This window comes from Chryseobacterium sp. HR92, assembly GCF_045689405.1.
In the GTDB taxonomy this organism is placed as follows: Bacteria; Bacteroidota; Bacteroidia; order Flavobacteriales; family Weeksellaceae; genus Chryseobacterium; species Chryseobacterium viscerum_A.
The window spans coordinates 834,557-892,227 of record NZ_CP139139.1 but is presented as its reverse complement, the minus strand read 5'-3'; the positions used below and the strand labels follow the sequence as shown (position 1 = coordinate 892,227).

The 57,671-nt window shown below is 35.2% G+C and carries 52 protein-coding genes and 1 tRNA gene (2 of these 53 running past the window's edge); 31 read left to right on the top strand and 22 right to left on the bottom strand.

Annotation, left to right across the window (positions count from 1 at the left end):
- The 4 genes from SFA27_RS03965 to SFA27_RS03950 all read left to right on the top strand — a co-directional run.
- Positions 1-702, top strand: partial view of a YicC family protein gene (locus tag SFA27_RS03965; RefSeq protein WP_047379005.1) — the 3' portion only. It extends 156 nt beyond the left edge of the window; 702 of the gene's 858 nt are visible here — the last part of the coding sequence; the start codon falls outside the window, past its left edge; its stop codon occupies positions 700-702.
- Between the two features lie 86 nt (positions 703-788).
- Positions 789-1,355, top strand: coding sequence for a guanylate kinase (gene gmk, locus SFA27_RS03960; protein WP_407296479.1), 567 nt, complete (start codon positions 789-791; stop codon positions 1,353-1,355).
- Positions 1,356-1,464: 109 nt separating this feature from the next.
- Complete coding sequence (gene nadA / locus SFA27_RS03955) at positions 1,465-2,484, top strand: quinolinate synthase NadA (protein ID WP_047379009.1); 1,020 nt, start codon at positions 1,465-1,467, stop codon at positions 2,482-2,484.
- A 52-nt stretch (positions 2,485-2,536) separates the two neighbouring features.
- The gene (locus tag SFA27_RS03950; protein WP_156118487.1) at positions 2,537-2,698 is read left to right on the top strand and encodes a bacteriocin-like protein; all 162 of its coding nucleotides are present in this window, start codon (positions 2,537-2,539) and stop codon (positions 2,696-2,698) included.
- 262 nt (positions 2,699-2,960) lie between these two features.
- Here SFA27_RS03950 and SFA27_RS03945 read toward each other — a convergent pair whose 3' ends face one another.
- The 4 genes from SFA27_RS03945 to SFA27_RS03930 all read right to left on the bottom strand — a co-directional run bounded on the left by SFA27_RS03945 (position 2,961) and on the right by SFA27_RS03930 (position 3,920).
- The gene (locus SFA27_RS03945) at positions 2,961-3,170 is read right to left on the bottom strand and encodes a bacteriocin-like protein (RefSeq protein ID WP_047379010.1); all 210 of its coding nucleotides are present in this window, start codon (positions 3,168-3,170) and stop codon (positions 2,961-2,963) included.
- A 66-nt stretch (positions 3,171-3,236) separates the two neighbouring features.
- Entirely contained in the window at positions 3,237-3,434 is a 198-nt protein-coding gene (locus SFA27_RS03940) for a hypothetical protein (protein WP_407296476.1), read from the bottom strand.
- A gap of 62 nt (positions 3,435-3,496) precedes the next feature.
- On the bottom strand, positions 3,497-3,667 hold the full coding sequence (locus SFA27_RS03935) for a bacteriocin-like protein (RefSeq protein ID WP_156118488.1): 171 nt from the start codon (positions 3,665-3,667) through the stop codon (positions 3,497-3,499).
- Positions 3,668-3,725: 58 nt separating this feature from the next.
- Positions 3,726-3,920 (bottom strand): bacteriocin-like protein, encoded by a 195-nt coding sequence (locus SFA27_RS03930; RefSeq protein WP_047379013.1) that lies wholly within the window; start codon positions 3,918-3,920, stop codon positions 3,726-3,728.
- A gap of 334 nt (positions 3,921-4,254) precedes the next feature.
- On the opposite strand from SFA27_RS03930, the gene thrA reads away from it, so the two are divergent.
- The 10 genes from thrA (at position 4,255) to SFA27_RS03880 (ending at position 14,163) form a co-directional block, all read left to right on the top strand.
- A complete protein-coding gene (thrA, locus tag SFA27_RS03925) occupies positions 4,255-6,702 on the top strand; it encodes a bifunctional aspartate kinase/homoserine dehydrogenase I (protein ID WP_407296472.1) in 2,448 nt (815 codons plus the stop codon).
- 9 nt (positions 6,703-6,711) lie between these two features.
- Positions 6,712-7,638, top strand: a complete 927-nt coding sequence (locus SFA27_RS03920) for a homoserine kinase (RefSeq protein WP_047379016.1) — start codon at positions 6,712-6,714, stop codon at positions 7,636-7,638.
- 14 nt (positions 7,639-7,652) lie between these two features.
- Entirely contained in the window at positions 7,653-8,957 is a 1,305-nt protein-coding gene (thrC, locus tag SFA27_RS03915; protein ID WP_407296470.1) for a threonine synthase, read from the top strand.
- 4 nt (positions 8,958-8,961) lie between these two features.
- On the top strand, positions 8,962-9,330 hold the full coding sequence (folB, locus tag SFA27_RS03910) for a dihydroneopterin aldolase (protein ID WP_047379018.1): 369 nt from the start codon (positions 8,962-8,964) through the stop codon (positions 9,328-9,330).
- Between the two features lie 33 nt (positions 9,331-9,363).
- Positions 9,364-10,728: a DUF4403 family protein gene (locus SFA27_RS03905; protein WP_264517003.1), complete on the top strand. Its 1,365-nt coding sequence runs from the start codon at positions 9,364-9,366 to the stop codon at positions 10,726-10,728.
- A gap of 42 nt (positions 10,729-10,770) precedes the next feature.
- Positions 10,771-11,280, top strand: a complete 510-nt coding sequence (locus SFA27_RS03900) for an RDD family protein (RefSeq protein ID WP_052184857.1) — start codon at positions 10,771-10,773, stop codon at positions 11,278-11,280.
- Between the two features lie 58 nt (positions 11,281-11,338).
- Positions 11,339-11,409 (top strand) — tRNA-Cys (locus SFA27_RS03895).
- A gap of 363 nt (positions 11,410-11,772) precedes the next feature.
- On the top strand, positions 11,773-12,042 hold the full coding sequence (locus SFA27_RS03890) for a hypothetical protein (protein ID WP_047379022.1): 270 nt from the start codon (positions 11,773-11,775) through the stop codon (positions 12,040-12,042).
- A 631-nt stretch (positions 12,043-12,673) separates the two neighbouring features.
- Positions 12,674-12,901, top strand: a complete 228-nt coding sequence (locus SFA27_RS03885; protein WP_047379023.1) for a hypothetical protein — start codon at positions 12,674-12,676, stop codon at positions 12,899-12,901.
- A 428-nt stretch (positions 12,902-13,329) separates the two neighbouring features.
- Positions 13,330-14,163 (top strand): glycosyltransferase family 2 protein, encoded by an 834-nt coding sequence (locus SFA27_RS03880; protein ID WP_407296465.1) that lies wholly within the window; start codon positions 13,330-13,332, stop codon positions 14,161-14,163.
- A gap of 445 nt (positions 14,164-14,608) precedes the next feature.
- Here the strand turns inward: SFA27_RS03880 and SFA27_RS03875 are convergent, their stop codons facing one another.
- The gene (locus tag SFA27_RS03875; protein ID WP_047379024.1) at positions 14,609-15,049 is read right to left on the bottom strand and encodes a hypothetical protein; all 441 of its coding nucleotides are present in this window, start codon (positions 15,047-15,049) and stop codon (positions 14,609-14,611) included.
- 344 nt (positions 15,050-15,393) lie between these two features.
- On the opposite strand from SFA27_RS03875, the gene SFA27_RS03870 reads away from it, so the two are divergent.
- The 8 genes from SFA27_RS03870 (at position 15,394) to SFA27_RS03835 (ending at position 24,690) form a co-directional block, all read left to right on the top strand.
- Positions 15,394-15,948, top strand: a complete 555-nt coding sequence (locus SFA27_RS03870; protein ID WP_407296462.1) for a YMGG-like glycine zipper-containing protein — start codon at positions 15,394-15,396, stop codon at positions 15,946-15,948.
- A gap of 54 nt (positions 15,949-16,002) precedes the next feature.
- The gene (locus SFA27_RS03865) at positions 16,003-17,637 is read left to right on the top strand and encodes an LIC_10190 family membrane protein (RefSeq protein WP_407296459.1); all 1,635 of its coding nucleotides are present in this window, start codon (positions 16,003-16,005) and stop codon (positions 17,635-17,637) included.
- A 50-nt stretch (positions 17,638-17,687) separates the two neighbouring features.
- On the top strand, positions 17,688-18,758 hold the full coding sequence (gene aroC / locus SFA27_RS03860) for a chorismate synthase (protein WP_047379028.1): 1,071 nt from the start codon (positions 17,688-17,690) through the stop codon (positions 18,756-18,758).
- 17 nt (positions 18,759-18,775) lie between these two features.
- Entirely contained in the window at positions 18,776-19,339 is a 564-nt protein-coding gene (locus SFA27_RS03855; protein WP_047379030.1) for a thioredoxin family protein, read from the top strand.
- A 9-nt stretch (positions 19,340-19,348) separates the two neighbouring features.
- The gene (locus SFA27_RS03850) at positions 19,349-19,888 is read left to right on the top strand and encodes a TlpA disulfide reductase family protein (protein ID WP_047379032.1); all 540 of its coding nucleotides are present in this window, start codon (positions 19,349-19,351) and stop codon (positions 19,886-19,888) included.
- Positions 19,889-19,971: 83 nt separating this feature from the next.
- Positions 19,972-20,313 carry a YkvA family protein gene (locus SFA27_RS03845; protein ID WP_047379034.1) on the top strand — a complete coding sequence of 114 codons (342 nt, stop codon included), beginning with the start codon at positions 19,972-19,974 and terminating at the stop codon, positions 20,311-20,313.
- A 121-nt stretch (positions 20,314-20,434) separates the two neighbouring features.
- A complete protein-coding gene (gene pyrF / locus SFA27_RS03840) occupies positions 20,435-21,814 on the top strand; it encodes an orotidine-5'-phosphate decarboxylase (RefSeq protein WP_407296455.1) in 1,380 nt (459 codons plus the stop codon).
- A 53-nt stretch (positions 21,815-21,867) separates the two neighbouring features.
- Positions 21,868-24,690: an aminopeptidase N gene (locus SFA27_RS03835; protein ID WP_047379038.1), complete on the top strand. Its 2,823-nt coding sequence runs from the start codon at positions 21,868-21,870 to the stop codon at positions 24,688-24,690.
- Between the two features lie 186 nt (positions 24,691-24,876).
- Here SFA27_RS03835 and SFA27_RS03830 read toward each other — a convergent pair whose 3' ends face one another.
- The gene (locus tag SFA27_RS03830) at positions 24,877-25,686 is read right to left on the bottom strand and encodes a T9SS type A sorting domain-containing protein (RefSeq protein ID WP_407296453.1); all 810 of its coding nucleotides are present in this window, start codon (positions 25,684-25,686) and stop codon (positions 24,877-24,879) included.
- Between the two features lie 156 nt (positions 25,687-25,842).
- Positions 25,843-26,712, bottom strand: a complete 870-nt coding sequence (locus SFA27_RS03825; protein WP_407296450.1) for a T9SS type A sorting domain-containing protein — start codon at positions 26,710-26,712, stop codon at positions 25,843-25,845.
- A 155-nt stretch (positions 26,713-26,867) separates the two neighbouring features.
- On the opposite strand from SFA27_RS03825, the gene SFA27_RS03820 reads away from it, so the two are divergent.
- A complete protein-coding gene (locus SFA27_RS03820; RefSeq protein ID WP_407296448.1) occupies positions 26,868-30,095 on the top strand; it encodes a hypothetical protein in 3,228 nt (1,075 codons plus the stop codon).
- 76 nt (positions 30,096-30,171) lie between these two features.
- Here the strand turns inward: SFA27_RS03820 and SFA27_RS03815 are convergent, their stop codons facing one another.
- Positions 30,172-32,142 carry a T9SS type A sorting domain-containing protein gene (locus SFA27_RS03815; protein ID WP_407296445.1) on the bottom strand — a complete coding sequence of 657 codons (1,971 nt, stop codon included), beginning with the start codon at positions 32,140-32,142 and terminating at the stop codon, positions 30,172-30,174.
- Positions 32,143-32,340: 198 nt separating this feature from the next.
- Between SFA27_RS03815 and dusB the strand changes: the two genes are divergently transcribed.
- Positions 32,341-33,336, top strand: a complete 996-nt coding sequence (dusB, locus tag SFA27_RS03810) for a tRNA dihydrouridine synthase DusB (protein WP_264516992.1) — start codon at positions 32,341-32,343, stop codon at positions 33,334-33,336.
- Positions 33,337-33,387: 51 nt separating this feature from the next.
- On the opposite strand, the gene deoC is transcribed toward dusB, so the two are convergent.
- From deoC to SFA27_RS03785, 5 genes are all read right to left on the bottom strand, one after another.
- Entirely contained in the window at positions 33,388-34,131 is a 744-nt protein-coding gene (gene deoC, locus SFA27_RS03805; protein ID WP_407296443.1) for a deoxyribose-phosphate aldolase, read from the bottom strand.
- A 4-nt stretch (positions 34,132-34,135) separates the two neighbouring features.
- Complete coding sequence (locus SFA27_RS03800; protein ID WP_047379047.1) at positions 34,136-34,606, bottom strand: Lrp/AsnC ligand binding domain-containing protein; 471 nt, start codon at positions 34,604-34,606, stop codon at positions 34,136-34,138.
- A gap of 27 nt (positions 34,607-34,633) precedes the next feature.
- The gene (locus tag SFA27_RS03795; protein WP_047379049.1) at positions 34,634-35,569 is read right to left on the bottom strand and encodes an endonuclease/exonuclease/phosphatase family protein; all 936 of its coding nucleotides are present in this window, start codon (positions 35,567-35,569) and stop codon (positions 34,634-34,636) included.
- Between the two features lie 380 nt (positions 35,570-35,949).
- Positions 35,950-36,621 carry a tRNA (guanosine(37)-N1)-methyltransferase TrmD gene (gene trmD, locus SFA27_RS03790; protein WP_047379050.1) on the bottom strand — a complete coding sequence of 224 codons (672 nt, stop codon included), beginning with the start codon at positions 36,619-36,621 and terminating at the stop codon, positions 35,950-35,952.
- On the bottom strand, positions 36,618-37,880 hold the full coding sequence (locus SFA27_RS03785) for an NAD(P)/FAD-dependent oxidoreductase (RefSeq protein WP_407296440.1): 1,263 nt from the start codon (positions 37,878-37,880) through the stop codon (positions 36,618-36,620). Before SFA27_RS03785 ends, trmD begins: the two co-directional genes overlap by 4 nt.
- A gap of 66 nt (positions 37,881-37,946) precedes the next feature.
- On the opposite strand from SFA27_RS03785, the gene SFA27_RS03780 reads away from it, so the two are divergent.
- A complete protein-coding gene (locus SFA27_RS03780) occupies positions 37,947-38,810 on the top strand; it encodes a glycoside hydrolase family 25 protein (RefSeq protein ID WP_407296438.1) in 864 nt (287 codons plus the stop codon).
- 146 nt (positions 38,811-38,956) lie between these two features.
- Here the strand turns inward: SFA27_RS03780 and SFA27_RS03775 are convergent, their stop codons facing one another.
- Complete coding sequence (locus SFA27_RS03775) at positions 38,957-40,612, bottom strand: alpha/beta fold hydrolase (protein WP_407296436.1); 1,656 nt, start codon at positions 40,610-40,612, stop codon at positions 38,957-38,959.
- A 145-nt stretch (positions 40,613-40,757) separates the two neighbouring features.
- Entirely contained in the window at positions 40,758-41,270 is a 513-nt protein-coding gene (locus tag SFA27_RS03770; RefSeq protein WP_407296433.1) for a 5' nucleotidase, NT5C type, read from the bottom strand.
- A gap of 215 nt (positions 41,271-41,485) precedes the next feature.
- Between SFA27_RS03770 and SFA27_RS03765 the strand changes: the two genes are divergently transcribed.
- Positions 41,486-43,381 (top strand): ABC-F family ATP-binding cassette domain-containing protein, encoded by a 1,896-nt coding sequence (locus SFA27_RS03765; protein WP_047379054.1) that lies wholly within the window; start codon positions 41,486-41,488, stop codon positions 43,379-43,381.
- Positions 43,382-43,550: 169 nt separating this feature from the next.
- Here SFA27_RS03765 and SFA27_RS03760 read toward each other — a convergent pair whose 3' ends face one another.
- Positions 43,551-44,606 (bottom strand): Gfo/Idh/MocA family oxidoreductase, encoded by a 1,056-nt coding sequence (locus SFA27_RS03760; protein ID WP_407296430.1) that lies wholly within the window; start codon positions 44,604-44,606, stop codon positions 43,551-43,553.
- Between the two features lie 977 nt (positions 44,607-45,583).
- On the opposite strand from SFA27_RS03760, the gene SFA27_RS03755 reads away from it, so the two are divergent.
- The 3 genes from SFA27_RS03755 (at position 45,584) to SFA27_RS03745 (ending at position 49,323) form a co-directional block, all read left to right on the top strand.
- Positions 45,584-47,869: a TonB-dependent receptor gene (locus tag SFA27_RS03755; protein WP_047379057.1), complete on the top strand. Its 2,286-nt coding sequence runs from the start codon at positions 45,584-45,586 to the stop codon at positions 47,867-47,869.
- 94 nt (positions 47,870-47,963) lie between these two features.
- On the top strand, positions 47,964-48,479 hold the full coding sequence (locus tag SFA27_RS03750) for a membrane protein (RefSeq protein WP_047379059.1): 516 nt from the start codon (positions 47,964-47,966) through the stop codon (positions 48,477-48,479).
- Between the two features lie 253 nt (positions 48,480-48,732).
- Positions 48,733-49,323, top strand: coding sequence for an outer membrane beta-barrel protein (locus tag SFA27_RS03745; protein WP_047379061.1), 591 nt, complete (start codon positions 48,733-48,735; stop codon positions 49,321-49,323).
- A 95-nt stretch (positions 49,324-49,418) separates the two neighbouring features.
- Here SFA27_RS03745 and SFA27_RS03740 read toward each other — a convergent pair whose 3' ends face one another.
- Positions 49,419-50,054, bottom strand: a complete 636-nt coding sequence (locus SFA27_RS03740; protein WP_407296427.1) for a peroxiredoxin — start codon at positions 50,052-50,054, stop codon at positions 49,419-49,421.
- Between the two features lie 94 nt (positions 50,055-50,148).
- Here SFA27_RS03740 and SFA27_RS03735 point away from each other — a divergent pair, with 94 nt between their 5' ends.
- Positions 50,149-51,036, top strand: a complete 888-nt coding sequence (locus SFA27_RS03735; protein WP_264516985.1) for a mechanosensitive ion channel family protein — start codon at positions 50,149-50,151, stop codon at positions 51,034-51,036.
- Between the two features lie 256 nt (positions 51,037-51,292).
- Here SFA27_RS03735 and sucC read toward each other — a convergent pair whose 3' ends face one another.
- From sucC to SFA27_RS03710, 5 genes are all read right to left on the bottom strand, one after another.
- Positions 51,293-52,483, bottom strand: coding sequence for an ADP-forming succinate--CoA ligase subunit beta (sucC, locus tag SFA27_RS03730; RefSeq protein ID WP_034694875.1), 1,191 nt, complete (start codon positions 52,481-52,483; stop codon positions 51,293-51,295).
- Between the two features lie 131 nt (positions 52,484-52,614).
- Positions 52,615-53,892, bottom strand: coding sequence for a chloride channel protein (locus SFA27_RS03725; RefSeq protein ID WP_047379067.1), 1,278 nt, complete (start codon positions 53,890-53,892; stop codon positions 52,615-52,617).
- Positions 53,893-53,894: 2 nt separating this feature from the next.
- Entirely contained in the window at positions 53,895-54,281 is a 387-nt protein-coding gene (locus SFA27_RS03720; RefSeq protein WP_407296423.1) for a DUF423 domain-containing protein, read from the bottom strand.
- 1 nt (position 54,282) lies between these two features.
- Positions 54,283-55,353: a hypothetical protein gene (locus SFA27_RS03715; protein ID WP_407296421.1), complete on the bottom strand. Its 1,071-nt coding sequence runs from the start codon at positions 55,351-55,353 to the stop codon at positions 54,283-54,285.
- A gap of 166 nt (positions 55,354-55,519) precedes the next feature.
- The gene (locus SFA27_RS03710; protein WP_264516983.1) at positions 55,520-56,848 is read right to left on the bottom strand and encodes a hydroxymethylglutaryl-CoA reductase, degradative; all 1,329 of its coding nucleotides are present in this window, start codon (positions 56,846-56,848) and stop codon (positions 55,520-55,522) included.
- Positions 56,849-57,004: 156 nt separating this feature from the next.
- Between SFA27_RS03710 and SFA27_RS03705 the strand changes: the two genes are divergently transcribed.
- Positions 57,005-57,671 carry the 5' portion of a putative DNA modification/repair radical SAM protein gene (locus SFA27_RS03705; RefSeq protein ID WP_264516982.1) on the top strand. It continues 593 nt past the right edge of the window, so the window shows 667 of its 1,260 coding nt (coding positions 1-667); the start codon lies at positions 57,005-57,007; the stop codon falls past the right edge of the window.

Here is a 57,671-nt window from a genome sequence, read left to right as displayed (position 1 = left end):
CTTAACGATAGAATTATCCGTGGAAAAGTAGACTGTTACGTTAATATTGAGAATCTTGAGGAGTCCAATGATGTAAAAATTAATAAAAACTTAATTGACTCTTATATCAACGAACTTAGAAACATAGCTTCTGACGGACCCAATTTCGAATACCTTAAAATGGCGGTAAGACTTCCTGATGCCATTACGTCAAGGCCTGACGAGCTTACGGAAGGTGAATGGGAAGCATTGGCAAAAATTGTCAATAATGCCGTGGACAGATTTGAAGAATTCAGAAGAACTGAAGGCAGCATTCTACATGAAGAACTAAACAGGAATATTCAGAATATCGACAAATATCTTGGAGAAGTGATTCCTTTTGAGGAAGAAAGAATTGTAAGCGTGAAAGAGCGTTATCAGAAATCTTTGAAAGAATTTGAAAACGTAGATGAAACACGTTTTTACCAGGAAATGGCCTATTTTACTGAAAAACTTGATATCTCTGAAGAAAAGGTAAGACTTGCCCAGCACCTGAAATATTATAAAGAGGTAATGGACAATGAATCTTTCAACGGAAAAAAACTGGGCTTTATTTCTCAGGAAATCGGAAGAGAGATCAATACATTAGGTTCTAAAGCTAATCACGCAGAAATCCAGAAACTGGTAGTGATGATGAAAGATGACCTGGAAAAAATTAAAGAACAAACGCTAAACGTATTGTAATGATAGGTACGAGTTACGAGATGCGTGGTTGTCATTTCTAAGAAAAGAACCCGAAACTCGGACCTCGTAACCCGAAATTGTAAAAAATGGATAAAGTAATTATATTTTCAGCACCATCAGGGAGCGGAAAAACTACATTGGTAAAGCATTCACTGGAAATATTTCCGGAACTGAATTTTTCAATCTCATGTACCACAAGACAGCCAAGAGGAAGTGAAGTTCATGCAGTAGATTATCATTTTCTGACACCTGATGAATTCAGACAGAAAATTTCTGAAGGTGCTTTTGTAGAATATGAAGAGGTATATACTGACAAATATTACGGTACTTTAAAATCTGAAGTAGAAAAAATCTGGAATCAGGGAAAAGTAGTTATTTTTGATGTAGATGTAAAAGGAGGTATTTCGTTAAAAAAATATTTCGGTGAAAAAGCCCTGTCTATTTTTATAGAACCACCTTCCATTGAAGAATTGGAACGAAGATTGATTTCAAGAAATACAGATGATGCAGAAACCATAAAAACCCGTGTAGCAAAGGCAGAAGAAGAAATGTCCTACGCCAGCGAGTTTGACAAGATCGTTATTAATGAAGATCTTGATGCAGCTAAAATAGAAATAGAAAGTTTAATAAAAAGTTTTATAGAAAGAAACTAGAAGCTAGAAATTAGAAGTTAGTTTTTTAATTTCAGGAAAATTATCCTCATTTTATACTAACTTCTAATGTCTAATCTCTAACTTCTATAAAGAAAAAATTGAGGTTGATATGAGTACCGAAACATTAGAAAAAGCTAAATCTGCAATTCCTGTCAGAGGATTTCTGGATATTAAAGATATTGCTATTCCTCAGGGTGAAGAGCTTGTAAAAGCAATTCTTAAACTTAAAGAGGAAAAAAATGCTGTTATTCTTGCCCATTATTACCAGCCCGGAGAAATTCAGGATATCGCTGATTTCCTTGGAGATTCTTTACAACTGGCAAGACAGGCAAAAGATACAAATGCTGACATGATTGTATTCTGTGGAGTACATTTCATGGCAGAAGCAGCTAAAATTCTGAATCCAACTAAAAAAGTAGTTCTCCCTGACACTATGGCCGGATGCTCTCTGGCAGATGGTTGTTCCGGAGAAGGACTTAGAAAAATGCGTGAACAGCACCCGAATGCTTTAATTGCAACTTACATTAACTGTAACGCAGAGACTAAAGCAGAAAGTGATATTATCGTAACCAGCTCAAATGCTGAAACTGTAATAGAAGCACTTCCGAAAGACAGACCTATCATTTTTGCACCGGACAAAAACCTTGGAAGATATTTATCTAAGAAAACAGGCCGTGACATGATCCTTTGGGATGGAAGCTGTGTAGTACACGAAGCATTTTCAATGGAAAGAATTGCTCAGCAGCTCGCTGATAATCCTGATGCTAAGCTGATTGCACACCCCGAAAGTGAAGAAGCTGTTCTGAAACTGGCTCACTTTATCGGCTCTACTTCTGCCCTGTTGAATTATGTAGAAAAAGATGACTGTCAGAAATTCATCATTGCGACAGAAGAAGGAATTCTTCATGAGATGAGAAAACGTGCTCCTCACAAGGAATTGATTCCTGCATTGGTTTTTGATGAAAGCTGTAACTGCTCGGAATGTTTCTATATGAAACGTAATACAATGGAAAAGTTGTATTTATGTATGAAGTATGAACTTCCTGAAATTCTTATCGACGAAGAATTAAGATTAAGAGCACTGAAACCTATTGAGGCAATGCTAGATCTTTCTAAAAGTATAAAATAATTTTTTTGTTATTCAATATTTATTATATTTAGCATTTAAACTAATAATAAATATGAAAAATCTAAAAAAATTAGACAGAAGAAGTCTTAAAAATGTAAACGGTGGCGGCAGTAGTTGCAGCTTAAACTGTGAAATACATGAAACCTGCGGCCAAGGTTGTAATGGAGAATTAATCTGTGTACCAAGAGGAATGTACATTCCGGATAATTGTTAAAAAAATAAAGCACTGTTTTCACAGTGCTTTTTATTTTAGTCTGCAGTAATTGCAACAAAACAATCTGTGCTTACAACAACGCACATCCTGCAATTTTCGGACAATGTCCAATATGCCTCGCACGAAGGATCACTGGAAGAGCCTGGTCCAAAAACGAGATGCGTAGGACAGCCATCACATTTGGATACACCTGCTCCCTTCATCTGTTCCAAATCTCTTCTGTTCAATTTTTTTAAATTTTTCATAAAAGTCCGATTATCTTTTAAGAAACTCCTCCGTCCACACACTCCATACTTACTAACACACACATCTTACAGTAGTCAGGCAGTCCCTGATAAGCAGAACATGGATACTGATATTCAGGACCATCTCCAAATGTAGCGTGTTGTGGACATCCTGCACATCTTGACGGACCTGCTGCTCCGTTTAATTGTTCAAGTTCTTTTCTGTTTAATTTCTTTAAATTTTTCATAGTAGTTTTAATTAAATTTTGATTTTATGTTTTACAACAAATTGATGGTTTTTAAATAATATTTTTTTAGTCTTCCAGAACCATACAACTACCTGGTATTGATGGATCATAAGGGAAAAGGAAAAGACAAACTTTACGGCCTTTAAAATCTGTACATACCGCACATCCTTTTGGCCCGCAATCAAGGTCGACAGCACAGGTATCTCCTCCACCTCCAATAATAGCTCTTAGATTTTCTCTGTTTAATTTTTTAGAGTTTCTCATGGTAGTTTTAATTTTTAAATTAAGTTTTGATTTTTTTTATCCGATCGTGTAAGCAACAATACTTACAACATTGGTGCGTAACAGGTTCCTCCCGGTTTCAGCCAGCATCCCCATTTTCCACCTCCGCGGAAACATACAAATTGTTCACCACCACAGGCTTCAATCTGGATATCGGTAAATCCTCCGGTGATGCTTTTCTTTTCTTCACGTGATAATTTTTTAATTGTTTTCATAGCGCTTAATTTTAATATTAGAAATAAAGAATATTCTTTGTCTTTGCGTTACTAAAAATCAAGGACGATCAAAGCAGTCAATGCTTACCAATACTCTTCCTTTACAGCATTCTGGCAAAGCATGATAATCAGCACATGATCTTGGTTGACCCGGTCCGTATGGCCCGGCAGGACAATTTTCAAAACAGTTGTTTACATTCCCTCCACTGATCGATTTCAGATTTTGGCGGTTCAATTTCTTTAGATTTTTCATGATTATTTTGCTATTAGTTAATGTTATAAATGTAACATTTTTAATCAATTACAACAAATATATCTCTAAAAAAGGAAATAAATTTTATTATGTTAAAAGCTTGGCTGTTTCAAAATAAGTTGTACATTTGTTCTGTTACAATGAATTTATTAAGAAACATATCTGATATTTCTGCCCTGAAATTACCTATTTCAGGCATATCTTCTGTTTCTACATTCACAACTACAACAACTACCCCATAACGGGGTAAATTTTCACATATTATTTCCGGTACCCGTACTCTTTTTTTTAAAGAGTAGCCACTTCGTTATATCCAACTTCAAATAAATAATTGATGAAAGTTTTAAAATTCGGCGGAACATCAGTCGCCCATTCTCAGAATATTCTCCTGGTAGAAAAAATCATAAAAGATGAATCTTTAAAAAGCAAAATAGTGGTTATTGTATCAGCACTTCATGGCGTTACCGACCAACTGATCAAAGCTGCAGAATATGCTTCCGTTAAAGATGAAAATTATATTCAGATTATTCAGAATCTTGAAGAAAAACATATCAGCCTGGTCAAAGATCTTTTTCCTATCACAGAACAAAGTTCATTGCTAAGTTTTGTTAAAAAACATTTTAACGATATCGAAGACCTTTACAACGGAATCGCTGTACTTGGTGAACTTACCAACAGAATCAAAGATAAAATTGCCTCCTACGGAGAGTTTCTGTCTTCAAAAATCATTGCAGCAAGACTTCAGCATGGAGGACTAGACTGTACATGGATGAATTCGGCAGACCTTATCAGAACAGACAGCAATTTCACCAACGCAAAAGTAGATTTCAATTCCACAGAAAAGAATATTATCCATTTTCTGAATGAAAATCAGAACCGTATCCTTGTAGGGCCCGGTTTTGTAGCCCATGATGAAAAAAATAATGCAACAACATTAGGAAGAGGTGGTTCTGATTACACAGCTTCTATCATTGCATCTTCTATTCATGCAGAAGAGCTCCAGATCTGGACAGATGTAAACGGAATGATGACTGCTGATCCACGTTTGGCTTCCAATGCGAAACCTATTTCAGAAATTTCTTATCATGAAGCGATGGAACTTTCTCATTTTGGGGCGAAAGTGCTTTATCCGCCTTCCATTCAGCCTGTCATGGTAAAAAATATAAATCTTATCATCAAGAATACTTTTGATCCCGAAGCACAGGGAACTTTAATTTCCCACCAACTGAAATCTTCAGATAATGAAAAACAGATTGCAGTAGGAGTTTCAAATATGAATAATATTGCTCTGCTTACACTGGAAGGCAGCGGTATGGTAGGGATTCCGGGTATTTCAGCAAAATTATTCCAGTGTTTAAGTCATGAAAAAATAAATATCATCCTTATTACACAGGGATCTTCGGAACATTCTATAACGATTGCCATTGAAGAAAAAGAAGCTTTACGTGCTGAACATGCTATCAATTTATCTTTTGCAGATGATATCAATCTGAAAAGAGTGTGCGCAGTAAACATTGAAACAGAACTTTCCATTGTGGCTTTGGTTGGAGAAAGTATGAAAAGTAGAAGTGGTGTGAGCGCCAAAATGTTCGGATGCCTGGGAAATAACGGGATTAATATAAGAGCAATTGCGCAGGGATCTTCAGAAAGAAATATCAGTATTGTTATTTCAGAAAAAGACAGTAAAAAAGCAGTGAATGTACTTCACGAAGAATTTTTCGAGTCTGAAATTAAACAAATCCACCTCTATATCTGCGGAACAGGAAATGTAGGTTCAAAACTCATTCAGCAGATCTATGATCAGAATGCTTATTTAAGAGAAAACTTTTTAATCAATCTGAGAATTGCAGGAATTTCCAACAGCCGTCATATGATATTTTCAGATAAAGGAATATCACAGGAAGACTATCTTATCTGGAATCAACAGGGAGAAAAAGCGTCAGCGCGGGAATTTGCTGAAGAGATTATCCACCGAAACCTGAGAAACTCTGTTTTTGTAGATGTAACTGCAAGTGCTGATGTACCTGAAATTTATGAAAGTTTATTAAAAAGAAGCGTGAATATCGTGGCATGTAATAAAATTGCAGCCTCTTCAGATTTAAAAAAATATAAAACTTTAAAAAATACAGCGAGAAACCACAACTGTAATTTTTATTTTGAAACGAATGTAGGAGCAGGGCTTCCGGTGATAGGAACCATCAACGATCTCATCAAAAGCGGAGATCAAATTCAATCCATTCAGGCTGTTTTGAGTGGAACATTGAATTTTGTCTTTAATCATTATGACGGCAGCAGAACATTTTCTGAAGTCGTAGCCCAGGCCCAGCAGGAAGGTTATACGGAACCCGATCCAAGACTTGATTTATCGGGAACTGATGTAGCAAGAAAGATTTTAATCCTGGCAAGAGAATCCGGATATCCGCTTCAATTCGAAGAAATTGAAAATGTAGGTTTTCTTCCTGAAGAATGTATGCAGGGAAGCGTAGGTGATTTTTATGAAAAGCTTACAGCATATGAAGATCATTTTAAAAATTTATTGAATAATGCTAAAAATGAAGGCAAAATATTAAAATACGTTGCAGAGTTTGAAGATGGTAAAGCAAAAGTAGGTTTACAGCATATCGCTCCTGATAGTGATTTGTTTCATCTTTATGGCAAAGACAATATTGTCATTTTTAAAACCCTCAGGTATTCCGAGCAGCCATTGGTAGTAAAAGGAGCCGGGGCCGGAGCTGATGTAACGGCAAGCGGAGTTTTTGCAGATATTATTCGTTCTATTTAAAATACAATTATGAAAAAAGTAAAATTAAAAGTCCCGGCTACCGTTGCCAACTTGGTCTGCGGATTTGACATTCTGGGAATGGCTGTCTATGATCCATATGATGAGATGGAATTCAGGTTACTGGAAACTCCTGAAATTATTATAAAGCATATTGATTCTTTCGGACTTCCTGAAGAAGCTTCCAAAAATGTTGCGGGTGTTGTTCTATTAAAAATTCAGGAATATTTTAATCTGAAGAATGGTTTTGAAGTGATTATCCGTAAACATATAAAACCTGGAAGCGGGCTCGGCTCCAGTGCGGCAAGTGCCGCCGGAGCCGTCTTTGGAGCCAATATATTATTAGGAAACAAATTATCAAAAGAAGAAATGGTGTATTTTGCCATGTTTGGAGAAGAACTGGCTTCAGGAGTTCGTCATGCAGATAATATTGCTCCGTGTATCTATGGGGGAATTACCCTGGTAAAATCCACCAACTCTATTGATATCATTCCTCTGAACAGTCCTGATTTATTTGTAACGGCAGTACATCCGCAGGTGGAAGTCAAAACTTCAGATGCAAGACAGATTTTAAAGAAAAATATCAGTTTAAAAAGCGCTGTAGAACAATGGGGAAACATAGCTGGTCTTGTAGCAGGAATTCAGAAAAATGATTATTTATTGATTGGCAGAAGTCTTAACGATGTCATTATAGAACCAATCCGCAGTATTCTGATTCCAAAATTTGACAAGATAAAAGCAAAAAGCTTACAATTGGGTGCTTTAGGAGGGGGAATATCTGGTTCAGGACCTTCTATTTTTATGTTGTCCGAACAAAAAGAAACAGCAGAAAAAACTGCTCAGATGATGAAATCAGTGTATGATGAAATTGAGATAGAAAATCTGATATACGTTTCAAAAATAAATCCGAACGGAATTCAAATCGTTGAAGAAGCTTAACTATAAAAACAGAAATGAAATATTATAACTTAAAAGATTCTCTGGAAAACTTTGATTTCAGAGAGGCAACAATAAAAGGTCAGGGAAAAGAGAAAGGATTATTTTTCCCTGAAAACATTCCACAGTTTAATGAAGAATTTATTCAGAATATTCATGATTATTCTCATGAAGAAATTGCGTACCAATGCATGAAAGATTTTGTGGGAGATGAAATTCCTGCAGAGATACTAAAGGAAATTGTAGCTGAAACCATCAGTTTTGAAATTCCTCTGGTAAAGATCAACGAACAGATCTCCATATTGGAACTGTTTCATGGTCCTACCCTTGCCTTCAAAGATATTGGTGCAAGGTTTATGAGCCGTTGTCTGTCTTATTTTCTGAAAGATCAACAGAAGAAAGTCACTGTTCTTGTAGCCACTTCCGGAGATACCGGAGGTGCTGTCGCCCATGGGTTTTATAAAATTCCGCAGATTAATGTAGTTATTTTATATCCCAAGAACAGGGTAAGTCCGGTTCAGGAGAAACAGTTGACCGCATTGGGAGAAAATATTTCTGCATTGGAGGTAAAAGGTAGTTTTGACGACTGCCAGAGCCTTGTAAAACAGGCTTTTTCAGATGAAGAAATCAATAGTCAGTTATTTCTGACCTCAGCCAATTCCATCAATGTAGCGAGATGGCTTCCCCAACAGATTTATTATTTAATAGCATTGAAACAATGGATTCAGCACCATAAGAAACAACCGGTAATCTGTGTTCCGAGTGGAAATTTCGGAAATATCTGTGCCGGAATTCTGGCTCATTTCAGAGGTCTCCCCGTCAGCCATTTTATTGCTGCCTGTAACGCCAATCAGGTAATTCCTGATTATTTTAAAACCCAAAATTATCAACCGCAAAAAGCAGTTGCTACCTTATCTAATGCTATGGATGTGGGAGATCCAAGCAATTTTGTAAGGATTTTAGAACTTTTCGGACATCAGTTTGAAGCTTTAAAGAACAAAATATCTGCATATTCCATTGACGATGATGAAACAATGAATATCATCACAGAAGTCTATAAGAAATACGGATATATTCTGGAGCCTCACAGTGCCGTAGCCTTTGCTGCAATGAAACAGTACTTGCAGGAAAATCCTGAACAAAAAGGATTTATTCTGGGGACTGCACATCCGGTAAAGTTTCCTGATGCAGTGGAAAAAGCCATTCATACTCAGATTGAAATTCCTGAATCGTTGAACAATCTTATGAAAAAGGAGAAAAAAACTGTAGAAATAAATTCAGATTTTGAAGAATTAAGACGATTTTTGCTTCATAAAATATGAGGCAATGAGCAAAATATATCTTGAAGATGTACGAATATATGCGTACCATGGTGTACTTCCTGAAGAAAATATTATCGGGACGTATTATATTCTGAATGTAGAACTTCATACTGATCTGTGGAAAGCAGCAGAATCCGACGATTTGCATGACACCATAAGCTATGCAGACATCAACGATATTCTTCACAAGGAAATGAAAATAAAATCCAAATTACTGGAACATGTTGCAGGAAGAATCATCTCAACAATCCACAACAGCTTTCCACAGATTGATTATATTAAATTAAAAATCACCAAAACTGCCCCGCCTATGCAGGGAGAAATGACAGGTGCCAGCATTGAGCTGGAAAAAAGCTTTAAACCGGAAAATTAAAATTCTTATTTTCGTTCATTAAAAACATACAAATTGAAATTCGTTAAAATATTATTTTTAGTAATAGGTATCAGCGCTTTTGGTCAAACCAGTGTTGATAATCAGCTGGCGGCCTATAATTTCCCAAAGATAAAATCCAGTATTACAATGCCTGTAACGATTCCTCTTTCGGAACTGAGCAATATGATCAATGCTTCTGTGAAAGACCTCGTTTATCAGGATGACTCTTATACTGACAATAATAATGATCAGTTTAAAGTAAAAGTATGGAAAACCAGACCTATTCGTCTTGTTGGCGGAATCAGTCAAAATTTACTGATTGAAGTTCCTTTAAAAATATGGGCAGAAAAAGGGATCGGAACTTTGGGAGTATACACTTATCAGAATACTACTTTCGAAACCGTAATGTCATTCAATACAACAGTTACTTTTAAGAATAACTGGACCATTACCACCAATACACAACCCAATGGCTTCAGATGGGTAACAAAACCCGTTCTCGATTACGGAAGAATACAGATTCCCATTACCTCTATTGTTGAAAAAAGTTTAAAAGAGCAGCAGGAAAAATTCTGTAAGACGATAGATCAGCAAATGGCTACACAGCTGAATTTCCAGCAATATGCTTTAATGGCCTGGAATACATTTCTGCAGCCTTTCAATATATCAGAAGAATATAATACATGGCTGAAAGTAAGCCCGGTGGGAGTGAATATTACTCCTTTGAAATTTTATGGAAATCAGATCAATGCTACGCTTGGTGTTGATATTTATTCCGAAACTTTTACAGGAAATAAACCTGTAGCTTCTTCACCTGTAACCAGCGTTGCCAATTTCAATTCCACTCCTACTGTTGCGGATAAATTTATTTTACAGACTACAGCCAATATCCCTTTTACAGAGGCAAGCAATATGGCAAGAAAAACATTTCTGAATAAAGAATTTGATATCCGCGATTCTAAAGTGAAAGTAACAGACATCAGAGTATATGGCGTTGATAACAGAGTGGTGATTGAGGCTCAGACCGATGGTTATATAAAAGGTACCGCTATTATTTCCGGGATTCCGGTGTATGATGATGCAAAAAGAAAAATTGTTTTATCTGAGACCAAATTTAAACTGAAAACGACCAACATTCTTCAAAAAACAGCTTCTCTCCTATTCCAGGGAAAAATTGTAAAAATGATTGAAGAAGAATATGGTATTCCAACCCAGGAACTGGAAGAAACATCAAGAAAAAGTATTGAAGAAGCTTTTAATAAAGAATATTACAAAGGGTTAAAGATGAACGGGAAAGTCTTCAATCTGAAACCTAGCAAAATTCTACTTAGCAATACCGGAATTACAGCCGTGATTGATACAAATGCTTCATTAAAATTACTGGTCAACGGATTTTAACCTTCAAATAAAAACTAAATTAAAAAACTAATAACCTTAAACATGAGAAAATATCTAGTCGTTGTAGACAGAAACAGAGCCCAAAAGGGGGTAAGACTTGCTAATTTTATTATTGACAGACTTGTCATTACTCTTACCTTTCTTACTTTTGGATTTATTGCTGCCTTAATATTCAATCTTACCAATAATGATTTTTTCATTAATCTTGCTTATAAAATGTCAGAAGTAAATAGATTTCTGGATATACTGATAACCTCTTTAATCTATTTTATGTACACTTTTCTTATAGAATATTTTACAAAAGGCAGATCCGTTGGTAAGTATATTACCGGAAGTAAAGTCATTTGTATCGATGGTACTGAGCCTACTTTCAATGATTATCTGATCAGAAACATTTCCAGAATTGTTCCTTTTGATGCCCTTTCTTTTTTGGGAGAAAATGGCTGGCATGATAAATGGAGTGAAACAAGAGTTATTAACATTAAAAATTATCAAGCTGAAATTCAAGCAAAAAGCGAAATCGAGGCTCTTGGGAATAAAGAAATTGCTTAAAAACTTTTGTTCATAAAGAAATTTTGCTATATTTGCACACCTCAAAAATGGTAAAAATGGTACTTTGGCCGAGCGGCTAGGCAGTGGTCTGCAACACCATCTACAGCGGTTCGAATCCGCTAGGTACCTCAGAAAAACCTCTAAGTTATTTAGAGGTTTTTTTATTTCTAAAAAAAATCAAAAAATACAATCATTTGCTTCTTTCTTTTTACATATATAGAGTAATTACATGTAGATTTTTATATTTGTGAAAAATATCCTACTATATAAAGAACTTCGCCATGTTTTTATCAATATCAGCAACACACATTATAATTTCAGCAATTGTATTATTATTCATCTTCTTCTGTACTATTTATGTTTTTTACAGACTAGTAAAAAACACTGTTAAAAAATGGGCTAAAGAAGCGGAAGAAAAACAATAGCTCTCAACTTAATTTTAAATAAGACTTTAAAATAATTGTATATTAGTAAGACTAAAATCAAATACTGATGATACAATTTACTCCTGAAGAAAAAAATCTGATACAGGCTGCTATACAATACGAAAAAGAAATACAGGACAGATCGGATGATGAAGAAATAGAATACGTAGAAGAAATAGAAGAAGAAATTCAAAAAGACAATGTTTTTATTTCAAGAAGGCATATTGATTCAATTATAATTTATTTAGGATATTTACTCGACAGAAAAGACCAATATGACAGTGGACAAATACTTGCTCTAGAAAGCAAATTAGATAATTTATCCAACTTACCATAATAAATATCCCTGCTCTTTGGCAGGGATATTTATTTTAAACCCATAAACAGTTATCATCACTTTTCATTCATTGATCACTTTTTAAACAATCATCCTATTTTAATTTATAAAACAAGCTCTTCATTTTACAGGAGTTTGATAAATAATGCAAAAAGGCGAATAGTAAGCTATCTTACTCAGGCATAAAGGATTAATCAATTTGCATTTATCAGCAGCTTCATATTAAAAACAAAAAATCCTCGGAAATTCCGAGGATAAAAACTAATAACCATGAAAACTCAAATTAAACATGAGTTACATTTCTATATCGAAAAATCGTGCCAAGAATGCCAATTTTGAGAAAAAAAAACAATTTACGCTGGCTGTATCAATTTTACAATTTTAGCATTTTAACCCGATTTTATTGATGCTTTAAAAACCACTTCATAATTATTTATAATTAATTAAAATAAATATAACATGCCGGTAAAAATATTAAAAATAAAATAATTTACAATTTGGTAAAATAAAATTCACATTCGGAAAATAAAAATTTTCAAATATTCAGTCAGCTATCAAAAAAAACTAAATCAAACATCAAATTGGCATAATTTATTCTTCATATAAATCAATCCAATAAATTTAAATCATCATGGCACAAAGAATTTTTAGTAAGAAAGATTTCACAAAAAGCAATGAAAAAGAATATCAGTTGGAGTACAAAGTAAATGAAATAGGTAAAGGTTCTGATCTCATTGTAGAAAGGTTAACTGAAAAAGGAGACTATGAAATAATTCAAGCTCCCTTGCGAAAATCAAACGACAAAGTATTTATCATTTGGGATGTCCCATTTGACGGCAGAATACTCTTTGATCTTTAAAGTATTTTGAGGTTTACTATATGAAAAAGCCCCCAAAAATGGAGGCCTCAAAAAACACAAATGATGAAAAAAAATTTTATATCAGAGATAAAAATTATTTTATCTATTAATTCTTAACCAAAGATATAGCAGTCTTTTTTTTTATTTTATGAGTACAATCATAAAATTATTATTTCTTTTAAATATTAAGCTATCCAGCTACCAGACAATATTTCTCAAAAAAAGACAATAAACAAATAATGTTTCAATCCCTATTTTTCCAGCCCTAATCAAATATTTCAAAGCCAGTTCACTGACAAACAGCATTTAAAATATAATTCACCTTATACATTTCTAAAATATAGTAAAAAATTTCAAATACATTATGATTGAGGTTATGTTTTTCACATATATTATGTTGTAATTTCGCTTCATTAATTCAAAAAATCGTGATAAATTTTTCTATACTTATAGCAAACTATAATAATGGAAAGTATTTTAAGGAATGCTATGAGTCATTAATCAGCCAAACCTACGAAAATTGGGAAGTGATTATTGTTGACGACGCCTCTACAGATGATTCGGTAGAGATTATACAGTCTCTTATCCAGAATGATCCCCGCTTCAAACTCTATCATAATGCAACGAATAAAGGTTGTGGCTTTACAAAAGCCGCCTGTATGAAATATGCTCAGGGAGATTTGTGCGCGTATTTAGATCCTGATGATGCACTTTATCCGGAAGCATTGGAAAAAACAGCCCAGGAATTCGTTGACAGAGATGATCTTGCTGCCGTTTATTCCCAAATGATGCTATGTGATGAAAACCTTGCTCATAAAAGAGTATATGCCGGCACCAAGCAGATTTACAATAACCGTCATTTTTTCAACTGTCCAATTCAGTTTGCACATTTCTTTGCATTTAAAAAAGAAATCTATTCAAGAACAACAGGGATTAATCCGAGTTTAAAAAATGCAGTAGATCAGGATCTGTATTTAAAAATATTAGAACAGGGAGAAGCTAAATTCATCAGAGAACCTTTATATTTATACAGGCTGCACTCCAATGGAATTTCCCAGGATAAAGCTAAGCTAAGCGCAAAAGAATCGTTTGCCAGAGTGATACATGAGACGATGAAGAGACGGGGAATCAAATCTATCAATAACCAGATTGTTCCTGAGGCTTTCACCAATTCACAGGAAATTTATGACCTCCTTAGTTATCAGACTAAAAAGGTGCACCGGTTAATCAGTAAAATAAAAGTCACCCTAGATAATATATAAAAACAAAAGACTCCTCGAAACGAAGAGTCTTTTTGGTAAAATATGGAATGAAAATGTTCTTATACCCAAAGATACAATCTCCCTTTCAATTATTATATGAGCAGAATCATAAAACTGAACAAATAGAAACGGCCTCCTGATGGAGGCCTAAAAAACACAAATGATGAAAAAAATCTATTTAGAAAAATCCAAACAGAATATCGTAGAATCATTCAGCATAATTGCTATTATTACATTTCTTTAGCAGAAGAATATAATAAAACAGAGAATGAATACTTTCTATAAAAATCAAAGATGGAATAAATTTATGCAATTATAGTAATTAATTATTTTATTTAATATAAAATCTATAAAAACGAAATAAAAAAATACAAATAATCATTTAATCATTAAAAAAAACCTCACTTTAAAGAAAGTAAATTTAGGTATTTTTTTGCTTACAAGTCTACTCCTCCCAAATGATCGGAATATACACCGTAATATATCCATCAGAATCTACCTGTGCGTCAGAAACCGTAGCAATTACCGTTCCATAACCTACCCAGCCACCTTGTCCCTGCATAGCAGAAAAAGTATAAGTTCCTGCCGGAAGACCATTATAATATTGTGGTACCGACTGAAACCCACCACTGTAATAGGTATCATACACTTCTCCGGTAACCATGTTTTCTGCAAGAAAACTTCCTACATCATAATTTCCGGAAAGAATTTTCGCCCCGCTTTTTGAAAGAAGACCATAACGGATCTTATAAGTCTGAGTCTTTGGTGTGGTATCAGCTATTTCTGAACAGTTTTTATTGTTCTCTACTATTTCATTAGAGGAAAATGATGTTACAACAGCCAGCAGTCCGATACATGCTGACACTGTAAAAATTGATTTTTTCATATTAAAAAGTAATTTGGTACTCAAAAGTAATCAACTTATATGAATTGAGTAAAAACTATCAATGAACTAAAATTTACAAATACAAATTCCGGAACTACTTGAAATACTAATGATATATTTACTTAAGGAATCAATTTTCCTTTCTAAAGAATATTTTAACATAAAATCAAATTTCAATATCAAACGCATAAAATCCCCATCAATAATACAAAAGTGAGCAGCATTTAAAATTAATTCACTTTTCTCTGATCAATTTTAACACTCATTAACTAAATTTTGGCTTCATAATTGAAAATATATTTAAATCAAAGTCGTTTTGGCTTTACCTTATTAAAATTTGAATTATGAGAAAGATAGTATTAGCAGGTTTTTTATCCGTCTTTTTGATGACGGCCTGCAAGAAAGACGACAGCGTTGCCGAGAAATCACTGGAAGCACAGAAACTTGAATTTCAGGCCAGACAACTGGAAATAGAAAAACAGAAGCTGGCTATTGAAAAAGAAAAGATGGTCTATGAAGCTCAGAAAAAAGCAGACAGCATATCTGAAACCAAAAAAGCAAGAGTTGCTGCTGAAAATAATTCAAGACCACAAGTTATCAGAGAAACAAGAACAATATATAGAGACAGAAACTCAAATTCCGGTTCATCAGGAAGCAGCAATGGAAGTTATGCCAATAACGGAAGTGGAACTTCACAGGGAACTACTCAGAAAAAAGGATGGAGTAAAGCTGCTAAAGGAACTGTAATTGGTACTGTAGGTGGAGCCGCTGCCGGAGCCCTGATCGCTAAGAAAAACAGAGGACTGGGAGCTGTAATTGGTGGTGTTGTAGGTGGTGCTACAGGATATACCATTGGTAGATCACAGGATAGAAAAGACGGAAGGGTACAACCCCGTTAATAAATATTTTCACAATAAATATAAAGATTGCTTATTTTTAAGCAATCTTTTTTTATGCTATTGATTCTGTTTTCTTCAATTTTCATCATTCCTGTATTAATGGGTTGGGGAAAAATCATTGAAAATGTATCAGAGATTTTATTTCAGGGAATCTCAGGAAAAATTCTATCCGGAATTCTGGGAATAAGCCTGGTATGGACAGTTCTTTCTTTTTTTTATCCTCTAAATATTTATGTAGAAACAGCTTCAATACTATTGGGATTATTATTTTTCTTTAAAAACAGGCTCTACCAGGAGTTCTATCAGTTTTCAAGGAAAGATTTTGCATTATTGAGCGCGGGCTCTCTTATTATTATTTTTGCAGGTTCATTTTATCCTTATATATTAGATCATTTCGGGTATTATATTCCCACGCTGAAATGGCTTACAGAATATGGATTGGTAAAAGGAATTTCAAATGTAGATCTCACACTGGGGCAAATGTCTGTCTGGCATATTTTTCAGGCTGGGTTTTCCAATTTTTCTGATCCGTTTTTAAGAATCAATGCTGTATTACTGATTATTTACACCATTTATATCATCGAAAGAAAAAACTGGATACACCTTTGTTTTCTACCGGTTTTATTATTGTTTTCACAATCTCCAAGCCCGGATCTTCCTGTTATTATTTTTTCATTGATCATCTTAAATGAAATGATAGCCGGCAACAGAAATACAACCCTCCTTTTTGCTTTTTCAGTTTTTGTTTTTGCTATAAAACCTACGATGATATGGCTGCCCATATTAGTATTTTCAAGTTCTGTTTTTATTTTCAAAAACAATTTCAAACCACTGCTGTTAGGAATTCTGATTCTCTTCCTTTTCTTTATTAAAAATATATGGACATTTGGTTTTCCCATTTTCCCCATAGCAATAGGTGATCTGGATGTATCCTGGAAACCCAATCCGGAAGTTTTGAAAACCTCCTCCCAATTTGCTGTCATGAAGACGTATGATATGCAGTACACCTATGAAAACATTCAAAAATTTTCAACGGCAGATCATATTAAAAACTGGTTCTCTCTTGAAGGAATCAAATCAAAAATCAACATCCTCTTTATACTGAGTCTAATTATTTTCTCTGTATTTGCCTGGATAAAAAAGAAAAAACTCATCACCCTGATCTGTATTTCTTTGCTGATAAAAAGTATATTGATCCTTGCCTTTTCCGCTCAATACAGATTTTTCATAGATGTTTTTTTTGTGATATTCTTTGTTCTGTTTCAAGAATATTTTAATCGCAAGAAATCCATTATTGTCTTTTCGGTTTTAAGCTTATTTTTTATTTCAATGTTATCTTTTCCGGCATTGATTCAAAAATATATTCCGAGCTTCAGAGTGGGAAGTTTTATGACAGGTTTTGAAAAAGAACAGCTTTATAAGCCTTCAACCTACGAATACCATCAGTTTAATACATTTAAAATCGGGAATTTTAAATTTAATGTTTCTCACAATTATCCTTACAGTTTTGATACTCCTCTTCCTGCCGTTACCCCATTCTATATTTTTGATGATGTAAAAGCGGGTATTTTCCCTCAACTTTTAGACAAAAATGATCTCAAGAAAGGATTCATCTGGAAAAAAATGACTTCAGAAGAAAAAAAGGAAGCCCAAAAGGTTATCAATAATATCAAAAACAGTGATAAATAGAACAAATCCAGAAACTTTATTATCTGAAGAAAAAAAGGTAATTTTGTATTATGTTCAACACATTAGGTAATCTTCTTAGTCTTACAACATTTGGAGAAAGTCACGGAGTGGCTTATGGCGGTATCATCAATAATTTTCCGGCAGGTTTAACGGTAGATCTCGATAAGGTTCAATACGAACTGAACCGAAGAAAACCTGGCCAGTCAGCAATTGTTACTCAAAGAAAAGAAAGTGACACAGTAAAGTTTCTTTCGGGAATCTTTGATGGAAAAACAACAGGTACCCCAATTGGTTTTATCATTGAAAACGAAAATCAGAAATCGAAAGATTATGATCATATTGCAGGGGCCTATCGTCCAAGTCATGCGGATTTTACCTATGATCAGAAATTTGGTTTCAGGGATCATCGCGGTGGCGGAAAATCTTCAGCAAGAGAAACTATGAACTGGGTAGTTGCTGGTGCACTTGCCAAGCAGCTTTTACCAAACATTGAGATCAATGCTTACGTTTCTTCCGTGGGTGATATTTTCTGTGAAAAACCGTACCAGGCATTAGATTTTTCCCAAACAGAAAGCAATGATGTCCGTTGTCCTGATGCTGAAACTGCTGAAAAGATGATTTCAAGAATCAAGGAGATCAAAAAAGAAGGTAACACTATTGGAGGAACCATCACCTGTGTGATTAAAAATGTTCCCGTAGGAATTGGTGAACCTATATTTTCAAAACTTCAGGCTGAACTGGCAAAAGCAATGCTGAACATCAATGCCTGCAAAGGATTTGAATATGGAAGCGGCTTCTGCGGAGCCAAAATGACGGGAAAAGAGCACAATGATGCTTTCAATACAGACTTCACTACAAAATCGAACCTTTCTGGAGGTATCCAGGGTGGAATTTCCAACGGAATGGATATCTATTTCCGTGTAGCATTCAAACCTGTAGCCACTATTCTAAGACCTCAGGACAGCATAGATAAAGACGGAAATCCTGTAATCGTAGAAGGAAAAGGACGTCACGATCCTTGTGTAGTTCCAAGAGCAGTTCCTGTAGTGGAAAGCCTTGCTGCATTTGTATTGGCGGACCTGTTTCTGATCAACAAAACAAGAAATATCAATAATTTTTAACATAAATATTTTTGGTAATGAAAAATTACTGGGATAAAGGAATTTCTTTTGAGGAATACCTTCAGATTGCAAAAGAAAGATTAGAGAATCCTGCCAACCAACAGGAAGCTGAATATAAACAATATTATGAGCTGGGTCTTCAGAGAATGGACCGAACGGTAAAAAAATACGTCCCGGATGAAGATCAGCTGAAAGAACTAGCCACAAAAAACTTTGACGGAAAGATTTTAATCATTTCTGAAGCATGGTGCGGAGATGCAAGCGCAACAGTTCCGGCTGTCTTCAGATTTTTTGAAGGACACAATGAAGTAAAAGTTTTTCTTAGAGACAGTGATAAGAGCTTAATCAACCAGTTTCTGACTAATGGTACAGAATCTATTCCTAAGGTACTTATTCTTGACAAAGACCTGAATGTAAAAAATTCATGGGGCCCACGTCCAAAATATGGATATGAGCTGTTGATGAAATATAAAGCTGATCCTGAAACGTATCCAAAAGATATGTTCTACAATGATCTGCAGATATATTATGCTAAGAACAGAGGAAAAGATGCTGTTCAGGAAATTTTAGATCTTCTATAAAAAAGAGATATGAAAAAAAGCATCATTTATCTTGTAATCATTGCCATCATTGGTGTTATTGCGTTTGTACCGGGAATAAGAAACTTCCTGAAGGATACGTTCTTTCCCGTTGCAACCATTGAAAATGCCGTACATATCAGTGAAGAGGATTACGATATAGAACTTAAAGGAATCAATGCGCCAAGCACCAATCTTAAAAATTTTAAGGACAAAGGTATTTTTCTGAACTTCTGGGGAACCTGGTGCCCGCCTTGCAGAAAAGAATGGCCTTCTATTCAGAAACTATATGATACCAGAAAAGATCATGTAGATTTTGTATTGATTGCTATGAATGACAAAGAAGAAGATGTAAGAAAGTTTTTGAAAGAAAACAACTACACTGTTCCTGTTTATATTGCTCAAAGCCCTATTTCTGAGAAAATTCTTCCCAAGGTATTCCCCACCACTTTCCTACTGGATAAGCACGGAAGAATCCTTATTAAAGAGGACGCTACAAAAGACTGGAACACAGAGACTGTGCATCAGTTCATTGACAATATTATCAAATAATATTTTAACTAAATTTTATAATTTGTTGGTACAGGATTTGTGAAATTTATAGCGTTGAAAAATTTATTAAATCCAAACACAAAATGAAATATTCAAAATTAAATCTTGCAAAAGAAGCCATCAGTCACAAGGGCTTTATAAAAAAGATCCCTGATATTTTCAGAATGGTCAAAATGTGGAGAAAAGGAGTCTATCCGATGAGATCCATAGACATTATTCTTCCTTTACTGGGAATTTTATATGTACTCTCTCCTATTGACCTGCTTCCTGAATTTGTGATACCAGTACTTGGAGTCATGGATGACCTGGCAGTATTGTCACTTACCATTCCTAAGCTCATCAAAGAGGTTGACAAGTTTTTATTATGGGAAGCTGAACAAAAATACAGCGGCGCTCAAGTGATTGATGCTGAAATCGTAAAATAATAGTTTATTATATTTTTCACACCATCCTGGTCAATCCGGGGTGGTTTTTTATTTACAAATGAACGATAAATTTTTAAGCCTTATTTCAATTGCTTAAATTTGCAGTATCTAATAAAAAATAATGGAAAGTAAAAAAGAATTCTTCTTAGAGTGCTACAAACTAGGCATCATCAAATTTGGTAGGTTTACCTTAAAAAGTGGTATTGAAAGTCCTTTTTATGTAGACTTAAGACCTTTGGCTTCAGATCCTAAAATTTTGAAAAATCTTGCTAATTATTTACTGGAAATGCTTCCATTGGATAATTTTGATTTAATCTGTGGAGTTCCTTATGCTGCTCTTCCTATGGCGACTGCAATGTCTCTGGAAAGCTACATTCCATTAATTATTAAAAGAAAAGAGGCTAAAAGCTATGGTACAAAAAAACTGATTGAAGGAATTTATCAGAAAGGACAAAACTGTCTTTTGGTAGAAGATGTAATCACATCAGGAAAATCTTTGTTAGAAACTATTCCCGAAATAGAACAGGAAGATCTTAAAGTTTCTGATATTGTAGTGGTATTGGACAGAGAGCAAGGTGGAAAACAACTATTGGAAAGCAAAGGATATAGAGTACACACTCTTTTCAATATTTCAGAAGTATGTAATATTCTTCAGGAAACTGGTGAATTGTCTGATGAAGAAGTAAAAAGAATTCAGGACTTCCTTCAGGGGAATCATATTCAGTTTGAAGAGGAAACCAGATCTTCTTATGAGCAGAAGCTTCAGACTACACAACATTCCGTTTCAAAAAAATTACTGGAAACAGCTTTAGCAAAAAAATCTAACCTTATTGCTTCTGCAGATGTTACCACTACACAGGAGTTATTGGAGCTTGCTGAAAAAGTAGGCCCACATATTATTGCTTTAAAAACGCATATTGATATTATTTCTGATTTCGATTACGAAAAAACAATCACTCCTTTAAAAGCCATCGCTGCAAAACATCAGTTTTTATTGATGGAAGACAGAAAATTTGCTGACATTGGGAACACGCAGGAGCTTCAGTTCACGAGTGGAGTTTTCAAAATTACCAATTGGGCAGATTTCGTAACATCTCAGGTTATCGGAGGTTTTGAATCATTAGACTGCTTTCATAATGTAGGAGTGGTAGCTATTGTAGGAATGTCTTCTAAAGGAGCTCTGACTTCTGCAAGCTATCGTGAAGAAGCTTTAAAAGTAGCTTTATCTCATCCCAATGTAATAGGTGGTGTATCTCAGAACAAAATTCCGGAAGATCTTTTATTATTTACTCCAGGGGTAAATCTTGCAGATTCAGGAGATGGTAAAGGGCAGCAGTACAATACACCGGAACATGTTTTCAAAACGCTGCATACAGATTTTATCATTGTAGGAAGAGGAATCTACAAATCTGATAATCCTGAAGCATCTGCGATTACTTATAAGACAGAGGGTTGGAACGCGTATATTAATTCTTTGGAAAAAAAAGCAATTCAGGGTTAAAATCCTATAAAGTATATACAAAATAAGTTATATTTGACCTTTATCACGAATATTTGAAAAAGATCAGCATTTGCCTTATTTTGTTCTGGGGAGTCGCACAGGTTTCTGCACAGAAAGACAGTATCTATATTGAAGCTAAACTGTCTCCTGACAAAAAGAACCTTGAAATCAGTCAGGAAATTGTTTACTACAATCATTCTGAAAAAGACCTGCAGACTATAAAACTCCTGAATTGGGTTTCCGCTTACAACAGACGCGGAACTTCTTTAGTCTACAGAAAACTGGAAGACAGAAATACTGATTTGCACTTTGCAAAAAGTGATCAATTGGGAAGACTTCTTGAACTGAATGTTAAGAATTCTGAAAATGAAGTCATTCCTGTTACTACAATCTCAGATGAAAATCTTTTTATTCCTCTGAAAAATGTATTAAAACCTGGCGAAAGCGTCACTCTACAGTTGCAATACCGGATGCAGCTTCCCGATAAAACTTTTACGGGATACGGAACATCCGCTCAGAATACAGTATTAAAATATTTCTTTATTGTTCCGGATCATTTTGATCCGGACAATATTTCCAAAAGAAACTACCACGATATTGAAGAACCAGTAAGTTTCAATACTTTCTGGACCGTAAACTTTGATATCCCTGTAAATAATTTTGTGGAAGGTAATCTCCCACAGGTTCAGATGAACTCATTCAAAGGATATCTGGATTCGGATCCTGAGTTTTTGATTTCACCGACTGGCTATCCTTCAATAAAAACCAATGTTGACGGAGCTGAAACCGAAATTAAGTTTGGTTATAATCTAAAACCGGAAGAAAAACAAAATCTGGAGTTTTATCTTCCTTTACAATTAAAATTCCTGAAAGAAAGAATCGGTATTCTTCCGGAAAGCATTTTTATTTCAGATAAATTCAGAGCTAAGGAAGACTTTTTCGGAAATAATGACATTACTTTCTGGAAGTTCAGATTTCAGTTATTTACCAATGCTGAAAAGACAGATCTGGATTATTTTGGAATCATTGCCAAGAAAATTCTTGATGAAAAAGTTATTGCTGATAAAGAAAAAGACCATTGGTTTAAAAACGGTTTAAAATCCTACCTGGAAATCCAGTATCTGAAAAAATTCTATGCTGACACCAAACTTTTAGGCACGCTTCCTGAGACCAGAGTATTCGGAATCAAACCTTTAAAATTTTTCCATGCATCCAAAGTAAAACTTCTGGATCGTTACGGACTTTCCTATCAGTATATCATGCTGCAAAATCTTGATCAGAAAATTGATGAGCACTTCCCTGTTTTAAGCAACTTCAATGACATGGCTGTCAGTAGTTTTGAAACCGGAAGTCTTTTTAATTATTCAGCGGATAAAATGGGGTATGACAGCTTCAATAATATTATAAAAAGTTATATCTCTCAGAATTCCGGAAAAAAAATTAATCCTGAAGATTTCCTGACTTCCCTTTCCGATAAAAATAAATCAACTGCCTATCTTTCAAACTTTTTAAAACAGAAAAACAGAGTTGATTTCAAATTAAAAAATATTAAAAAAGCCGACGATTCTCTTGAGATAAAGATTACAAAAAATACAGATATTTCCATTCCTGTAAAGCTGGAAACAGAGACCAAAGAAGGAGAAAAAAAGACATACTGGATAGATACTGAAGAAAATGAGCGCATTACCAACCTGTCGCTTCCTGCTTCTGATAACATCTATAAAGTTACTTTAAATAGCGGCTACACCTTCCCTGAATCCAATTACAGGGATAACTTTCTGTATGCAAAAGGTATATTTTCCAATGCAAAAAAAATCAAACTTAAATTAATAAAAGACATTCCAAATCCGGAATACAACGAAATCTATATCACCCCAAGAGTACGTTTCAACAATACATATGATAAATTTCTTTTGGGAATTAACTTAAAAAACCAATCTTTATTTGATCAGAAGTTCCTCTATTCAGTTACTCCTACCTACAGTACCGGAACAGGAAAACTGACAGGCTCGGGAGCTGTTTCCTACTCTATTCTGCCTGCCGAAAGTATTATCAGAAGCTTAACCTTTGGCGTTTCCGGTTCTTATTTCCATTACGATTATGGTTTAGCCTATAGAAAGAGTTCAATAGCTTCCTCTATTAATTTCAGAAAAAATCCCAGAAGTACCGTAAGCAGAAGCATCGGGGTTTCCTATAATTATTTTGAAAGAGATCTGAGCCCTAAAATGATTGCCAATAACGACTACAGCAAATACAATGTCTGGACTGTCGGATATGGGTATAGTGACAGCCAGATGATCCATGAAAAAAGTTTTAGTCTGAGCACACAGGGAATGGAAGATTTTAATAAAATCACAGCTGAAGGTTTCTACAGATGGGAATTTGCTCCTAAGCAAAAGTTGAGTTTACGTTTATTTGCCGGATATTTTTTAAGAAACAACACAAGGAATAATCTTTTCGACTATGGAATTTCCAGAGTTTCCAATTATTCATTCTCTTATAACCTTTTAGGAGAAAGTGCCAGCAGCGGTCTTCTTTCGCAGCAGTTTATATTAGCTGACGGTGGTTTTAAATCTTTTCTTCCGGGAACAGTAAACCAATGGATCACTTCAGCCAATGTAGATTCAAGTGTATGGAAAATATTCCATGTGTATGCTGATGCCGGGGTTTATAAAAACAAAGATCTTCCTGCAAAATTCATATGGGACACCGGAGTTAAAGTAAGAATCATCCCGGATTTCCTGGAGGTTTATTTCCCGATACAGTCTTCTTTAGGTTTTGAGCCTTCATTCAAAGATTATGGAAAGCGTATCAGATATACATTGATTCTTAACCTTGGATCAATCATTAATGCAGCGAGAAGAGGCTGGTATTAAAATACTGAAAAAAATAAAAAGATAGTCTCAAAAGTCAAATAATTTGGCTTTTGTCATTCTGACGAAGGAAGAATCTTATTAGCAGACGAGCTCATGAGATTTTTCACTACATTTCTGAACTGCGTTCGCAGACTTTCAGTCTGTGTTCAGAATGACATTTTCAAAGAAGCTATTTTTTATTAAAAACTAATCTTTTATAATTTTCTGTGAGATCGGAATATTGTTAATCGTTCCGGTAACAATATAAGTTCCTTTTGGGAGCTCAGCAATATCAAGAGTTGAGGCTAATTTCGTAGGTGATTTTTTAACAATCTGCCTGAAGGTATCATAGATTTTCACATCTTTCACTTCCGTTCCGAAGACAATTTTGCTGTCCTTTATAAATGGATTCTGTACAAACCCGGATTTCACACTGCCTTCCAGAGAAAAATCAGTCATATTATCATTACTGCCTACCAATGTTCTTTTTATAGCTGTAGTTGTGGTTGGAGAAGGAGCTGGCCCATCTCCTTTAAACTGATCTGCATTTGCTCCGTAACCTACAAAGTCCAGGACGTTAGATGCAGAAGGTCCGGTAACCTGTACTATATTTCCGGCTAAAGCAATCTTTCCTGATATATTGGAAATTCTTAATCCGGAAGATTTGTTGGGTGTTCCATCGAAACTGGTAATAGTAGTGGCAATAAAATCCGGTGTTGGTAAATTTTCAACACCTCCATCAATGGCTGATTCCTGAATCAAATATGTTTCATCAGGACCCAAAGTAAAATCCGGAAGCGTATGATACTCGGTAAAAGCCCCTATTGCCGGAGCATATTGTATACTTGCCCCGGTCAAAGAAACCAGGTTCGTTCCAATGTTTTTGAGCACAATATAATTATTTTTCAATACGGCACCTGAATCTGCATTCCCGCCATAAATCTCATTGATCACAATCTGAGCATTTGAAAAGGCAGTTAATGATACAAGCCCGATAAGAGTAAAGATTTTTTTCATCGTAATAATTTTAGAAATGGATTTGTAATAAAAATATCAAAAACAATACCACCAAATTAAGAAATAAACAGCATACAAAAATCTAAAAACCAGTAATAATCACATAAAAAAACAGCCGCTTCATTGAAGCGGCTGTTTGTATTTTATCTAAAGAGATTAGTCTTTAAGAACTTTTTGAGAAACCGGTTGGTTATTTACTGTACCTGTTACGATATAATTTCCTTTGGCCAGTTCAGCAATATTTACAGTTCCGTTTTGTTTCACAGAACCTTCTTTCACAAGCTGTCCGAACATATTGAAAACTTTCACGTCTTTTACATCAGATCCGAAAACAATCTCATTGTTTTTAACAAAAGAATTTTTTACGAAGTTCCCTGATTTTACGTTTTTAGTATCGATAACTGCTAAAGAAGCAGTAGACGAAGTAACAGTTAAAGAAATATCATCTATTCTCCAGTTGGCTGTACCAAGAGATGGAGTTCCTGTACCAGGACTATCACTTCCATAGATTCTTAAGGTAACCGGAGCTGATTCCGCTCCTACTAAGTTAGTACCTGAAAAAGTGATATTATTCATTGCCCATGTACTATTGTTATTTACATTTACAGTTCCTATTGCAGTAGCATAATTGTCAATGCTTGAATATACTGTAATCTTTCCAGGTCCTGTAGAGGTTCCTCTGGATCCTAAATTTAAAGAATTTAAAGTTACTTTATTACCAGCAACAGGAGTAACAGTAACACTAAAATAAGTACTTGCAATGGTAGAAAGAGCCTCTTTAAAAGCAGCAGCACCAAAATTACTGGATCCACTTGCACCTGTATAGCCAGAAGATACTGATGAGGTGGTAATTAAATTTGTAGTACCATTATTATTTCCCTGAGCAGCCGCGAATGCTACACTTGAAATATTAGCATTTGTACCGGAAATAGGATTTACAGAAGTACAATCCCACAGGTAAGTTGTTTGTGCAAAAGCAAATGCACTCACTACTGCTGTAGCGAAAAGAGAATAAAGTTTTTTCATGATTGAATTTTTTTCTTGATTAATAAATTTCTTTATATCACAAAACTACACTTAACTTGTTTATTTGAGACAATAAATAAATTAAGTTTTTGTTAATTATAATTGACCTCTTAATGTTAACATTTTTTAATTATTTTTACGAATTATTTTAAAAGTTGCGGAATTTTATCATCCTATTCGTTTTATTCTTCTTAGGCATATTTTCAGGAAATGCTCAGGTATTTTCATGGAAAAATCCCAATGTTCCTGAAGACAGTATTAAAAGGGATAGTATTCTCACTGCACGGCTGGAACAGGACATCTTTGCAAAAGACACCCTGGATTTCATAAGAACGCACAATAAGATCATTATTGATGAAGCTGTACTGGCAAAAAATGATAAAAAGAGATTTTTAGGAGAACTTAATTCAAAGGGTTCTATTATCCGTGGGATTACTTTTGGTAACAATCAGGGGCAATCTGTACAAAGTTCTATGGATCTTCAGATTTCAGGGCGACTGTCAAAAGATGTTACAATTTTAGCCAGTATTTCTGATCATAATCTTCCTATTCAGGCTGATGGCTATACTCAGACTTTAGAGGAGTTTGACAAAATCTATATGCAGCTTAACATTAAGGAAAAATCTATTCTTAGAGCGGGACACCTTGATCTTGTAGAAGCTAAAAACTATTTTGCAAAATACCAGAGAAGGAGTATGGGTCTTCAATTCCAGACAGAATTTGGGAAGGAAAATAAAACATTAATAGATATTTCCGCCGGTGTGGCACGAAGTGAATTCCATAGAATTCGTTTTCAGGGGGTTGAAGGTAACCAGGGACCTTACCGTCTGACCGGTAAGAACGGCGAACAGTTTATCACACTGATCTCCGGCTCTGAACAGGTTTTCATTGATGGTATCTTAATGAAACGAGGAGAAAACCAGGATTATATTATTAATTACAATACGGGGGAAGTTACCTTTACCAGTTTCCGTCCTATTTTCCAGCAAAACTTCATCACGATCTCTTATAACTACGCCAATAGAAATTATTCAAGATATTTATTTACCGGAAAACTTGAGCATCAGAGAGAAAAATTCAAAGTGGGTTTAAACTGGTTCATGGAAAATGACAATAAAAATGCACCCCTTTCTTTAAATCTTTCTAAAGAAGATGAACAAATCCTTGCTGAAGCAGGAAATGATCCCAATCTGATGTATGCACCATCAGGAGTTGTTACCGAATATGATGTCAATAAAATTTTATACAAATTAAACTCTGCAGGAAATTTCTACGAATTTTCTACGGATCCTAACTTAACACTTTATCAGGTTTCTTTTACTTATTTCGGAGCTAATCTGGGAGATTATAAAATAGCACAGACAACCAATAACGGACGTGTTTTTGAATATGTAGGGCCTAATGCCGGAGATTACAGAGCGGTAAGAAAACTTCCTTCTCCTCAGAAATCACAGGTATATTCCCTGAATTCTGAATATTTATTGAATGAAGGAAAAATAGGAGCTGACATTTCCCTGAGTAATTATGATGTAAATTTGTTTTCATCAAAAGATTCTGATCAGAATATGGGCTATGCGTGGCGTATTTTCGGAAATAAAAGCTTTACGAAAAACACATGGAAGGGAACTCCAAGTTTTGAATATCAGTATATAGACAGACAGTTTCATATTCTTGACCGTATCAATGATGTGGAATTCTCCAGAGATTTCAACCTTACACAAGAGTTTAATAAGAAAACTCAAAACAGGTTTATCTTCAGCTTCCTAAACAAATGGAATAATAAGTCTACTTTAAATTACCGCGTCAATTATCTGAATGAACAGGACTCTTACAAAGGGCTTAAAAACGATCTTGATTTCGGATGGATCACAGGAAAACTCTTTACCAAAGGGAATTTATCTTATCTGAGTACCAATGCTACCCTTCAGGATACTAAATTTATCCGTGGAGGAATTTCAACAGAATTTACCGGTAAAAAAGGCAGCTGGGCCATTGGTGGAAGCATGGAACACAATGAGAAAAAGTACAATGACACTCAACTTATGGATGTCACGAGTTTCAGCTGGAAAGAAATCTTTTTGCAAAAGAAGATCGGTGACAGCACAAGAACCAAGCTATTGGCAAAAGTATACATGAGAGATAATGACTCTGTGCGTGGCAACCGACTTCAGAATATGAATAATATTTTGGGATTCATGGCCGAAAGTCAAATCATCAAAACGGAAAGAACTACGCTAAATGCACTAATCCATTACAGAAAATTTTTCTACTCAGGTGCAGAAGGTGATGTTACCCGAAATAATGACTTCGTAGTTGGAAATATTTTATACAATCAACAGCTTTTCAGAAACGGAATGCGTCTTCAGGCCTTCTATGAACTTGGAAACGGACAGGAGGCACAGAGAGAGTTCCAATACATTAAAGTAACGGATGGACAGGGTGTATATAAATGGACAGATTATAACGGAGATGGCATACAGCAGCTTGACGAATTTGAAATTGCAGAATATTCAGATCTTGCCCAATACATTCGTGTGTATACCAATTCCGTAAGGTATATTCCTTCCAATAAAAATAAATTACAGCTGGCATTATTTGTCAATCCTGCAATTGTTTTTAACTCAGAAAACGGATTTTTAAAGCGCTGGAATTTCAATATTTCATTGAATTCTCAAAACTCATTCTATAAAAAGGATAAAGTTCTTGTTCTGAATCCTTTTGAAAAAAACAGCGATCAGATTCTTAAAAATCAAAACATACTGGCTTCAGTACAATTCAATCCGACTGATAAATCAGGCTGGAATGGTAACTACAGATTTATCACAAACGATAATCTTATCAATGCCAATTTTAGTAATGAAGAGCGTGAGCAGACCTCCCATTTCCTGAATATCGGATACTGGTTCAATAAAGAATTCAGAGTAGACTGGGAAAACTCAGTGCATGATATCCAAAACTCTTCGCAATTATTTAAAACAAGGGACTATCGTCTCAATAATTTTGAAACAAAGCCTAAGGCTACTTATAAATTTACCGATGCCATACAGGCTGAACTGTCCTCTGCTTTCCGTCAAAAACAAAGGCTGGATGGTGAAGAACTTCTTAAAGCTTTTGATGTTACAGGAACCATCCAGTGGGAGCGCAGAAAAACGTCTATCCGCGGAAATTTCTCATTCATCAGCAATAATTTTACCGGAAACAACTTCAGTATTGTAGGAAATCAGATGCTGGATGGTTTGAAACCGGGAAAAAACCAGGTATGGAGTGTATTTATTCAGCAGGCGATCAACTCGTTTATCCAGCTGAATCTTAATTACGAAGGAAGAAACTCCGGTGACCGAACCATTCATATCGGAAGTATGCAGGTAAAGGCAAGTTTTTAAGTTTAATAGTTCCTTTTTACAATAAAAAAATCCCCAATAGTGATATTGGGGATTTGTATTGGTTATTAATTAATTTTTATTTTTTAATAATTTTAAGTGATTGTGAGCCTTTTTCAGTATTCACTTTTAAGATATAAATTCCTGCAGGAGCACGTCTCATATCTACAGAACCTTTTTCTGCGTTAATTGTTTCGCTATGGATTCTTTGTCCTGAAACATTATATACTTCAATATCTTTGATTCTACTGTCATTATTGATGTAAAGGTAATCTACAACCGGGTTCGGATAGAAATTGACAGTATTCTTTTTCATCGTTTCATTTACAGCCAATACTGTTGCTGTAAATTCAAAACTTCCGAGATCCGGTGTTACAGCATTTCTTGTATTACCATCAGCATCCAATGTTACTTCAGCAACCGGAGTTCCTTTATTATCAAGAGCTGCATTCCCTGTACCAGACACATGGAAGTCCGTTGCTGAGACAAATACCGGCAAAACATTCAAAGAATTTACATTACCTCCAAATCCTGCCTGGATATCAGCAAGGGTAGCTTTTGCAGCTCCCCCGATATATCCGAGATTGGCTCCGGAAGAATAAAAATTATTATAATTAATGGTAGAAAAAACAGTACTGGCTGCGCCGGCATAAATTGCATATCTATCTCCTGCCTGAGTTTGGGTATTGACAAAAAGGTTATTTCTCACATCTATGCCTCCTGCACCAGTTACCCCGCTTGTAATATTCAAGGCAGATGGTCTTCCTGCAACTGTCTGGCTTACATCCATTACAACAGTATTATAATACACTTTATATCCTCCGCCCGCAGCGATGATAATTCCGTTTCCGTTGTCATTTACCCCACCTGTTGTTGCATAGCCATAACCTGCCACACCGCTTACGATATTGTTGGCTACTAAAGTATTGGAAGTGAGATTTGTTGTCGCCAGATAAATCCCCTGTGCTCCATATCCGGATATATTGGTATTTTTGATTCCGGTTATTTTATTATTAGTGATGGTCATTCCATTGGTCAATGTACCTCCTGCATAAATTCCGGCAAACAGAGTTCCCGTTCCACTGGAGGTAAAGTTGGAAATCGTATTTCCTTTTATAATAATATTGGCTGCTGCGGAAGCTCCCGTATTACCAGAAGTTACTGTTATACCGGAAGCCCCTCCGGCACCGGTTCCGGTGTAGCCCAGATTGGTAATCGTATTTGAGATAATTGAAGAATTAACGGTTGCTGTTGCAAACCAGATTCCTCTTTTGATTTCTGCATTGGTAGTTTCAAAATTACCAAGGGTATTGTTACTTACTGTGACTCCATCCGCTCCTTGTACGTAAACCCCTCCAAGACGATTAGCATCTGTTCCTGAAGCATTTATATCATTACCGGTAACCAATGTATTTCCTCCGTTACCTGCTGCTGTAGCTGCAAATAAATAGATTCCCATATAGGCTTTTTTCACAGAATTATTCTGAATGGTAACATTATTAAAAAAACCTCCGGTAGGAGTTGTAGCTCCGTCATACATTACCAAAGCTGAAGAATTATTAATACCGTTTATAATATTCAGGTTTTTAACCATAATATTGGTATTGGCTGCCGCTGCAGAAGCCGCAATAAATGTAAGTACCTGCGGAGCAGTAACAGAAGTATTGGTAAGGGTAAGATCTCTTGTCGTTCCTGAAGCAGCATTACTTCCATCTAAAGTAATATTACTGCCCTGTATTCTCACTAAAGGGGCACTGGCAACATCTCCTGAAATAGTAGCCGTAACTCCTACTGCCGGTTTAATCGCAACAGAAGTATAGCTTGTTGCTCCCCCGCTGGCATTCAGGCTGGCAGTTGCCGTTTCAGTTGTATTAGCTGTGATACTGATTGCAATTGCTCCCTGATGTGTTCCCGCATTAATAGCGTCAAATGCTCCCTTTAACGTAGTATAGGTTCCTGTAGCTGTACCTGCCGTAGCAGACACATTCACTTGTGAATAAAAATTTGATGCAGCAAAGCCTGCCATCAAGCAAAATAGAAGTTTTCTCATATTATTAATTTTTGTTTGTATTAAATATAAAAAATATTTTTCAATATAATACCAAAAACATTGAAAATCAATCATATAAATTCAATAAAAAATTAAAACAATATCATAAAATCCCTTAAATAAACAGAAACACACTAAATACAGAGCATATTACAAATAGTAAAATATTGTTTTTTCAGAATTTCGTAAATTTGCACCATGATAAAAATAGGCAACATAGAACTGCCGGAATTTCCACTTTTGCTGGCTCCGATGGAAGACGTAAGTGATCCTCCGTTCAGACGTTTGTGTAAAATGCATGGTGCAGACTTAATGTATTCGGAATTTATTTCTTCTGAAGGGTTGATTCGTGACGCGATCAAAAGCCGTAAAAAGCTTGATATCTTCGATTATGAAAGACCAGTGGGTATACAAATCTTTGGTGGAGACGAAGAAGCTATGGCCATGTCTGCAAGAATTGTTGAAACAGTAAATCCGGATCTGGTAGATATCAATTTTGGATGTCCTGTAAAAAAAGTTGTCTGCAAGGGAGCAGGTGCAGGTGTTTTGAAAGACATTGACCTGATGGTTCGTCTTACAAAAGCTGTTGTAAGCTCCACCCATCTGCCTGTAACTGTAAAAACCCGTTTAGGATGGGACAGTACCTGCATTAATATTGATGAGGTAGCAGAACGTCTGCAGGAAACAGGAATCAAAGCTCTTACCATACATGCGAGAACCCGTGCTCAAATGTACAAGGGTGAAGCAGACTGGGAGCATATCTCCAGAATCAAACAAAATCCTAATATTGAGATTCCAATCTTTGGAAACGGAGATATTGATTCTGCTGAAAAAGCATTAGAATATAAACAAAAGTATGCATGTGACGGCATTATGATTGGACGTGCTGCTATTGGCTATCCATGGATATTCAATGAAATCAAGCATTTCTTTAAAACAGGAGAGCATTTACCTGCCCCTACAATATCAGACCGTTTATTGGCAGTTCGCCAGCATGCAGAATGGAGTGTTGAGTGGAAAGGAGAAAGATTAGGATTGGTAGAAATGAGACAGCACTACAGTAATTATTTCAGAGGGATTCCTCACTTCAAGGACTTCAGAAAAAAATTCCTGGAAGTTTTCACATTGGAAGAAATGAACAGCTTAATCAAAGAAACCCAACAGTTCTACGAAGAATATCAGGCACAGGTATAAATATAAAAACCATCAGCAAAACTGATGGTTTTTTATTATTTGAATCTTAGATTAATATCCTTCTGATGGAGATTCATTTTTAATCAATGCTAAAGCTGAAGAGGTTCCTATTCTTTTCACTCCCATATTGATCATTTTCTCGGCATCTTCAGGGGTTCTTACACCACCCGCTGCTTTTACAGGAAGTTTCCCTGCGTTGTTGAGCATAATTGTTATTCCTTCAAAGGTTGCTCCGTTAGGTTTTCCTTCGGGTGTTTTGTAGAATCCTGTTGAAGATTTAACAAAAATTTTTGACCAATCGTTTTCAGAGAAGTTCTCTTCTGCCCAGGTAGAAATATTTTTGGTAAGATCTGCAATTTGTTCATCTGTCAAAGCGGCTATTTCAATAATCCATTTTGCTATTTTATGATGTTCAAGAGATAATCTTGTACATTTTACAAATTCATCTTTTACCAACTCTACATTACCTTGCAGATAAGCTGTATAATTAATAACGAAATCCAATTCATCAGCACCGTCTTCTATTGCTTTTGAGGCTTCAGCAAGCTTCTCATCAACAGAATAGGTCCCTTCGTGAAAGCCTATTACAGTTCCTACTGCAACATTTGAATTTCTTTCCTGAATATATTTCCTGATCTCTGCTACATAATCCGGGCGAATCATTACTGCAAAAATGCCATTCTCAATAGCTTCCTGTGCAAGTTCCTTATCTTTTTGAAGTGTTTCTTCATGGGAAATACCTGATTGTTCCGGTGTTTTCAGGTAGGTTGAATCCAAATATTGGGCTATATTCATATCGTTATACTTTCAATTGTCTGTAAATACCTTGTTCCAAAGATATAAAGGTTTCTGTTCTTGTTACTCCTTTCAGCTTCTGAAGCTTGTTAAGGATCTGCATTAAGTGATCATTATCTTTACAAAGAACTTTCAGGAATATGGTATAATTTCCTGTTGTGTAATGGGCTTCCACTACTTCGTTAATATCATGCAAAGATTTTACCACCTCTGGATAATGGCTTGGCTGATCCAGAAACACACCAATGTAGGAAATCACCTTGTATCCTATTTTTTTAGGATTAAGAAATGATATTGAATTTTCAATAACTCCTGCATGTTCGAGTTTTTTGATTCTTTGATGCACTGCCGTTGTGGAAATTCCGACATTTTTTGAAATGTGGGCTAAAGAAGTTTTAGCATTATCCATCAACATGTAGATAATTTCCTTGTCAATAGAATCTAAATGATAGCTTGTGTTGCTCGAATTTTTCATTTTCTACTTTTTTATTATTTATGTTTTTTACTGTAAACTTTTAAATTTTACAAAAACCGGAAAGTGATCACTATATCCTCCTAAATACCGTGTACCGGCATAAGTTCGGAAAGGTCGTCCTTCAAAATTTCTGGTTCTGCTGCGGATTTTTTCAGAATTGAATATATGGGCATCCTGAAAAGTCAGCGTCTTATTATCAAGCAAAGATCTTGACATAATGATCTGATCATACAACAATCCAGATTTATAATGAAAAGTAGAATAATTTCTTGTAGAAAACAATTGCTGAAAAGGATTCATTAAAACCTTCTCATGGTCATTGTTATAGAGAATCTGTACTAAATTTTCATCATCCGGGTTTTCGTTAAAATCACCACACAATATGACATGCTCTTTATCAGCATCTACTATTTTCATAATCCGTTGCCGGACTTCATTCAATATAAAGGCTCTTTTAGGTTTATTGATGTCTTTTTCTCGCTTAGAGGGAAGATGGGCGATAAAGACATTAATAATTTCCCCTTTATATCTAATTTTTGAAAAAAGTACGTCTCTGGTTGTGTCGTAATTTCCTGTGTTTTTATTTAGTATTTCAAAAAAGAAAGTAATGGTTTCCGAATCTATTACCTCTACTTTATTTTTATCATACAACATGGCTACATCCACTTTTCTTTCGTCCATAGAATTGTAATGCACAATTCCATATTGCGAATGAAAGGGCTCCATCTCAACAAGATCTTCCAATACTTTCCTTCCGGAAACTTCAGACAATCCTATTACAAATGGCATTACACCGTTTTCCTCCTTCATTAACTGAAATACATGGGAGATTTTGAAAAGCTTATTATTATATCTTTTTTCATCCCAATTCCTTAATCCTGACCGGGTAGGATCTAATTTGTGGACAGGTTTCGGATCGGGTAAAAATAAATTTTCAACATTATAAAAAGAGAACAGTTCCATCTACACTAATTTCTATACTTTAATTTATTATGTTCTTTTTTCCTTAAGATGTAAATTTATTATTTTTTTTTAAATTCCTTTGATTTACCTTAAGACAAGCAAATCAATTTCCAATAAAAAACTATTCAAATATAATAAAAAATATCAATGAAATCAGTTATAATAAAATAATTTTTCAATTATCAGGGAGTTTTAACATATTAATCAAAATAGAAACAATACGTAAAACTCAAAATAATAGAAACAAATTTTCAATTTAAAATTAGAAATATTAATATTTTTCGCTCTTATTAAATTTATAACAAATATTATTCCATTTACATTCATAAAAAATGGAATTCAAAACTGGTAAGAATTAAATAAGTTTCAACAATATTTGACTACAGTAAATCGGGGCGTTTTTCTCTAGTGATCCTTACAGCTTCATCATGACGCCATTCTTCAATTTTCCCAGAATTTCCGCTGAGTAAAATTTTAGGCACGTCCAATCCTTTATAACTTTCAGGTCTTGTATAAATTGGCGGTGAAAGAAGATCATCCTGAAAACTATCCGTTAAGGCACTCTGTTCATCATTTAAAACTCCGGGAAGCAGTCTTATGACAGAGTCTGCAAGAACGCAAGCTGCCAGTTCCCCTCCCGTAAGAACATAATCTCCTATTGAAATTTCTTTTGTGATATGAAGATCTCTTACTCTTTGGTCTATTCCTTTATAATGGCCACAAAGAAAGATCAGATTTTCTTTTATGGAAAGAGAATTGGCAATTTTCTGATTTAAAGTAACTCCATCCGGTGTCAGATAGATTACCTCATCATAATTTCTCTGCGACTTAAGCTCTGAGATACACTTATCCAGCGGCTCAATCATCATGACCATTCCTGCTCCGCCTCCGTAAGGTTCATCATCAATTTGTCTGTGCTTATTGATAGCCCAGTCTCTCAGTTGGTGAAAATGTACTTCTGCCAGCCCTTTATCCATTGCTCGTTTCAGAATAGAAGTTTTGAACGGACTTTCCATCAATTCCGGAAGTACGCTTATTATGTCAATTCTCATTGTAATGTTCCGTTTTTCTTAGTAGGTATAATAATTAATCTTAAAGAAGAATCTTTGTTCACATAGCTCCACATCCAGTTGAAGAATATGGCCAGCTTATTTCGAACGCTCAAAATTAGCATTAAATGGAGAAACATCCAGAAATACCATGCCAGAAATCCCTGGAATTTTATAAATGGCAGATCAACAACGGCTCTGTGCTTCCCTATGGTTGCCAATGAACCTTTATCATCATACTCATACTCTGCCCACTCGTTCTGACTTTTCTTTAATAGATTTTTACCTAAATTTTTTGCCTGATTAATGGCTACGTTTGCTACCTGCGGGTGTCCTTGTGGATATTTTGGAGTTTCCATATAGGCAATATCCCCGATGGCATAAATATTATCGTATCCTTTTATTTTATTATATCGATCTACAATATATCTGTTTCTTACTAATTTTTCTTCGGGGAAACCTCCTACCACATTTCCGGTAACTCCGGCTGCCCAGATTACATTATTGGATGGTATTTCTTTCCCGCTTCTAAGATGTACTTTATCTCCGTCATAATCTGTCACCACTTCTCCGCTCATAAAAGTCACCCCAAGATCTTTGAGGTATTTTTCAGATTTCTCCTGAGCCTCACTGCTCATTACAGCAAGTGGTTTTTCTGTGGAACTTACCAGAATAATCTTCAGATGGTCAAAATTCATGTAAGGATAGTCTCTGGGAAGAATGTCTTTTTTCATTTCTGCAAAAGCACCCGCCAGCTCTACTCCGGTAGGTCCGCTTCCTACGATAACGATATTCCAGTTCCCGTCATCGCTTCGGCTTTTTTCAATAATCAGCTTTTCAAAGGTCATCAACACATGATTTCTTATGCTGATGGCTTCCTGGGTATTTTTCATTCCGAAAGCTTTTCCTTCGAGATCTTTGTTCCCGAAAAAATTAGTTTTACAGCCCGTTGCAATGATGAGTTTATCATAAGTAAATTCTGCTTCATCAGTAATTACTTTATTGCTAGCAGGGTCTATTTCTTTCACCTCTGTCATACGGAACTGGGTGTTTCTGGATTGCTGAAAAATCTTTCTGAAAGGGAAAGAGATATTGGAAGGTTCTATCCTTCCTGAGGCTACCTGATAAAAAAGCGGCTGAAACATATGGTGATTCACCCGATCCAGAACAATGACCTTTTTGTTCTTGTTATTCAATGTTTTTGCAAGCTGCAGCCCCGCAAATCCTCCTCCTATAATGATGATTTTTTCGCGTGTTTCCATAATACACAAATTTACTGATTTTATTTTAGCATTTAGCAGTGAAAAAAGTTAGTTTTGCAAAACTTTATGACACCAAAAAAGTACACCAAAAAAACTGCCAAACAGCTCCATAAAACAAGACGGAAGAACTATTTTTTCCGTAGAAAGGTAATATTGGCCATTTTAATTGTAGCCCTTATCGGAACCGGCTTTTATTTAAAGCAATCCATCAGCTATTATTACGCATTGTACTTTAACAAATTTACTCACAAGAAACTCCACAACAGCGAAAGAGAAGCCGCAAGAATTCAGAGAATTTTAACGAGCAACCTTGATAAAACATACGGTTTTGATGTTTCCCATTATCAGAACAGGGAAGATATCAAGTGGGACAGCCTCAGCATTGGTAATAAAACCATTCCGCTGGAGTTCGTCGTTATGCGTGCTACGATGGGGAACCGAAGTGCTGACAAGCATTTTGAGGAGTTTTGGGAAATGGCTAAAAAGCACAATCTTATCCGTGGTGCCTACCATTTTTACAGAGCTGATGAAGATCCTGTGATCCAGGCCAATAATTTTTTAGCAAATGTAAAACTTGAGGGTGGAGATCTTCCTCCTATTCTTGATATTGAAAAAATTCCAAAACGCAAGACGAATAAGAAACTGATTGAAGATCTGAAAGTCTGGTGTAAAATTGTAGAGGAAGCTTACGGTGAAAAACCTATCATTTATACCTATTATCATTATTATAAAGATTTCCTGAAAGGTGAGTTTGAAGACTATCCTTTATGGCTGGCCAATTACAATGATGTTCCTTCTCCTTCCCCTGATGATCAGTGGGATTTCTGGCAATTTACAGAAAACGGGATTGTTCATGGCATCAACGCCAAAGTGGATCTTGATATTTACAACGGCAATTCATGGTCTTTAAAAAGACTGACTCTGGATTAGAAATAAGAAAGAAAGATAGATAGAAGCGGGAAGATAGCAATTGATGAAATTTCATTTATCCAGTATGTACATTTCAATGAACCAACTTTCAGAATTAGCTGACTGATATAACTTCCAGCCTCCAATTTCCCACTCCCAGCCTTTATTTAATTACTTTTTCCTAAAAAATGCAGAATATCTGTATTGAGCTGGTCCGCATTTTCAAAAGGAATCATATGAGTAGCATTGCTGTAGATTTTGAGTTCTGCATTGGGAATTTCTTTAGCGATGAGCTCGGTGTGCTCTGGCTTAATAACATCTTTATCTCCGGCGATCACCAATACCCTGCTTCCAATTTTATTTAAATCTTTTTTACCGATGCGAGGCTGTGTCAGCATAATCCTCAGAAGTCTTTGTTCATTAAACTTTTTAGGATCCTTCAGTTCTTTCATTACCAGCATTTTATTTTCAAAATGATCGGTAAGCTTATCATCTACTCCATCAGGAAAAGCATTTGCTCCAATGGTTATCAATTTATTAAGTCTTTCCGGGTATTTCAGAGCGAATTCCAGACCTGTATTTCCGCCATCACTCCAGCCTGCGATATTTACTTTATCAAGATTTAGCTTATCCGCCAGAGCTTTCACATCATCTGCAAACATTTTATAGGTAAAATCTTTTTTAGAAGAATCTATACTTTTTCCTTGCCCTCTGGTATCTATCGCAATTACTTTGTATTGCCCGGACAAAACGGGGATCTGCTGATAAAAATCTTTAATACTTCCTGAATTACCATGAAGCAGAATCAATGGCTCTCCTTCACCATAGATTTCATAATAAAGATCTGTATCCTGAAGTTTGAGATATTTCCCGGCAGTTGTATTTTGACCATATATTGTATGTTCTGACTCCTGAACATATTTTGATACATCAGGCATCATTGCTTCAGCGCTATCATCTGAAAAACCGCCTTCCTCTTCGGTATTGCTATTGCCGTTTTTATCCATTTTCACATCAATATTTATGGCAGGTGCAGCAATAGTCATTTTTTTCCAATCTCCATAAAATTCTCTTATAAATCCTGTTCTAAATAATGCTGCACTTATTTTCACCGTTCCTTCAAAATCTTTCAAGAATTGAATTCCTACAAAGAATTTTCCCTGAACCCAAATATTACGGCCATTTACATCCAAAGTATAAGTACCGTCTTTAATCATATCTTCAGTAAGCTCTACCGTGATTTCCTCATCCAAAACACTCTTATCCGGGAATCCATTTTTCTCACTGTAAATACTGTACCGCATCAGGACAGGCTGACTGGAAGTATAACTTGCGATATTCAGATTGATATTTTTAATCTTCGATCTCTTTTTCGCATTAAATTCCAATGCTGTTTCTCCTAAAAAATTATCTTTATTTAGTCCCGGATTGACCGAATATAAAACACTTTTTGTTTTTGTATTAACACCCCAGTTTTTATCTACAAGCTTCTTAGGCTTAATCGCAATTTCTTTAATATTTCTAATTTTTTCTTTCAAAAATATTTTCTGCAGATCATGCTTTTTAAAATCCTCTACAGTCTCCGTATACATTTCATAACCCGGCACTTCAATAATTACTTTTTTTTGCGGAGCTAATGTGGATAAGTCAATTGAGAAATTTCCTTTTCCATCAGAAACCACTCCAATATTTTCTTTATCAATACCTATTTTCACATAAGGAATCGGTTGATTTTCATTTTTAGAAATAATGGTTCCGGAAATAATCTGTGCATTGAAGGCCGAAGCTGCCAAAAGAAAGAATAAAGTATTATGTTTTTTCATGTTAAAAGTTTGATGCAAACTTATTTCTTTTCAACAGCCTGTTCTCACAACATCTTATTAAATTTAATCTATCTTTAGTTAAAATTCATTTAAAGCTTTCTACTATTTTTATGATTATTCTAAAAAACATTTAAATTCCCTGCTTTTAAAGGATATTCATAACATCTTCCCATGAGTTCACTCTTTGATAGCTATCGTTTTCTATCAGCTCATTATGAGGCTGTGTGAATATCAGTCTGTCTCCGGTAAAATGATCCAGATTTTTAGGATAATCATCAATCATAATGTCTCCGGAAACAACCTTTTTGCTTCCACAAAGAACAATCTGCTCCCAGGTGATGAATGGAAAATGTTCTGCAAGCCAGTCATATTTTTCTCTTAAGCTATTGGGAAATTCCATACCTGCAGACACGATATACAGATCGTATTTATTATTCAGATATTCCATTGCTTCACGGCTTCCTTTCATTACAGGTAAGGTTCTGAAAAAGCCTACCTCATTTACATGTTTTTTTCCGTTTGGAAAAGATTCTATTTCAGGCTTCCCAGCCAAATCACTGATTTCAATTTCTCTTCCTGTATCTCTTTTTTCAAATTGTACCAGCTGATGATATACATCCGCCATTACCCCGTCCATATCTACAATAACTTTTTTCATTGTTTCAATCAGATTTTTGTATTATTTATTAATATTATTAAAGTGTATTCATTGTGTCATATCAAATTTACTGAATAGTTTTTTCAGATAATGGACACAGTCTATTAAAAAATTATAAATATTCATTTTTATAAAAGGGGTTCCGGAAAATTTTAGGTTACATTTTCGTACTTTTGCGGTTCAATTCAAAATTAAAATCAAACCATTAATTTCCAATGAATTACGTTTCTGCAGAAAATCTTACCAAATCTTACGGCATCAAAATTTTATTTGAAAACATTTCTTTTCATATCAATGAAGGGGATAAAATTGCTATTGTTGCCAAAAACGGAAGTGGAAAATCTACCCTTCTGAAAATATTAATGGGTAAAGAAATTGCAGACAGTGGAACTGCGATCATCAACAAAGATATCCAGGTGGTATTATTTGACCAGGAAATTGATTATGATCCTAAACTCAGCATTGAGGAATTTATGATGGCGCTGGATTCAGAACCTATTCTTGCTCTTAAAAATTATCACCTATCACTTCATTCTACTGATAATGATTTTATTGAGAAAGCATTAGCCGGTATGGAAGCTCATAAGGCATGGGATCTGGAAAATGAAATGAAACAGATTCTTTCCCAGCTTAAGATTACCGATCTGGAGGCTAAAATGGGTACTCTTTCCGGAGGTCAGATCAAGCGTGTAGCGCTGGCTAAACTTTTAACAGAAACAAGGGCCGAACACAGGCATACGCTTCTTATCATGGATGAACCTACCAACCACCTGGATGTGGATATGGTAGAATGGCTTGAAAATTATCTGAATAAGGCAAAAATCACCTTATTGCTTGTAACCCACGATCGATATTTCCTTGACAGTGTTTGTGACATTATCTGGGAAATGGAAGATAGAAATCTCTATGTTCATAATGGTTCATATGCTACTTATCTTGAGAACAAAATGATTCGTGAGGAGAATCTTAATGCTACTATTGATAAGGCCAATAACCTTTACAGAAAAGAGCTGGAATGGATGCGCAGACAGCCAAAAGCCAGAACCACAAAATCAAAAAGCAGAATTGACGCTTTCTACGAAACTGAAAAGGTTGCCAAAACCGATACCAGAAAGGATGGATTGGAATTGGATTTTGAAATGAAGCGTCTGGGAAATAAAGTTCTTGAACTTAAACATATTGATAAAAGTTTTGGAGCAAAAGTTCTTTTAAAAGATTTCAGCTACCAGTTTCAACGTGGTGAAAAGGTGGGAATCATCGGAAAAAACGGAGCAGGAAAGTCTACCCTGCTTAATATTATACAAGGATTAGAAAAAGCAGATAAGGGAGAGATTGAAACTGGAGAAACTATATCTTTCGGTTACTTCGCTCAGAAAGGACTTACCTATAAAGAGGACGAGCGTGTTATTGATTTCATCAAGGAGATTGCAGAATTTTATCCTTTGGCGAATGGCAGAAGCTTATCCGCATCGCAGTTTTTAAGATTATTTTTATTTGATGATCAGACTCAGTACTCTCCTATTTCTAAGCTTTCGGGTGGGGAGAAGAGAAGGCTTCACCTGATGTATATTTTGTATCAGAATCCTAATTTCCTGATTTTTGATGAGCCTACGAATGACCTGGATCTTCCTACACTAACGGTTCTTGAAAACTTCCTTCAACAATTCCAGGGATCTTTGATTATTGTTTCCCATGACAGATATTTCATGGACAGAATTGTAGATCATGTTCTGGCTTTTGAAGGGGACGGAAAAATCAGAAATTTTGTTGGAAATTTCTCAGAATACAGAGAGGCGAGAAGCCGTGAAGAAGCATTGGAAAAAAATACAACGGTAAAATCTGAACCTGCTAAAGAAGTAGCTGCTGTAACAGAAAACACTCCAGCTTCTGCCTCTAAAAAAAGAAAATTAACTTTTAAGGAACAAAAAGAGCTGGAAACCATTGAAAAGGAAATGCCTGAACTGGAAGATCAGCGTTCCAAAATTCTGGATCAACTCAATAATGAAGCGGACTACGAAAAGATAGCCAAACTCTCTTCCGAACTGGAAACAGTTTCAGAAAAACTGGAGAATCATGAGATGAGATGGCTGGAGCTTCAGGAAATCGTTTAATAATTATGAGTTATAAATGATGAATTATGAATGAGTCAGAGTGTTGGAGAGTTTTAGGGTTTTAGAGTTTGAGTGTAAACGAGTTGGGAAACTTCTAATTACAACTGCTATCAAACTTGAACTTTAAACGTTGAACCTTTGAATTCATTCATAATTCATAACTCATCATTTATAATTGAATGATTCTTTCTTCTTTTGCGCTTTCCAGGGAAGCATCAATGATTTTCATATTCTGAATAACTTCTTTTCCAGGGGATGGCAAAGCATATCCAAAAACAATATGCTCATAGATCTGCTGGTAATAATCCATATAATTTCCGGCTTCACTGGACGTCAGAATTCTTTCTGTTTCAGAATGATCATTCAGGAAGTTCAAAATTCCATCAGCTTCTTTCAATGGCTGGGTCCATTCTTTACCATATACAGGAATTGCACCTGCTACCAATTCATTTTCCTGATTGTCTGTTCTTTCCTGTAAAAAAGTTCCTCTGTCACCGTGAATAGTATATGCATAATGGCCTTCTTTACTGAAAACCGATGTTTTTAGTCTTACTCTCAGATCATTTTTGTAGAATAGCAGGATCTCAAAATAATCATTCGCAAATTCTTTTCCTTTCATAGAAAATACATCTGCAAAAAGTTTTTCAGGATATCCAAAATACTGTACAGCCTGGTCTACAAGATGCGCACCCAGATCATGAAGTGACCCTGAACCTACCTGGTCCGGACTTTCTTTATGCTGCTTTCCGCTAGGAGTTGTACGGAATCTGTCAAACCGAATTTCAGCCTCTTTAATATTTCCTATTTTCTGTTCATTTAAGACCTTTTGAACCTGTAAAAAGTCACGGTCGAATCGTCGGTTTTGATATACACTTAAAAACAATCCTTTTTCTTCAGCCAATTGAACCAATTCTTCTGCTTCAGAAACATTTACTGTAAAAGGTTTTTCCACAATAATGTTTTTTCCCGCTTCCAGTGCCTTTCTTGCATATTCGTAATGGGTCTGAACCGGAGTGTTGATAATCACCAGCTCTACATCTGCATGCTGAAGCATTTCTTCTACAGACCGGTAAATGGTTGCTTCAGGATATTTTTCTTTAGATTCTTCCTTACTTCTTTCTACCACAGCAGATATAAAAAATCCCGGATGCTCCTTTAAAAAGGGAGCATGGAATACTTTTCCGCTCATTCCAAAGGCACAAAGCCCTGCTTTTACCAATTGCATATTATAATTTTTAACAAATATCATAAAAACTCTTCAATATTATCAAAAGCTTGTGACAAAGTCAAAGTTGAAATTCTACATTTTTGACCATTTCTCTTTCAAATACATATTAATTAGTACAGTAATAAAGACAGAAAATTCTATTTTTTTCTTAGTATTTACCTGAAAATGCGTACAAATACCCATTTTATCCTATTTTACAACAAGGGTGTTTAAACGTAAAAAATTAAATTTCAGCATATTAATAAAAAATGTTTAACTGATAAAATACGCCAAAATAGGAATTTTTAAAATACCATCCCAAAAACCCTTTATTTAAAGGAAAATTTGATAAATGTTGAAAACTTTTTAAAAAAAATCACAAACGTTTTATTAACTTTGAGATACAAATAAACTCGAGCGCTAACTCGAGTTTATTTTGAAATTCCAAAATGGAAAATATTAATTCGTTTCTGGAACTTATAGTAGTTCTTATTCAACTTTTCAAGGAGATCAAACCTTTAATAAAGAAGAAGCAATAAGATCTGTTCTAGTAAAAGCCTCCTACTTTAGGAGGTTTTTTTAATTAATTTGTTGTTTTGTTGAGACAACAAATTGATATAACAAATTTATAAAATTTTGTTACATAACAAAATTTTTATATCATCATTTAATGTTTCTGCATTATCTACAATATTTAAGACCGTTTAAAACATCTCAACCATAGTTAACAATAATCTTTGGATCTATAGAAAAAGTTACCTCTCTATCTACATAAAATTCAAAGATATGCTTTTCCTTTCTTAAGATATAATCTATCTTACTATTGCTTAGCTATCCAAAAAACTATTATACTGATTCTTTGCTTTCAAAAAGTATAGAAATAATCCATCTCATTAACTATAAAAATATGATTTAAATCATTAAATTATTTTTATCTATTCTAAACAAATACTTACATTTGCGCCTTATTTAAAACTGTTCTACATAAAAATAAAATGAAAAGACAATTACTTTCTTTAGGTCTTCTATTTATTGCTGTTTCAGCAAGTTCACAGATGAAAAATGCTGAAGCAGACACCATCAGAACTCAGACCATTGAGGATATTAATCTTCACAAAACAGGAAATCCTAACCAGGCAAGACCATTATCGACAAAATCAAATCTGACGGTAATGGAAAATCCACAGCCTATTGCTATTGTTACTCACGAAATTATTGAGCAGCAGCAGGCAAAACAGCTTAGCGATGTTCTTCAGAATGTAAACGGAATGTACATTACTTCTTCCAGAGGAAATTCTCAGGATAGCTTTGGTGGACGTGGTTTCATTTTAGGAAATGATAATATTTTCAAGAATGGTTCAAGAATAAATAGTGGTGTTTTCCCTGAAGTAAGTGGTTTGGAAAGAGTAGAAGTTTTAAAGGGAGCTAATGCTATGCTTTTTGGTAATACAGCAGCTGGTGGTGTTATCAATATGATTACAAAAAAACCTAAATTCAATTTTGGTGGAAGCGTAGGACTTAATGGTGGAAGCTGGAATTCTTACAAACCAACAGTTGATATTTATGGACCATTATCCAAAAATATTGCATTCAGAATAAATGGTGCATATGAGCATGCTGAAAGCTTCAGAGATGTTGTAGAATCAGAGAAATACTACTTCAATCCTTCATTTTTATTTAATTTAAGTGATAAATCTCAATTAATTGTTGAGGCAGATTATCTTAAAAATAATTTTACCCCGGATTTCGGGATTGGATCTATCACTGAAAAAGATCAAAGCTACAGATTGAATGATGCTGTTTCCAGAAACACTTTCTTCGGAACTGACTGGCAATATCAAAATGTACAGCAAGCTTCTACGAACGTAACCTTTAATCATCAGTTTAATGAAAAATGGTCTTTGAACGCTACTGCTTCTTACCAGAACTATACTAAAGATTATTTTTCTTCTGAAAGAGTACAATGGATATATGAAACTAAAGATGCAGCTGTAGATCCTAACAGATTATCTTGGAAAAGACCTTTTGGTAGAACTTACAACGAACAAAATTATACTTCGGCACAAGTAAACATCAATGGTGAATTCAATACTGGAAAAATCAACCATAAAGTTTTAATTGGTTCTGATGCTGATTACAGCCAGGCTGATGCTTATGCTTATAATATTACTGCCCCAAAAAATCTTCTATATTTAGATGATCCTTCAACATGGGGAAGTATTGATATGCCAAATTCTACTCTTAGTACAAGAAATAGAATCAATACAAGAAGAATTGGGATCTATGCACAAGATTTTATCAGCTTAACAAAGCAACTAAAAGTAATTGCAGGACTTAGATGGTCTTATATAGAAAATATGCCTACGCTGACAACTCGTTTTACATTAAATGATAAAATTGAGGTGGCAAATTCTTCAACTTCTGACAATGCATTTTCTCCAAAAGTAGGTTTGGTTTATGCGCCAAATGAAAACCTTTCGGTGTTTGCAACTTATACTAATTCGTTTGCTTCAAATGCAGGATATACTTCAGATCAGTTTGGTACAGTAAATACCAATCAACCTGTTACCGATGTTCAAAATCAGTTAACTACTTTATCAAGACAAAGCATAAAACCTTCAACAGTTGATCAATACGAAATTGGTATTAAAAAGAATTTCTGGAACAATGCTTTAGCTGTTAACTTAACGGCTTACCAGATTATGTACAATAATTATTATCAAACATATTGGTTCGCTTCTGCTCCAAACGGAGCACCAGTAAATTCAACAGATACCAATCTTAAAGAATATGCAGGAAATATGAGAAGCCGTGGTGTGGAATTAGACATTACAGGAAACCCAACAGAAAACCTATCTATAATCGGAGGTTTTTCTTATAACAATTCTGTTTACATTGACACTCCTGAAAAGGGATATGTTGAAAACCAAAGATTAGTAAGAACTCCTGCCACAACAGCAAATGCTTCCGTTTTCTATAAATTTACAAACTATGTAAAAGGTTTAAAAATTGGAGCTGGAATTTATTACATTGGAGACAGAATCGCTGGATGGAATGATTCAAAATCTACAAATGCAAGTAGAAACAACGTGAGTAGAATGTTTGATCTAAAAGACTATACAACTGTATCTGTATCTGTAGGCTACGAATGGAATAAATTCTCTATCCAGGGGAAAGTGGGCAACCTGTTTGATGTCGTAAACTATAACGTTCATGAGAATTATTCAGTAAACCCTATCACTCCGAGAAACTACTATTTCACACTGACATACAGACTCTAGAATTCTTTATATAATAATTCTTTCATTAAAAGTGGAGATTGCATTTTTGCAGTTTCCACTTTTGAAATTTTAAACAAAAACAAAACAATAAGATATGGATAAGATTAAAGACACAAGAAGTTTCATGAGAATTACGCACCGTTATCTGGGATATTTCCTTGCCGGGATTATGGCCGTATATTCATTAAGTGGAATTCTACTGGTGTACAGAGACACCGATTTTCTGAAAAACGAAAAAAAATATGAAAAAAACATTGCTGCCAATCTTTCAGAAAAAGAACTGAAAAAAGAGCTGAAAATGAAAGGTCTTGAAGTGGAAAAAACAGAAGGAAGTGTTCTTTATTTTAAACAGGGAACTTACGACAGCGCAACCGGAAAAGCAAAGTACACCAAGAAAGAATTACCTTTCGTATTAGATAAAATGGTTTCTCTTCACAAATCACAGTCTAAAGATGCCATATCTCCGCTAAGCGTTTTCTTCGGAGTTTCTCTTTTCTTTTTTGTGATTTCTAGTTTCTGGATGTTTAATCCTAAAACAAAAGCATTCAAACGCGGAATCAAGTTTACTATCGCAGGACTTATCATATCTATAATTCTTCTATTTATTTAATTATTGGGAAACTGAACAAAAGAAAAAGCACTTGAGCTCATGACCCTTTTTTATCATTTCCTTTTTAAAACCCTTCTTTTATTTCCTTTATCATTATGAAATCCTCAACAAATATGTTAAAAAAGAGGATTATATCTTACTGATAATATTAACGTTTATTTAGAAAAATTACCTAAAATTAAGAGTATGGCACATTTATTGTTTTTTCTATAACTCGTGAATAATAAACATTTAATTATTAAAATAATAAATTATGAAAAAACTTATTTTAACAGGGATATTAGCTGTAGCAGGTTTAACAGCAACCGCAAACGCTCAGATTCAGAAAGGTAATTGGATGGTAGGGGGTAACCTTGCAGGGGCAAATTTTGGTTTAAATGAAGGAGCAGGATACGACTTTGCAATTCAACCAAAAGGAGCATATTTCATTGAAGACAATATTGCAGTTGGGGGATATGTGGATTTAGGCTTCAAAGGAGCTAAAGATGCACCCACTACTTTTACATATAACGTAGGAGCATTAGGGCGTTATTACCTTAATCCGGGAGAGCAGGGAGTAAACAACTTGCTTCACCACGGAAGATGGTTCTTCGAAGGTAACGTAGGTGTTGGAGGTATGTCAATCTCTAAAGGAGGTTCTTCTTCTAATGGTCTTAACTTCGGATTCGGACCTGGTTATTCTTATTTCATCACTCCAAACATCGGACTGGAAGGTTTAGTGAAATATGACGCAAATGCAGGATTCGGAAGCGGTGGATATACTAACAAAATTACTTTTGGTTTAGGATTCCAGATTTACCTTCCAACCTCTAAAGCAAAACAAATTATCAACGACGTTAAGTAATAACTGAAATACTTATAAAAAATAAAGCGCCCGGAAATAAATTTCCGGGCGCTTTTCGTACAAATTAAAACTAAACTATAAAAAATCAAATAAAATCATGTATTGGGTTGTGGCGTATATCGTAAATAGGGTTTTATTTCAGTCACTCCTTTTGGGAATATCTTCCGTGCTTCTTCTGTAGAAACTGTTGGCGGAACAATGACATCTTCTCCATTTTCCCAATTAACAGGAGTAGCTACGCGGTAATTATCCACCAATTGTAAAGAATCCAGCACTCTCAGAATTTCATTGAAATTTCTGCCTGTAGAAGCAGGATAAGTGATAACTAGTCTTACCTTTTTGGAAGGATCAATAATCAAAAGAGAACGCACTGTAGCCGTCAGCGAAGCATTAGGATGAATAAAATCATACAACTCTGAAACTTTTCGGTCTTTATCAGCAATAATAGGAAACCGTACATTGGTATTCTGAGTTTCATTAATATCTTTCACCCAGTTTTGATGATCTTCTACTCCATCTATACTCAAAGCAATGACTTTGGTTCCTCTGGCATCAAATTCAGACTGCAATTTCGCTGTATATCCCAGTTCTGTAGTGCATACCGGTGTATAATCTGCAGGATGTGAAAACAGGATTCCCCAGGAATCTCCCAGATAGTTATAAAAATTAATATCACCTACAGATGATTCTGCCTGAAAATTGGGCGCTGTATCTCCTAGTTTAATTGACATAATGCATTACTTTTATAGTCTACAAATTTAGTAGACTTTTTGGAACTGGCAAATTTTTTGACGAAAATTTATATCTTTAATTAAAATTTTATTCATGGAGAAGACCGGACTCAGGTATGTAGATCTTGTTTATAAAGTATTGGAAAATTGGTATGTGACATTTGCTGAGCTCACGCCCAAACTAATTGTAGGAATTTTGGTATTTACATTTTTCCTGATCACCAGTAAATATTTAAGCCAGGCAGCCGTAAAACTGTTCCATAAATTCTTCCCGAAGAGCCAAAAAGAGAGTTCATTAGTTACTTTAATCAGTATTTTCAGATTTCTGATCATGCTGATGGGTACCTTTATTGCCCTTGAAATAATGGGCTTCAGCGGTTTTCTTTGGAAATTTATCGGAAGTCTGGGAGTTGCAGGGGTTATTGCCGGAGTTGCTTTGAAAGATCTTGTATCAAGTATTTTTTCCGGAATGCTGATTGGCATTGACAAAGCATACAAAGTAGGAGATTATATTACCATTGGAGCACATTCCGGAACAGTACAGGAAATTGGTTTCTTAACTACCAAAATTCTTACTGATGATGGGAAGAAGGCTTATATTCCCAATCAGGTGGTTTTCAATGCTCCGTTTTATAATATTACCGCTTCCCCACAGCGCAGGATTATTTTAAATTTTGAAATTCCTGCTGATGAAGATATCAGTAAAGCACAGAAAGGAATTCTGGATGTGATTAAGAATCTTGACAATGTGGATAAATTAGACACCATAGAGGTGATCTTTACAGACCTGAAACAAGGTGCTTTTAATCTTCAGGTGAAGTTCTGGATAAAAGTAGGTGCTAATCTGGCTCAGGTAAGAAGTAAGGCTTATTTAGGTATTAAAGAGCGTTTTGATGTGGATAAAATTCAGTTGGTGACCCCTACGAGCATCAGTATTACCAGCGGCGAGAGTAATTTACCGGAAAGCCATCAGGATAAGTAACAAAAACCTATATAAATAAAGAACACCTTAAAACCTAGGTGTTTTTTTAAGATGATTACAGAGAAAAAACCTAACAGGTTTTAAAAACCTGTTAGGTTTACAATATGGATTTTAATAAAAATCTGTGTCATTCGTGTGATCTGTGGGAGAATTTAATCCAAGAAAAAACTAAAAAAAACATTCTGTCTTCAGGTTTGAAAACAAAAAAACCGTTCCAAAAATGAAACGGATTCTTTATTTATCTGAGAATTTCAGCTTATGCTAAAACTTCTTTTACTTTGTTTGCAGCTTCTTCTAAAGTAATTGCAGAGTGTACCGGAAGACCAGACTCATCAATTAATTTTTTAGCTTCTACAGCGTTAGTTCCCTGTAATCTTACGATCAATGGAACCGGAAGGCTACCCATTGCTTTGTAAGCATCTACAACCCCTTGAGCAACTCTGTCACATCTTACGATACCTCCGAAGATGTTGATCAAAATAGCTTTTACGTTTGGATCTCTTAAGATGATTCCGAAAGCAGTCTGTACTCTCTGAGCATCGGCTGTACCCCCTACGTCAAGGAAGTTAGCAGGGTTACCACCTGATAATTTGATGATATCCATAGTTGCCATTGCAAGACCAGCTCCGTTTACCATACAAGCAACGTTACCATCTAGTTTTACGAAGTTAAGACCAGCTTCACCAGCTTCTACATCCATTGGATCTTCTTCTCTTGTATCTCTAAGCTCAGCTAAGTCTTTGTGACGGAACAATGAGTTGTCATCTAAAGTTACTTTAGCATCTACAGCGATAATCTTGTTATCAGAAGTTTTTAATACCGGGTTGATTTCGAAAAGAGAAGCATCAATTCCTGTGTAAGCATTGTAAAGAGATGAAATAAATTTCACAAATTCTTTGAATGCATTTCCTTCAAGACCTAGGTTGAAAGCAATTTTTCTAGCCTGGAACCCTTGAAGACCAATAGCAGGATCAATCAATTCGTTGTGGATCAAATGAGGAGTTACTTCTGCAACGTGCTCAATATCCATACCACCTTCAGTAGAATATACGATTGTATTTTTCCCTTCAGCTCTATCTAAAAGAATAGAAACATAAAATTCTTTAGTTTCAGATTCTCCTGGATAATAAACATCTTCTGCAACCAAAACAGAGTGTACTTTTTTACCTTCAGCAGAAGTTTGAGGAGTTACCAACTGCATTCCGATGATATTCTGAGCGTTCTCTTTAAGTTTGTCCATGTTTGGAGAAAACTTAACACCCCCACCTTTACCACGACCACCTGCGTGAATCTGTGCTTTAACAACCCAAGCCTGTGCTCCGGTTTCCGCAGTCAATTTTTCAGCAGCTGCTACAGCTTCATCTACGTTGTTTGCAACGAAACCACGTTGGATAGCTACTCCATACTTTGATAAAATCTCTTTTGATTGATACTCGTGAAGATTCATATTATTTTTATTATTTTATTTTAATATTTAAAGGTTGACAAATTTACTAAAAAGACATGGAAGTTCAAGTTTATTGACTTAAAAATTAAAGTCTGATGGACTTGATTTTTAACATATCATTCGATTTTCCCCTATTCTTCCGTTAATTTCTCAGACTGAGATCCGATAAACGGAATTTTAGGAGCCAGAAAATATCCTGTAAGACTGGCAAATAATATCGGTACAAAATAGGTAAATCCGGTAAGTGTCCCAAGGATAATCGTAGTACTCATCGGAGTTCTTGTCACACAGGCATTAATAGCCGCCATGCAGCTTACAATCGCTAAAGTAGTATCTACTGCCGGAAATAAATTGTGGATAATCAGTCCCAATGTTGTTCCTACAAAAAACAAGGGAATGATAAATCCTCCTCTCCACCCGGAAGTTACCGTAATTGCAATGGCCAGTATTTTAAAAACAAGAATCAGAATTAAAAAATTCAATCCGAAATTTCCACCGATCAGCTGGTTGATTTCGTTATGTCCGAAGTATCTTGTAATGGGAAAATTATAGGCAATAATTCCTAAAATGATTCCACCTACGAATGTTTTAATGTAAATCGGAAATTTTCTGTACTCAAAAATCTTTTTGAAAAATTTGACTACAAATATGAAAATCCATCCGAATAAAGTGCCTACAATTCCAAAGGCGGTAGCATAAGCAAAATCATACACTCCGGTATAATGATAAGCTTTCAGATCCCAGGTTGCTCCAATTCCCAGATGGATAATCAAAGCAAACATCAGATAACTGAAACAGCTTGCTACCAATGCAGGAATAATGGCTTTGTAATATTCTACAGCGTGTTTATGATGCAAAATTTCCAAAGAGAATAGGCTTCCTCCAAGCGGAGCACCAAATAATGCGGTAAAACCGGATGCCATACCGGCAATACTCAAAGACCTCAGCTCTTCCCCTTTCAATCTGAAAATTTTCCCCAGCCAGGTTCCCGTAGATCCAGTAACCTGTACCAAAGGAGCTTCAGGTCCCAAACTTCCTCCTGATGCTACACAGAAAAGAGAAGAAAGAATCATCGAAGGATTATTCTTGGGTTCCAGTTTTCCTTTATTGAATCTGATGTTATTAACAATCAGATGAATTTCTCCCGGATCTCCGATAAAATGGATCACCAGTCCGGCCAGCAAACCGCAGATAGCCATGGTTGGAATCACCTGCCAGCCCTGAAATTCAGCTAAAAATTCTGTAAAATGTTCCAGTACAATCCAATATCCTCCGGCGATAATACCACCCACGAGACCTGTAACAGCCCACATAAAAAAAGTACGGCTGAACACAAACGGATTGAATCTGATAGGTTGATCCAGGAGATTGAATGTTCGTATTAACCGTCTTCTTCTGTTAATTTTCATTCTTAAATTCTGTTTTTAGCAAAATAAAAGATCAGCATTCCCCAGCTTAAGATCATCATCAGACCTCCAAGTGGAGTGATAGGACCTAAGAATTTAAGATTTATTCCCAGATAGTCCTGCATACTCAGGAAATAGATGCTTACTGAGAATAAAAGTGTTCCTGCAATCATTAAAATGGAAGTCCATTTTTCAGCAGAAGTTTCAAATTTTAAAATATACCCGATAATCAGCAGAAAAAAAGCTGCATACATCTGATATCTTACCCCTGTTTCAAAACTTTCCAGTCTTTCCACAGCTAATATTTTTTTTAAGGCGTGCGCTCCGAATGCACCCAGGATTACAGAAACCATTCCGTAAACTGCTCCAAAAACTAAAGTAATTGTTTTCATTTTATAACTCTTCTAATTCTAGGGTTAAATATTTTTTTGTTTTATAATCCTGCCACGTACCAATGATTTTATTTCCTTTCAAATTAGCTTCTATTAAAGCTTTTGGTATCCATTCCTTAAGCTCCTCACTGTGATAATCATCTTCTGTGATGGAAAAATGGTCATGGACAAATTCTCCTCTCCAGTTGATTGGTTTTTTGTTCTTGTCATACCAATAAGTAGCTGAAAAGGAATCATCCTCATTGATTTCGTTAAATAAAACCGTAATAGGATATTTTCCGTCAATTTTTCCTTTGTATAATTTATTTCCTGGACCCGTCTGCCCCAACTTTTCAGAGCCTGATATCAGATTCTTTCCATAAATACTCAGGTATTTTTCAAGTTCTTTATAGGTAAATTCCAGTTCATGACTTCCCAGATCGTCCAAAGCTCTCATGGCATGATTAGAACATCTTCCCGCTACAAAAGTGAGTTTATCCTTTCCAAAAAAATATCGGATGCCATTCAAAGTATAATCCATGAAGCATCCTTCATATAAGCCAATCTGCTCCTGAACTTCTTCTGACGGGTTCTTTTCGGATTTTAATTTTACAAGAAAGTCATTGACTCTTTTTTTGATTTTTTTCTGAATTAAACCTGCAACCGTTTTGGCAGCATTTGTTTGAAATAAATCTTCAGCATTGATATAGTTTCCTGTTCTCAGGTCAAAATTCTTCCAATCTGAAAACTCTTCCGGGTACGCTCCCGAAGCTTCTCCATTGACACCTATACTTAAAATGTTTTTAGGTGTTTCCAACTTCTCCCAATCATAAAAATAAACATAATTGGAATAAGAGTTGGTTGCTGTAGAGGCGAGTTTAAAAGGGTTCCCACCAGAATTCGAGATATATTCCAGTTCGTTTACCTGAAGAAATGTATTGATCTTATTGGCCACGGAAGGATTTGCAGGATAAGTAACTACAGGAAACACAAAGTTTTCAGATTTAGGCTGCAAATCCTGTATTTTTAAATCCTTCTGCTGCGAAAAACTTAACCCGGAAATCAATAAGAAAAATACTATACTCTTTTTCACTATTTTGATTTTAAGTACATTAAAATGAACTTCGCAACCAATGTAGAAATTCCCAGTATGATAAACATATTGGCAAATCTCTTGGAGCTTCTGAAACCTTCATTGTTTGTTTTCTTCAGAAAAAATCCAAAAAGAAGGAATACAATGGGTAAAATGATCTGTAACATTAGTGTCCTCTCATTCTGTTAAATTCATTGATCACCTCATGGTGGCTCACGGTCTTATCTTTAAAATACGTCACAAAGTGCTGCTTTTCTTCTTCGGTAGCTCCCAATTGGTTCAAGATATTCAATAAGTGCATTTTCATATGTCCTTTCTGAATTCCTGTGGTTACCAGAGAACGTAAAGCTCCAAAATTTTGTGCAAGACCTGAAACAGCAAGAATACTCATCAGTTCCTGCGCAGAAGGTTTTCCAAGTAGAGCTAAAGAGAATTTTACCAAAGGGTGAAGATTCGTAAGTCCTCCTACTACTCCAACAGAAATAGGAAGATCAATCCAGAATCTGAAAACTCCGTTATCTGTTGTACAGTGGGTCAAAGATCTGTATTGTCCATCTCTCGCAGCATACGCATGTGCACAGGCTTCTGTAGCTCTGAAATCATTTCCGGTAGCGATTACAACGGCATCTACTCCATTCATGACTCCTTTATTGTGAGTGGTTGCACGGTAAGGTTCAATTTCGGCAATGGTTACTGCCTGTTTGAATTTATAGGCGAATTCTTCAGGAGAAATCCCGCTGTCATCTTTTAAGTCTTCCATTTTACAGGAAACCTCAGCTCTCACAATACAATCAGGTGTAAAGTTGGAAAGAATATTCATCACAATCTGTAATGAATTCTTTTCTTCCTGAGTAAAATCTTCGCTGGTTGCTACTTCCTGTCTCAACGTTTTTCCAAACTGCTCAAGACATGAATTGATAAAATTCGCTCCCATGGAATCTACTGTATCAAAACTTGCTTTCAGCTGATAGTAGTTTGGCATTTCTGCCGTTTTATCCACCAGATTGATATTTAGAATACCTCCACCACGTTTTCTCATGTTGGACGTAATATCTTCTGTTGCTTCAAATAATTTTTTCTTTAAACTGAAATTAAAGAAATGTAATAATTTGTGAGGCTCTACATTAAAAATAAAGTGGGTATGCCCCAGTTTTTCAGTATTGATAATGGTTGTTTTGAACCCCCCTTTGTCTATCCAGAACTTTGCAGCTTTTGAAGCGGCAGCCACTACGGAACTTTCTTCAACAGCCATTGGAAGCGCCACAAGCTTCCCATCAATTAAAAAGTTCGGAGCAATTCCGTAAGGCATATAAAAATTGGAGATAGTATTTTCAGAAAATTCTTCGTGAAGCTTCTGAAGATCTGCATCATCGTTCCAGTATTGTTTTAATATATTTTGATACTCCTGGTTTCCTTCAAGATATTCGTTTACGAGCCATTCGATTTTTCCCTGCTTTGGAAGCTTGGAAAAACCTTCGATTGGTTTATGATTCATGATATAAACTTTAATGAGCCGTAAATATAATGATTTTGAGACTCTTTTTTGTTGATAACTTCTATGAAAAAAGATTGACATTTATCAATTTTGGAACTAAATTTGAACAAAAATTAAGTAAAATTAAGATACAAAACGTATCATATCTTTAAAAATATGAATTTTGACCGCCTTAAAGAAAAGCTCGAAATCCTTGCTGATGCAGCGAAATATGATGTTTCCTGTTCATCGAGCGGAGGTTCTAGAAAAAATAAAAAAGGAGCTTTAGGAGACAGTTCCGCAAGTGGGATTTGCCATACTTATACTGAAGACGGAAGATGTGTTTCTCTTCTTAAAATTCTATTGACCAATCATTGCATCTACGATTGTGCTTATTGTGTTTCCAGAAGTTCTAATGATATAAAAAGAGCTGCCTTTACAGTAGAGGAAGTTGTAGATCTTACTATTAATTTTTACCGCAGAAACTATATTGAAGGATTATTTCTGAGTTCAGGAATCTTCAAAAATGCAGATACAACGATGGAGCGGCTTGTAAGAATTGCCAAAAAACTTCGTATGGAAGAGAACTTTAATGGGTATATTCATCTTAAATCTATTCCGGGAGCAAGTGATGATCTGATGCAGGAAGCGGCTTTGTATGCAGACCGGTTATCAGTAAATATTGAAATTCCTACAGAAAGCGGATTAAAATTACTGGCTCCTGAAAAAAACAGACAGGACATGATCAGTCCTATGCGCTATATTCAAAAAGGGATCATTCAGTACCAGGATGAAAAGAAAATTCTGAAGAAAGTTCCCAAATTTGCTCCGGCAGGGCAGTCTA

Coding starts and splice junctions, on each gene's coding strand:
- gmk (WP_407296479.1), top strand. CDS start 789: ATGGATAAAGTAATTATATTTTCAGCACCATCAGGGAGCGGAAAAACT.
- nadA (WP_047379009.1), top strand. CDS start 1,465: ATGAGTACCGAAACATTAGAAAAAGCTAAATCTGCAATTCCTGTCAGA.
- SFA27_RS03950 (WP_156118487.1), top strand. CDS start 2,537: ATGAAAAATCTAAAAAAATTAGACAGAAGAAGTCTTAAAAATGTAAAC.
- SFA27_RS03945 (WP_047379010.1), bottom strand. CDS start 3,170: ATGAAAAATTTAAAGAAATTAAACAGAAAAGAACTTGAACAATTAAAC.
- SFA27_RS03940 (WP_407296476.1), bottom strand. CDS start 3,434: ATGAGAAACTCTAAAAAATTAAACAGAGAAAATCTAAGAGCTATTATT.
- SFA27_RS03935 (WP_156118488.1), bottom strand. CDS start 3,667: ATGAAAACAATTAAAAAATTATCACGTGAAGAAAAGAAAAGCATCACC.
- SFA27_RS03930 (WP_047379013.1), bottom strand. CDS start 3,920: ATGAAAAATCTAAAGAAATTGAACCGCCAAAATCTGAAATCGATCAGT.
- thrA (WP_407296472.1), top strand. CDS start 4,255: ATGAAAGTTTTAAAATTCGGCGGAACATCAGTCGCCCATTCTCAGAAT.
- SFA27_RS03920 (WP_047379016.1), top strand. CDS start 6,712: ATGAAAAAAGTAAAATTAAAAGTCCCGGCTACCGTTGCCAACTTGGTC.
- thrC (WP_407296470.1), top strand. CDS start 7,653: ATGAAATATTATAACTTAAAAGATTCTCTGGAAAACTTTGATTTCAGA.
- folB (WP_047379018.1), top strand. CDS start 8,962: ATGAGCAAAATATATCTTGAAGATGTACGAATATATGCGTACCATGGT.
- SFA27_RS03900 (WP_052184857.1), top strand. CDS start 10,771: ATGAGAAAATATCTAGTCGTTGTAGACAGAAACAGAGCCCAAAAGGGG.
- SFA27_RS03890 (WP_047379022.1), top strand. CDS start 11,773: ATGATACAATTTACTCCTGAAGAAAAAAATCTGATACAGGCTGCTATA.
- SFA27_RS03885 (WP_047379023.1), top strand. CDS start 12,674: ATGGCACAAAGAATTTTTAGTAAGAAAGATTTCACAAAAAGCAATGAA.
- SFA27_RS03875 (WP_047379024.1), bottom strand. CDS start 15,049: ATGAAAAAATCAATTTTTACAGTGTCAGCATGTATCGGACTGCTGGCT.
- SFA27_RS03870 (WP_407296462.1), top strand. CDS start 15,394: ATGAGAAAGATAGTATTAGCAGGTTTTTTATCCGTCTTTTTGATGACG.
- SFA27_RS03865 (WP_407296459.1), top strand. CDS start 16,003: ATGCTATTGATTCTGTTTTCTTCAATTTTCATCATTCCTGTATTAATG.
- aroC (WP_047379028.1), top strand. CDS start 17,688: ATGTTCAACACATTAGGTAATCTTCTTAGTCTTACAACATTTGGAGAA.
- SFA27_RS03855 (WP_047379030.1), top strand. CDS start 18,776: ATGAAAAATTACTGGGATAAAGGAATTTCTTTTGAGGAATACCTTCAG.
- SFA27_RS03850 (WP_047379032.1), top strand. CDS start 19,349: ATGAAAAAAAGCATCATTTATCTTGTAATCATTGCCATCATTGGTGTT.
- SFA27_RS03845 (WP_047379034.1), top strand. CDS start 19,972: ATGAAATATTCAAAATTAAATCTTGCAAAAGAAGCCATCAGTCACAAG.
- pyrF (WP_407296455.1), top strand. CDS start 20,435: ATGGAAAGTAAAAAAGAATTCTTCTTAGAGTGCTACAAACTAGGCATC.
- SFA27_RS03830 (WP_407296453.1), bottom strand. CDS start 25,686: ATGAAAAAAATCTTTACTCTTATCGGGCTTGTATCATTAACTGCCTTT.
- SFA27_RS03825 (WP_407296450.1), bottom strand. CDS start 26,712: ATGAAAAAACTTTATTCTCTTTTCGCTACAGCAGTAGTGAGTGCATTT.
- SFA27_RS03815 (WP_407296445.1), bottom strand. CDS start 32,142: ATGAGAAAACTTCTATTTTGCTTGATGGCAGGCTTTGCTGCATCAAAT.
- dusB (WP_264516992.1), top strand. CDS start 32,341: ATGATAAAAATAGGCAACATAGAACTGCCGGAATTTCCACTTTTGCTG.
- deoC (WP_407296443.1), bottom strand. CDS start 34,131: ATGAATATAGCCCAATATTTGGATTCAACCTACCTGAAAACACCGGAA.
- SFA27_RS03800 (WP_047379047.1), bottom strand. CDS start 34,606: ATGAAAAATTCGAGCAACACAAGCTATCATTTAGATTCTATTGACAAG.
- SFA27_RS03795 (WP_047379049.1), bottom strand. CDS start 35,569: ATGGAACTGTTCTCTTTTTATAATGTTGAAAATTTATTTTTACCCGAT.
- trmD (WP_047379050.1), bottom strand. CDS start 36,621: ATGAGAATTGACATAATAAGCGTACTTCCGGAATTGATGGAAAGTCCG.
- SFA27_RS03785 (WP_407296440.1), bottom strand. CDS start 37,880: ATGGAAACACGCGAAAAAATCATCATTATAGGAGGAGGATTTGCGGGG.
- SFA27_RS03780 (WP_407296438.1), top strand. CDS start 37,947: ATGACACCAAAAAAGTACACCAAAAAAACTGCCAAACAGCTCCATAAA.
- SFA27_RS03775 (WP_407296436.1), bottom strand. CDS start 40,612: ATGAAAAAACATAATACTTTATTCTTTCTTTTGGCAGCTTCGGCCTTC.
- SFA27_RS03770 (WP_407296433.1), bottom strand. CDS start 41,270: ATGAAAAAAGTTATTGTAGATATGGACGGGGTAATGGCGGATGTATAT.
- SFA27_RS03765 (WP_047379054.1), top strand. CDS start 41,486: ATGAATTACGTTTCTGCAGAAAATCTTACCAAATCTTACGGCATCAAA.
- SFA27_RS03760 (WP_407296430.1), bottom strand. CDS start 44,606: ATGCAATTGGTAAAAGCAGGGCTTTGTGCCTTTGGAATGAGCGGAAAA.
- SFA27_RS03755 (WP_047379057.1), top strand. CDS start 45,584: ATGAAAAGACAATTACTTTCTTTAGGTCTTCTATTTATTGCTGTTTCA.
- SFA27_RS03750 (WP_047379059.1), top strand. CDS start 47,964: ATGGATAAGATTAAAGACACAAGAAGTTTCATGAGAATTACGCACCGT.
- SFA27_RS03745 (WP_047379061.1), top strand. CDS start 48,733: ATGAAAAAACTTATTTTAACAGGGATATTAGCTGTAGCAGGTTTAACA.
- SFA27_RS03740 (WP_407296427.1), bottom strand. CDS start 50,054: ATGTCAATTAAACTAGGAGATACAGCGCCCAATTTTCAGGCAGAATCA.
- SFA27_RS03735 (WP_264516985.1), top strand. CDS start 50,149: ATGGAGAAGACCGGACTCAGGTATGTAGATCTTGTTTATAAAGTATTG.
- sucC (WP_034694875.1), bottom strand. CDS start 52,483: ATGAATCTTCACGAGTATCAATCAAAAGAGATTTTATCAAAGTATGGA.
- SFA27_RS03725 (WP_047379067.1), bottom strand. CDS start 53,892: ATGAAAATTAACAGAAGAAGACGGTTAATACGAACATTCAATCTCCTG.
- SFA27_RS03720 (WP_407296423.1), bottom strand. CDS start 54,281: ATGAAAACAATTACTTTAGTTTTTGGAGCAGTTTACGGAATGGTTTCT.
- SFA27_RS03710 (WP_264516983.1), bottom strand. CDS start 56,848: ATGAATCATAAACCAATCGAAGGTTTTTCCAAGCTTCCAAAGCAGGGA.